Annotated in this window: 64 protein-coding genes and 2 pseudogenes (2 of these 66 running past the window's edge); 48 read left to right on the top strand and 18 right to left on the bottom strand. The window is 44.4% G+C overall.

Annotated elements, in window-relative coordinates; genetic code table 11:
* Positions 1 to 231 carry the 3' portion of a 3-methyl-2-oxobutanoate dehydrogenase subunit beta gene (gene bfmBAB, locus KXD37_RS03415; RefSeq protein ID WP_103672249.1) on the top strand. It extends 753 nt beyond the left edge of the window, so the window shows 231 of its 984 coding nt (coding positions 754-984); its start codon lies beyond the left edge, outside the window; its stop codon occupies positions 229 to 231.
* A gap of 21 nt (positions 232 to 252) precedes the next feature.
* Positions 253 to 1,518, top strand: coding sequence for a dihydrolipoamide acetyltransferase family protein (locus KXD37_RS03420; protein WP_106022132.1), 1,266 nt, complete (start codon positions 253 to 255; stop codon positions 1,516 to 1,518).
* A 61-nt stretch (positions 1,519 to 1,579) separates the two neighbouring features.
* Here KXD37_RS03420 and KXD37_RS03425 read toward each other — a convergent pair whose 3' ends face one another.
* From KXD37_RS03425 to KXD37_RS03435, 3 genes are all read right to left on the bottom strand, one after another.
* Complete coding sequence (locus KXD37_RS03425; RefSeq protein WP_024121981.1) at positions 1,580 to 2,416, bottom strand: MerR family transcriptional regulator; 837 nt, start codon at positions 2,414 to 2,416, stop codon at positions 1,580 to 1,582.
* 71 nt (positions 2,417 to 2,487) lie between these two features.
* Complete coding sequence (bmr, locus tag KXD37_RS03430) at positions 2,488 to 3,657, bottom strand: multidrug efflux MFS transporter Bmr (protein ID WP_024121980.1); 1,170 nt, start codon at positions 3,655 to 3,657, stop codon at positions 2,488 to 2,490.
* Positions 3,658 to 3,780: 123 nt separating this feature from the next.
* The gene (locus KXD37_RS03435) at positions 3,781 to 4,674 is read right to left on the bottom strand and encodes a YegS/Rv2252/BmrU family lipid kinase (protein WP_188323123.1); all 894 of its coding nucleotides are present in this window, start codon (positions 4,672 to 4,674) and stop codon (positions 3,781 to 3,783) included.
* Between the two features lie 161 nt (positions 4,675 to 4,835).
* Here KXD37_RS03435 and brxB point away from each other — a divergent pair, with 161 nt between their 5' ends.
* The 6 genes from brxB (at position 4,836) to KXD37_RS03465 (ending at position 9,382) form a co-directional block, all read left to right on the top strand.
* Positions 4,836 to 5,273: a bacilliredoxin BrxB gene (gene brxB / locus KXD37_RS03440; protein WP_024121978.1), complete on the top strand. Its 438-nt coding sequence runs from the start codon at positions 4,836 to 4,838 to the stop codon at positions 5,271 to 5,273.
* A 265-nt stretch (positions 5,274 to 5,538) separates the two neighbouring features.
* Positions 5,539 to 6,306 (top strand): arginine ABC transporter substrate-binding protein ArtP, encoded by a 768-nt coding sequence (gene artP / locus KXD37_RS03445; RefSeq protein WP_095713240.1) that lies wholly within the window; start codon positions 5,539 to 5,541, stop codon positions 6,304 to 6,306.
* A 79-nt stretch (positions 6,307 to 6,385) separates the two neighbouring features.
* Positions 6,386 to 7,045: an arginine ABC transporter permease ArtQ gene (gene artQ, locus KXD37_RS03450; RefSeq protein WP_014664528.1), complete on the top strand. Its 660-nt coding sequence runs from the start codon at positions 6,386 to 6,388 to the stop codon at positions 7,043 to 7,045.
* On the top strand, positions 7,038 to 7,760 hold the full coding sequence (gene artR, locus KXD37_RS03455; protein WP_024121976.1) for an arginine ABC transporter ATP-binding protein ArtR: 723 nt from the start codon (positions 7,038 to 7,040) through the stop codon (positions 7,758 to 7,760). The genes artQ and artR overlap by 8 nt, the downstream gene beginning before the upstream one ends.
* A 71-nt stretch (positions 7,761 to 7,831) precedes the next feature.
* Positions 7,832 to 8,800: an aromatic acid exporter family protein gene (locus KXD37_RS03460; protein WP_024121975.1), complete on the top strand. Its 969-nt coding sequence runs from the start codon at positions 7,832 to 7,834 to the stop codon at positions 8,798 to 8,800.
* A 51-nt stretch (positions 8,801 to 8,851) separates the two neighbouring features.
* Positions 8,852 to 9,382 carry a L,D-transpeptidase gene (locus tag KXD37_RS03465; RefSeq protein ID WP_024121974.1) on the top strand — a complete coding sequence of 177 codons (531 nt, stop codon included), beginning with the start codon at positions 8,852 to 8,854 and terminating at the stop codon, positions 9,380 to 9,382.
* 20 nt (positions 9,383 to 9,402) lie between these two features.
* Here the strand turns inward: KXD37_RS03465 and prli42 are convergent, their stop codons facing one another.
* Complete coding sequence (prli42, locus tag KXD37_RS03470) at positions 9,403 to 9,495, bottom strand: stressosome-associated protein Prli42 (RefSeq protein WP_003226489.1); 93 nt, start codon at positions 9,493 to 9,495, stop codon at positions 9,403 to 9,405.
* Positions 9,496 to 9,584: 89 nt separating this feature from the next.
* Here prli42 and mce point away from each other — a divergent pair, with 89 nt between their 5' ends.
* Genes mce through KXD37_RS03485 form a run of 3 tightly spaced genes read left to right on the top strand, consistent with a single transcriptional unit; the run spans position 9,585 to position 12,657 of the window.
* Positions 9,585 to 10,007 carry a methylmalonyl-CoA epimerase gene (gene mce / locus KXD37_RS03475; RefSeq protein WP_095713238.1) on the top strand — a complete coding sequence of 141 codons (423 nt, stop codon included), beginning with the start codon at positions 9,585 to 9,587 and terminating at the stop codon, positions 10,005 to 10,007.
* Entirely contained in the window at positions 10,000 to 11,523 is a 1,524-nt protein-coding gene (locus KXD37_RS03480; RefSeq protein WP_106020339.1) for an acyl-CoA carboxylase subunit beta, read from the top strand. The genes mce and KXD37_RS03480 overlap by 8 nt, the downstream gene beginning before the upstream one ends.
* A gap of 18 nt (positions 11,524 to 11,541) precedes the next feature.
* Entirely contained in the window at positions 11,542 to 12,657 is a 1,116-nt protein-coding gene (locus KXD37_RS03485) for a tripeptidase T (protein WP_106020070.1), read from the top strand.
* 50 nt (positions 12,658 to 12,707) lie between these two features.
* On the opposite strand, the gene KXD37_RS03490 is transcribed toward KXD37_RS03485, so the two are convergent.
* The 3 genes from KXD37_RS03490 to mifM form a co-directional block, all read right to left on the bottom strand.
* Positions 12,708 to 13,409: a YqjF family protein gene (locus tag KXD37_RS03490; RefSeq protein WP_188323122.1), complete on the bottom strand. Its 702-nt coding sequence runs from the start codon at positions 13,407 to 13,409 to the stop codon at positions 12,708 to 12,710.
* 127 nt (positions 13,410 to 13,536) lie between these two features.
* Positions 13,537 to 14,364: a membrane protein insertase YidC gene (locus KXD37_RS03495; RefSeq protein WP_024121969.1), complete on the bottom strand. Its 828-nt coding sequence runs from the start codon at positions 14,362 to 14,364 to the stop codon at positions 13,537 to 13,539.
* A 29-nt stretch (positions 14,365 to 14,393) separates the two neighbouring features.
* Positions 14,394 to 14,681, bottom strand: coding sequence for a membrane protein insertion/folding monitor MifM (gene mifM / locus KXD37_RS03500; protein WP_101861174.1), 288 nt, complete (start codon positions 14,679 to 14,681; stop codon positions 14,394 to 14,396).
* A 72-nt stretch (positions 14,682 to 14,753) separates the two neighbouring features.
* Here mifM and KXD37_RS03505 point away from each other — a divergent pair, with 72 nt between their 5' ends.
* The 3 genes from KXD37_RS03505 (at position 14,754) to KXD37_RS03515 (ending at position 18,259) form a co-directional block, all read left to right on the top strand.
* Positions 14,754 to 15,998, top strand: coding sequence for a DNA polymerase IV (locus tag KXD37_RS03505; protein ID WP_024121967.1), 1,245 nt, complete (start codon positions 14,754 to 14,756; stop codon positions 15,996 to 15,998).
* A gap of 109 nt (positions 15,999 to 16,107) precedes the next feature.
* On the top strand, positions 16,108 to 17,517 hold the full coding sequence (gene gndA, locus KXD37_RS03510; RefSeq protein WP_188323121.1) for an NADP-dependent phosphogluconate dehydrogenase: 1,410 nt from the start codon (positions 16,108 to 16,110) through the stop codon (positions 17,515 to 17,517).
* Between the two features lie 64 nt (positions 17,518 to 17,581).
* The gene (locus KXD37_RS03515; RefSeq protein WP_255003408.1) at positions 17,582 to 18,259 is read left to right on the top strand and encodes a DUF3885 domain-containing protein; all 678 of its coding nucleotides are present in this window, start codon (positions 17,582 to 17,584) and stop codon (positions 18,257 to 18,259) included.
* Positions 18,260 to 18,291: 32 nt separating this feature from the next.
* Here KXD37_RS03515 and zwf read toward each other — a convergent pair whose 3' ends face one another.
* The gene (gene zwf, locus KXD37_RS03520) at positions 18,292 to 19,761 is read right to left on the bottom strand and encodes a glucose-6-phosphate dehydrogenase (protein WP_010334843.1); all 1,470 of its coding nucleotides are present in this window, start codon (positions 19,759 to 19,761) and stop codon (positions 18,292 to 18,294) included.
* A gap of 223 nt (positions 19,762 to 19,984) precedes the next feature.
* Between zwf and rnz the strand changes: the two genes are divergently transcribed.
* Positions 19,985 to 20,908: a ribonuclease Z gene (gene rnz, locus KXD37_RS03525; RefSeq protein ID WP_255003405.1), complete on the top strand. Its 924-nt coding sequence runs from the start codon at positions 19,985 to 19,987 to the stop codon at positions 20,906 to 20,908.
* A gap of 74 nt (positions 20,909 to 20,982) precedes the next feature.
* Positions 20,983 to 21,132 (top strand): 50S ribosomal protein L33, encoded by a 150-nt coding sequence (gene rpmG, locus KXD37_RS03530; RefSeq protein WP_003226511.1) that lies wholly within the window; start codon positions 20,983 to 20,985, stop codon positions 21,130 to 21,132.
* 34 nt (positions 21,133 to 21,166) lie between these two features.
* Here the strand turns inward: rpmG and KXD37_RS03535 are convergent, their stop codons facing one another.
* Both KXD37_RS03535 and namA read right to left on the bottom strand, forming a co-directional pair.
* Entirely contained in the window at positions 21,167 to 21,937 is a 771-nt protein-coding gene (locus KXD37_RS03535; protein WP_254517714.1) for an alpha/beta fold hydrolase, read from the bottom strand.
* Between the two features lie 119 nt (positions 21,938 to 22,056).
* Positions 22,057 to 23,073 carry an NADPH dehydrogenase NamA gene (gene namA / locus KXD37_RS03540; RefSeq protein ID WP_255003398.1) on the bottom strand — a complete coding sequence of 339 codons (1,017 nt, stop codon included), beginning with the start codon at positions 23,071 to 23,073 and terminating at the stop codon, positions 22,057 to 22,059.
* Between the two features lie 170 nt (positions 23,074 to 23,243).
* Here namA and KXD37_RS03545 point away from each other — a divergent pair, with 170 nt between their 5' ends.
* Positions 23,244 to 24,875, top strand: coding sequence for a M20/M25/M40 family metallo-hydrolase (locus KXD37_RS03545; RefSeq protein ID WP_127696794.1), 1,632 nt, complete (start codon positions 23,244 to 23,246; stop codon positions 24,873 to 24,875).
* Positions 24,876 to 24,922: 47 nt separating this feature from the next.
* On the opposite strand, the gene proC is transcribed toward KXD37_RS03545, so the two are convergent.
* The gene (gene proC / locus KXD37_RS03550) at positions 24,923 to 25,759 is read right to left on the bottom strand and encodes a pyrroline-5-carboxylate reductase (RefSeq protein WP_106020065.1); all 837 of its coding nucleotides are present in this window, start codon (positions 25,757 to 25,759) and stop codon (positions 24,923 to 24,925) included.
* A 401-nt stretch (positions 25,760 to 26,160) separates the two neighbouring features.
* Here proC and KXD37_RS03555 point away from each other — a divergent pair, with 401 nt between their 5' ends.
* The 5 genes from KXD37_RS03555 to KXD37_RS03575 all read left to right on the top strand — a co-directional run bounded on the left by KXD37_RS03555 (position 26,161) and on the right by KXD37_RS03575 (position 30,784).
* Positions 26,161 to 27,120, top strand: coding sequence for an MBL fold metallo-hydrolase (locus KXD37_RS03555; RefSeq protein ID WP_024121959.1), 960 nt, complete (start codon positions 26,161 to 26,163; stop codon positions 27,118 to 27,120).
* A gap of 5 nt (positions 27,121 to 27,125) precedes the next feature.
* Positions 27,126 to 27,905, top strand: a complete 780-nt coding sequence (locus KXD37_RS03560; protein WP_106020064.1) for an SDR family NAD(P)-dependent oxidoreductase — start codon at positions 27,126 to 27,128, stop codon at positions 27,903 to 27,905.
* Positions 27,906 to 27,997: 92 nt separating this feature from the next.
* Positions 27,998 to 29,344: a D-serine ammonia-lyase gene (dsdA, locus tag KXD37_RS03565; protein WP_106020063.1), complete on the top strand. Its 1,347-nt coding sequence runs from the start codon at positions 27,998 to 28,000 to the stop codon at positions 29,342 to 29,344.
* A gap of 88 nt (positions 29,345 to 29,432) precedes the next feature.
* Positions 29,433 to 30,392, top strand: coding sequence for a type I pantothenate kinase (gene coaA, locus KXD37_RS03570; RefSeq protein WP_127696795.1), 960 nt, complete (start codon positions 29,433 to 29,435; stop codon positions 30,390 to 30,392).
* Positions 30,393 to 30,397: 5 nt separating this feature from the next.
* Positions 30,398 to 30,784 (top strand): VOC family protein, encoded by a 387-nt coding sequence (locus tag KXD37_RS03575; RefSeq protein WP_127696946.1) that lies wholly within the window; start codon positions 30,398 to 30,400, stop codon positions 30,782 to 30,784.
* Here KXD37_RS03575 and KXD37_RS03580 read toward each other — a convergent pair.
* From KXD37_RS03580 to KXD37_RS03590, 3 genes are all read right to left on the bottom strand, one after another.
* Complete coding sequence (locus KXD37_RS03580) at positions 30,781 to 30,942, bottom strand: hypothetical protein (RefSeq protein ID WP_024121954.1); 162 nt, start codon at positions 30,940 to 30,942, stop codon at positions 30,781 to 30,783. The two genes, KXD37_RS03575 and KXD37_RS03580, sit on opposite strands and share 4 nt — an antisense overlap.
* A gap of 53 nt (positions 30,943 to 30,995) precedes the next feature.
* Positions 30,996 to 32,225 (bottom strand): MDR family MFS transporter, encoded by a 1,230-nt coding sequence (locus KXD37_RS03585; protein WP_127696796.1) that lies wholly within the window; start codon positions 32,223 to 32,225, stop codon positions 30,996 to 30,998.
* 515 nt (positions 32,226 to 32,740) lie between these two features.
* On the bottom strand, positions 32,741 to 32,947 hold the full coding sequence (locus tag KXD37_RS03590; protein WP_010334838.1) for a YqzH family protein: 207 nt from the start codon (positions 32,945 to 32,947) through the stop codon (positions 32,741 to 32,743).
* A 165-nt stretch (positions 32,948 to 33,112) separates the two neighbouring features.
* Here KXD37_RS03590 and KXD37_RS03595 point away from each other — a divergent pair, with 165 nt between their 5' ends.
* From KXD37_RS03595 to KXD37_RS03625, 7 genes and pseudogenes are all read left to right on the top strand, one after another.
* Positions 33,113 to 34,351, top strand: a complete 1,239-nt coding sequence (locus KXD37_RS03595; protein WP_151175125.1) for a DNA polymerase IV — start codon at positions 33,113 to 33,115, stop codon at positions 34,349 to 34,351.
* Positions 34,348 to 34,686, top strand: a complete 339-nt coding sequence (locus KXD37_RS03600; RefSeq protein WP_127696799.1) for a YolD-like family protein — start codon at positions 34,348 to 34,350, stop codon at positions 34,684 to 34,686. Before KXD37_RS03595 ends, KXD37_RS03600 begins: the two co-directional genes overlap by 4 nt.
* Before the next feature lie 181 nt (positions 34,687 to 34,867).
* The gene (locus KXD37_RS03605) at positions 34,868 to 35,338 is read left to right on the top strand and encodes a GNAT family N-acetyltransferase (protein ID WP_188323118.1); all 471 of its coding nucleotides are present in this window, start codon (positions 34,868 to 34,870) and stop codon (positions 35,336 to 35,338) included.
* A gap of 12 nt (positions 35,339 to 35,350) precedes the next feature.
* Positions 35,351 to 35,708 (top strand): annotated as a pseudogene (locus KXD37_RS03610) (antibiotic biosynthesis monooxygenase family protein).
* Positions 35,686 to 36,717, top strand: a complete 1,032-nt coding sequence (locus KXD37_RS03615; protein ID WP_188323117.1) for a bifunctional GNAT family N-acetyltransferase/GrpB family protein — start codon at positions 35,686 to 35,688, stop codon at positions 36,715 to 36,717. The pseudogene KXD37_RS03610 and the gene KXD37_RS03615 overlap by 23 nt, the downstream one beginning before the upstream one ends.
* Positions 36,714 to 37,037: an iron-sulfur cluster biosynthesis family protein gene (locus KXD37_RS03620; protein ID WP_024121945.1), complete on the top strand. Its 324-nt coding sequence runs from the start codon at positions 36,714 to 36,716 to the stop codon at positions 37,035 to 37,037. Before KXD37_RS03615 ends, KXD37_RS03620 begins: the two co-directional genes overlap by 4 nt.
* Before the next feature lie 13 nt (positions 37,038 to 37,050).
* Positions 37,051 to 37,290 carry a DUF2552 family protein gene (locus KXD37_RS03625; protein WP_024121944.1) on the top strand — a complete coding sequence of 80 codons (240 nt, stop codon included), beginning with the start codon at positions 37,051 to 37,053 and terminating at the stop codon, positions 37,288 to 37,290.
* 36 nt (positions 37,291 to 37,326) lie between these two features.
* Here KXD37_RS03625 and KXD37_RS03630 read toward each other — a convergent pair whose 3' ends face one another.
* The gene (locus tag KXD37_RS03630; protein ID WP_151175122.1) at positions 37,327 to 38,232 is read right to left on the bottom strand and encodes an alpha/beta hydrolase; all 906 of its coding nucleotides are present in this window, start codon (positions 38,230 to 38,232) and stop codon (positions 37,327 to 37,329) included.
* 242 nt (positions 38,233 to 38,474) lie between these two features.
* Here KXD37_RS03630 and KXD37_RS03635 point away from each other — a divergent pair.
* Positions 38,475 to 38,628, top strand: a pseudogene (locus KXD37_RS03635) (YqkE family protein).
* Positions 38,629 to 38,657: 29 nt separating this feature from the next.
* Here the strand turns inward: KXD37_RS03635 and KXD37_RS03640 are convergent.
* Together KXD37_RS03640 and mciZ are read right to left on the bottom strand one after the other, a co-directional pair.
* Positions 38,658 to 39,578 carry an aldo/keto reductase gene (locus tag KXD37_RS03640; RefSeq protein ID WP_254517706.1) on the bottom strand — a complete coding sequence of 307 codons (921 nt, stop codon included), beginning with the start codon at positions 39,576 to 39,578 and terminating at the stop codon, positions 38,658 to 38,660.
* Positions 39,579 to 39,641: 63 nt separating this feature from the next.
* On the bottom strand, positions 39,642 to 39,764 hold the full coding sequence (mciZ, locus tag KXD37_RS03645; protein WP_010334819.1) for a Z-ring formation inhibitor MciZ: 123 nt from the start codon (positions 39,762 to 39,764) through the stop codon (positions 39,642 to 39,644).
* Between the two features lie 73 nt (positions 39,765 to 39,837).
* On the opposite strand from mciZ, the gene nudF reads away from it, so the two are divergent.
* Together nudF and KXD37_RS03655 are read left to right on the top strand one after the other, a co-directional pair.
* Entirely contained in the window at positions 39,838 to 40,389 is a 552-nt protein-coding gene (gene nudF, locus KXD37_RS03650; protein ID WP_044154761.1) for an ADP-ribose pyrophosphatase, read from the top strand.
* Between the two features lie 2 nt (positions 40,390 to 40,391).
* Positions 40,392 to 41,555, top strand: coding sequence for a TIGR00375 family protein (locus KXD37_RS03655; RefSeq protein WP_254517705.1), 1,164 nt, complete (start codon positions 40,392 to 40,394; stop codon positions 41,553 to 41,555).
* A gap of 7 nt (positions 41,556 to 41,562) precedes the next feature.
* On the opposite strand, the gene KXD37_RS03660 is transcribed toward KXD37_RS03655, so the two are convergent.
* Positions 41,563 to 41,913: a helix-turn-helix domain-containing protein gene (locus tag KXD37_RS03660; protein WP_024121939.1), complete on the bottom strand. Its 351-nt coding sequence runs from the start codon at positions 41,911 to 41,913 to the stop codon at positions 41,563 to 41,565.
* Between the two features lie 182 nt (positions 41,914 to 42,095).
* Here KXD37_RS03660 and ansA point away from each other — a divergent pair, with 182 nt between their 5' ends.
* The 16 genes from ansA to spoVAA all read left to right on the top strand — a co-directional run.
* A complete protein-coding gene (gene ansA / locus KXD37_RS03665) occupies positions 42,096 to 43,085 on the top strand; it encodes an asparaginase (protein ID WP_024121938.1) in 990 nt (329 codons plus the stop codon).
* Between the two features lie 45 nt (positions 43,086 to 43,130).
* The gene (aspA, locus tag KXD37_RS03670) at positions 43,131 to 44,558 is read left to right on the top strand and encodes an aspartate ammonia-lyase (RefSeq protein ID WP_254517703.1); all 1,428 of its coding nucleotides are present in this window, start codon (positions 43,131 to 43,133) and stop codon (positions 44,556 to 44,558) included.
* 140 nt (positions 44,559 to 44,698) lie between these two features.
* On the top strand, positions 44,699 to 46,105 hold the full coding sequence (mleN, locus tag KXD37_RS03675) for a malate-H+/Na+-lactate antiporter MleN (protein ID WP_024121936.1): 1,407 nt from the start codon (positions 44,699 to 44,701) through the stop codon (positions 46,103 to 46,105).
* A gap of 15 nt (positions 46,106 to 46,120) precedes the next feature.
* Positions 46,121 to 47,443, top strand: coding sequence for an NAD-dependent malic enzyme (locus tag KXD37_RS03680; protein WP_263463239.1), 1,323 nt, complete (start codon positions 46,121 to 46,123; stop codon positions 47,441 to 47,443).
* Positions 47,444 to 47,527: 84 nt separating this feature from the next.
* Positions 47,528 to 47,740, top strand: coding sequence for a hypothetical protein (locus KXD37_RS03685; protein ID WP_106020052.1), 213 nt, complete (start codon positions 47,528 to 47,530; stop codon positions 47,738 to 47,740).
* A gap of 97 nt (positions 47,741 to 47,837) precedes the next feature.
* A complete protein-coding gene (spoIIM, locus tag KXD37_RS03690; protein ID WP_024121933.1) occupies positions 47,838 to 48,482 on the top strand; it encodes a stage II sporulation protein M in 645 nt (214 codons plus the stop codon).
* A gap of 112 nt (positions 48,483 to 48,594) precedes the next feature.
* Positions 48,595 to 49,044 (top strand): ferric iron uptake transcriptional regulator, encoded by a 450-nt coding sequence (gene fur, locus KXD37_RS03695; RefSeq protein ID WP_198098380.1) that lies wholly within the window; start codon positions 48,595 to 48,597, stop codon positions 49,042 to 49,044.
* 124 nt (positions 49,045 to 49,168) lie between these two features.
* Positions 49,169 to 49,396 (top strand): YqzK family protein, encoded by a 228-nt coding sequence (locus KXD37_RS03700; protein WP_010334808.1) that lies wholly within the window; start codon positions 49,169 to 49,171, stop codon positions 49,394 to 49,396.
* 7 nt (positions 49,397 to 49,403) lie between these two features.
* Entirely contained in the window at positions 49,404 to 50,294 is an 891-nt protein-coding gene (gene xerD, locus KXD37_RS03705) for a site-specific tyrosine recombinase XerD (protein ID WP_095713215.1), read from the top strand.
* Between the two features lie 161 nt (positions 50,295 to 50,455).
* Entirely contained in the window at positions 50,456 to 51,640 is a 1,185-nt protein-coding gene (gene deoB, locus KXD37_RS03710; protein ID WP_024121929.1) for a phosphopentomutase, read from the top strand.
* A 12-nt stretch (positions 51,641 to 51,652) separates the two neighbouring features.
* Positions 51,653 to 52,468, top strand: coding sequence for a purine nucleoside phosphorylase I, inosine and guanosine-specific (locus KXD37_RS03715; RefSeq protein WP_024121928.1), 816 nt, complete (start codon positions 51,653 to 51,655; stop codon positions 52,466 to 52,468).
* A gap of 157 nt (positions 52,469 to 52,625) precedes the next feature.
* Positions 52,626 to 53,795 (top strand): D-alanyl-D-alanine carboxypeptidase family protein, encoded by a 1,170-nt coding sequence (locus KXD37_RS03720; protein WP_255003360.1) that lies wholly within the window; start codon positions 52,626 to 52,628, stop codon positions 53,793 to 53,795.
* 95 nt (positions 53,796 to 53,890) lie between these two features.
* A complete protein-coding gene (gene spoIIAA / locus KXD37_RS03725; protein ID WP_010334804.1) occupies positions 53,891 to 54,244 on the top strand; it encodes an anti-sigma F factor antagonist in 354 nt (117 codons plus the stop codon).
* Positions 54,241 to 54,681 (top strand): anti-sigma F factor, encoded by a 441-nt coding sequence (gene spoIIAB, locus KXD37_RS03730; RefSeq protein WP_010334803.1) that lies wholly within the window; start codon positions 54,241 to 54,243, stop codon positions 54,679 to 54,681. Before spoIIAA ends, spoIIAB begins: the two co-directional genes overlap by 4 nt.
* An 11-nt stretch (positions 54,682 to 54,692) precedes the next feature.
* Complete coding sequence (gene sigF, locus KXD37_RS03735) at positions 54,693 to 55,460, top strand: RNA polymerase sporulation sigma factor SigF (protein ID WP_024121925.1); 768 nt, start codon at positions 54,693 to 54,695, stop codon at positions 55,458 to 55,460.
* Between the two features lie 127 nt (positions 55,461 to 55,587).
* Positions 55,588 to 56,021, top strand: the 5' portion of a protein-coding gene (gene spoVAA / locus KXD37_RS03740) for a stage V sporulation protein SpoVAA (RefSeq protein WP_106020337.1). 187 nt of this gene lie beyond the right edge of the window; only the first 434 of its 621 coding nucleotides appear in the window; its start codon is at positions 55,588 to 55,590; its stop codon lies off the right edge, out of view.

Here is a 56,021-nt window from a genome sequence, read left to right on the forward strand (position 1 = left end):
TCCAAAACCGGAAAGGTCCTTTTGGTCACAGAAGATACAAAAGAGGGCAGTATCATGAGTGAGGTGGCTGCCATTATATCCGAGCATTGTCTGTTCGACTTAGACGCGCCGATCAAACGGCTTGCAGGTCCTGATATTCCGGCTATGCCTTATGCGCCGACAATGGAAAAATACTTTATGGTCAACCCTGATAAAGTAGAAGCGGCGATGAGAGAATTAGCGGAGTTTTAAAGACGTAAGGAGGATACGATCATGGCAATAGAACAAATGACGATGCCGCAGCTTGGCGAAAGCGTAACAGAGGGCACGATCAGCAAATGGCTTGTCGCCCCTGGAGATAAGGTGAACAAATACGATCCGATTGCGGAAGTCATGACAGATAAGGTAAACGCGGAGGTTCCGTCCTCTTTTACCGGTACAATAACAGAGCTTGTGGGAGAAGAAAGCCAGACCCTGCAAGTCGGAGAAGTGATTTGCAAAATCGAAACAGAAGGTGCAAAGCCGGCTGAACAAAAACAAGATCAGGCGGAAGCGCCAACTGCCGGGCAAGCTGCTCCTGAAAGCCGCACTGAAGCAGCCAGTCAGGCCAATAAGAAACGTTTTTCTCCAGCCGTACTTCGTTTGGCCGGAGAGCATGGCATTGACCTTGAGCAAGTGAAAGGAACGGGCGCCGGCGGAAGGATCACGAGAAAAGATATTCAGCGTATCATTGATTCAGGAGGCGTTTCAGAACAGACTGAAGAGCCAAAAGCAGCAGCTCCTGCACCAGCGCAAAAACAGGAGACGAAAGAAAACGTTTCTCATCCTGCTGCAGCAGCCGGAGATAAAGAAATTCCTGTCACAGCTGTTAGAAAAGCTATCGCTTCAAATATGAAACGAAGCAAAACAGAAATTCCTCACGCTTGGACGATGATGGAAGTCGATGTCACAAACATGGTGGCATACCGAAACAGTATAAAAGATTCCTTCAAGAAAACAGAAGGCTTTAATTTAACTTTTTTCGCTTTTTTCGTAAAAGCGGTCGCTCAGGCGTTAAAGGAATTCCCGCAAATGAACAGCATGTGGGCGGGGGACAAAATCATTCAGAAAAAAGATATCAACATTTCAATCGCGGTTGCCACGGAAGATTCTTTATTTGTTCCGGTGATCAAAAACGCTGATGAAAAAACGATTAAAGGCATTGCGAGAGAAATTACCGACCTTGCCAAAAAGGTAAGAGACGGAAAATTGTCAGCAGACGATATGCAGGGAGGAACGTTTACCGTCAACAATACAGGTTCGTTCGGATCTGTTCAGTCGATGGGAATCATCAATTATCCTCAGGCTGCGATTCTTCAAGTGGAATCGATCGTCAAACGCCCGGTTGTCATGGATCATGGCATGATTGCGGTCAGAGATATGGTCAATCTGTGCCTGTCTTTAGATCACAGAGTGCTTGATGGCCTCGTGTGCGGAAGATTCCTGGCACGTGTCAAAGAAATTTTAGAATCGATAGATGAGAAAACATCTGTCTACTAAACAAACAGAAAGAGCATTTTTTGAACGATAACTTCAAAAAATGCTCTTTTTCTATGTACCATTATTCTGCGATTCGGATTTTCATTTCAACCCGATATTCTTCTTGTTTTTTCGGAGAATAATGAATCGGTATGATTAACTCGTAAACATCACTGATAACCGTTAATTGACGGTCCGTGATATACTTGATCAGCTTTTGTAAGTTGAGAAAATAATGCTCTGGCGAGAAATTATAAGCGATACAAACATATTTGCCTTTTGGTATTGTTGTGATTTCCATATCCGGCGTAATCGCAGAAATTTGTTTATTCGTTAAGACAGGCGTGAAAATATGACGGTAAGTCATTTCATCAATGTTGTTGTACGGCTGAAACGAGAAAGTAGCACCGTAGCTATTGTTCGAAAAACCATCAGCTGATTCGATAAATGTTTTTAGTTTGCTGTATGAGGCGTTGAGCACGTTTTCAGGCCCGATTCCCTCTGCCTCTGTCTGTATAATCCGTATTTCTGCTTCATCTAGAACAAACACCTCACCGAGCGCAGGATATTCCATCTGCCGTTTCATTCGCTTTTTCACCAGAGAAATGGTCTGCTCCAATGTTGATAAAAAATCTAATTTCTCCCTGATTTGCTTTTCCTGCTCTGTATAAAAAGCAAACAGTTCCTCCATCTCTAATTCCTGTGCCTTTTTCATCTCTTCTAAAGGTGTGCCGATATATTTTAATGATTTGATCAAATCAAGATGATAGAGCTGGGAGTCAGTATAATAGCGGTAGTTCGTATCCGGGTCGACGTAGGCGGGTTTAAATAAATCAATCTTATCGTAATAACGAAGCGCTTTAATCGACACATTTGCCAGTTTTGAAACTTGTCCAATTGAGTAAAACGAGTCCTTCATGCCATCACTCCCCTTAAGATCAGTATAATAAAAAAGCGCATTCTTTGCAGTACACAAAGAATACGCTTTTTTTACATGCTGGCTTTTATATGGGCAGGAGCTTTCCAGGCAATAGTCAGCGCAATGCCTATGGCTAAAGCTACTGTTGCAAAATAGAATGGATAGTTTAAGTCAATATCGAATAGCATTCCCCCGATAATAGGGCCGAACACATTGCCGATACTCGTAAACATTGAATTCATCCCGCCGGCAAATCCCTGTTCATTTCCCGCAATTTTTGACAGATAGGTTGTTACTGCCGGGCGCATAAGATCAAATCCGACAAATACGGTGAAGGTAACTAATAAAATCGCAGCATATGAATTTACGATGGTCAGCAAAAACACAAGACTTGTTGAGAGAATTAAGCTGTAGCGGATTAAACGGATTTCCCCAAACCACCTTGTGAAGCGGTCGAATAAGACGACTTGCGTGATGGCTCCGACAATTGCTCCCCCAGTTATCAAAATGGCAATGTCACTGGCCGTAAATCCGAATTTATGATCAACGAATAACGCAAATAAAGATTCAAACGATGCTAATCCAAAAGACGATATTAAAATGATGAGAAAAGCAATGAAATACATAGGTGCAAAAATCCGCTTGAATCCTGTCTTTTGGCCCTCTATTTTCTCATTCTCAGGATTTCGCTCCGGTTCCCGAAGCGTTAGCATCGATAAAATGGCTGCTATTAACGCAAAGGCTGCCGCAAAGAAGAAAGGCAGACGGGAATGGATTTCCGCTAAAAATCCGCCAATGCCGGGGCCGATAATAAAACCTGTTGAAATAGCGGCTGACATATAGCCGAGCGCTTTCGGCCGTGTTTTAACAGTAGTGATATCGGCGATAAAAGCCGTGACCCCGGGCATAATGAAAGCAGCACTGATGCCGCCAAGCATACGGGATATAAATAAAATGTCAACTGTTTTTCCGATGCCGAATAAAAACTCTGAAACACTAAAAAACAACAGGCCAATCACGATCATAATTTTGCGTCCGAAGCGGTCAACCCAGCGTCCGGCGATTGGTGACACAATAAGCTGCGTAACAGCGAAGCATGCAACCATATAGCCGACCGCGGTACCGGATAAATGCAATTCATTCATAATCGCGGGCGTTACCGGAATCACAAGCCCGATCCCTAAAAAAGCAATGAATAAATTGGTTAATAATATAGCTAATGTGATGTTCTGTTTCTTCATGTGACTTCCCCTTTTTACGAAAGTGTATCCCTTATACTGTAAGACCTCCTCTTAGGGGAGAGTCAACGGATTTCTTTCTATGAAGCTGTTCGCACTTTATAAACGTCCTTTACCAGCGGACAGTTATTCATTGCTGGGAATAAGCATGTCAATGTGCTGCGGAAGGACTTGAATCACAGCGGGTGTATGTGTGTACACTTCTCCATCTGTATCAGCCTTTTTGACGGTATCCGTTTCAATTTCGACGCGAGAGGCCTGAACATAGGACAGCTCACCGGTGAACCGCTCTGTTGTGCCCTGTTCCATATTCATCAGCTCGCGCAAAGCGGAGAGATTGGTGCTGCGGCAAATGAGGATATCAAGTAATCCGTCACATATACTGGCATCTGGCAGGGGAATTCGATTCGTTCCAATGTATTGTCCGTTCATGACAAGCAGCATAACGGCTTCATCTTTTATCTCTTGCCCATCGATTGTCAATGAAATAGGAAAGGACTCAGCGGATGAGACGGTACGTAACGCGCTTGTAAAATAGCTGATTTTTCCTAATAACGCTTTTTCCGTTTCGTTGATTTGATTCGATGTTTCTGCGATCAGGCCGATCCCCCAGAAATTCAAAAAATAACGATCGTTCATCTGGCATACATCAACCTTGGATTTTTTTCCTGACACGAGTGCTTCGGCTGCCTTTGCAAGATTTTGAGGAATGCCCAGCACTCTTGAAAAGTCATTGCACGTTCCGCCGGGCAAAATACCGACAGCTGGCCTTCTTTCTAAAGTACTGATGCCATTGATGCATTGATGGACTGTACCGTCGCCGCCGAGAATAAAGACAGTCTCGATAGAATCATCTATTGAACGGCAAAAATGATAGGCATCGTCTTTTTTCTTTGTCTGTTTAATGATCACCTCATCTAACGATTGTGATAAAACCGGCACAACAGCTCCTAATGCTTTTTCTATATTTTTGTTGCCGGCGTTTCCGTTATGAATAAGTAAAGCTTTCCGGTGGCTCATACAAAACTGCTCCTTTATTTATACATCTGATTATATAATTCCCTTATCTTGTAAGGAGTAAACGGAAAGCAAAAAATCCTCCGATATAAGCGGTAGCATTTGCCGATAAGGCGGTTTCCTTGCTATCATAAGAACAGATGATGAAAAAGGAGAGGTCTTCATTGAACATGGACTTTAATTTATTTATGAATGATGTTGTCCGCCAAGCGAGACAAGAAATTACAGCTGCCGGATATACCGAACTGAAAACAGCTGAAGAGGTGGACGAGGCACTTACGAAAAAAGGAACGACGCTTGTCATGGTCAACTCTGTCTGCGGATGCGCGGGCGGGATCGCAAGACCGGCTGCATACCATTCCGTTCATTATGACAAAAGACCTGACCAGCTCGTGACTGTGTTTGCGGGACAGGATAAAGAAGCGACGGCAAGAGCGCGCGAATATTTCGAAGGATATCCGCCATCCTCTCCGTCATTTGCTATTCTAAAAGACGGGAAAATCATGAAAATGGTGGAGCGTCATGAGATTGAAGGCCATGAGCCGATGGCAGTTGTCTCTAAACTGCAGGAAGCCTTCGAAGAATATTGCGAAGAAGTATAAGATAAAACCCCGGATGCCCGAGCGGCACGGGGTTTTTTGTGCATAAAATTCCAAGTTATAATGAATAAATATTAGAGTTTATTCAATGGCTACGCTACAGAAGATGTCCTTTTATCTAGTAATATGAAAAGAGATTACTGGAAAAATAAGCTTTGAGATAATTTTTAAAAATAGTATTGCATAAAAATAAGAAAGTGTTTAAAATACAAATTAACGAATAAATATTCAAATATGATAAAAGTAATGAATATGGGGGAAATGGATCATGAAAAAATGGCTCTTATTACTGATAGCTGCGTGCATCACCTTTGCATTATCTGCTTGCGGCTCAAGCAGTTCAGGTTCAGAAAGCGGCAAGAAAAAATTAGTTATGGGAACTTCGGCGGATTACAAACCGTTTGAATATAAAGATGGCGATAACATTGTCGGTTTTGATGTAGATTTGGCAAAGGCCCTTGCGAAGAAAACCGGCTACGAAATTGAAGTGCAGGATATGGACTTTAACAGCTTAATTACAGCACTGAAATCAAAACAAGTTGATTTGGTTTTGTCAGGAATGACACCGACGCCTGATCGTAAAAAACAAGTTGATTTTTCCGATGTATATTACACAGCGAATCATATGATTGTCAGCAAAAAAGACAGCGGCATTAAGTCTTTAAAAGATCTCAAAGGAAAAACAGTCGGCGTTCAGCTTGGCTCCATTCAGGAAGAGAAGGGGAAAGAGCTTTCTCCGGAATATGATTTTAAAACAGAAGACCGCAACAGAATTTCTGATTTGGTGCAGGAAATCAAATCTGACCGCTTTGATGCTGCGATTATTGAAGACATGGTGGCAGAAGGGTATTTTAAATCAAATGATGACCTGCAGGGCTTCGTGATTCCTGATGCGAAAGCGGAAGAAGCCGGTTCTGCGATTGCTTTCAGAAAAGACAGTGAACTGACGGATAAATTCAATAAAGCGCTCAAAGAAATGCAAGATAACGGAGAGCTCGATAAATTGAAGAAAAAATGGTTCACTGGCGAGAAGTAAAAAAGCGGCTCAACTTTTTCGTTGAGCCTTTTTATTGAATAGGAAATCTTTTTTCCTGTAAGAAAAGGAGACAAAGGCTATGAATTTGGATTTTTCAGCAACGATCCCCCAAATTCCTTTTATATTAGAAGGCTTAGCAATCACATTAAAAATTGTTGTTGTATCTGCTATTATCGGACTTATATTAGGGATTGTGCTAAGCTTATGCAAGATCAGCACATTCCGCCCGCTGATCTGGATTGCTGATTTTTACACATCAGTATTTCGCGGCACGCCTTTAGTGCTGCAGCTTATGATTGTTTATTTCGGGCTCCCGCAGCTGCTCGGCTTTCAAATTGACCAGTTTTGGGCGGCGGTTGTCGCATTGTCACTGAATTCCGCTGCTTATGTATCGGAAATTATCAGAGCGGGAATCAACGCAATTGATAAAGGGCAAAAAGAGGCTGCTGTCGCACTGGGTGTTCCGTACGGCAAAATGATGAAGGATCTGCTTTTGCCGCAGGCCTTCAAAAATATATCACCTGCCATTGTAAATGAATTAATTACGTTAACAAAAGAATCAGCGATCGTTACAGTTATTGGTCTTGGCGATGTTATGAGACGCGCGTATCAAGCTGGCGCCGCCACTTACAATTACCTTGAGCCGCTGATTATCGCCGGATTGATTTATTATGTGCTTGTCCTTATTTTAACGTTTATCGGCAAGGCTGTAGAAAGGAAGCTGAAATCCAATGATTAAGGTTGAAAAGCTGTCAAAATCATTTGGGAAACATGAAGTATTAAAAAACATTTCAACAAACATCGCTGAAGGTGAGGTTGTTGCCGTCATCGGCCCTTCAGGCTCAGGCAAATCAACATTTCTTCGCTGTTTGAATCTCTTGGAGAAACCTAACGGCGGAACCATCACAATTAAAGACAAAGAGATTACGCAGCCGAAAACCAATACATTAAAGGTACGGGAAAACATCGGAATGGTATTTCAGCATTTTCATCTTTTTCCGCACAAAACGGTTCTCGAAAATATCATGTACGCACCTGTAAATGTCAAAAAAGAATCCAAGCAGACTGCACAGGGAAAAGCCGAAGAGCTGCTGCGCAAAGTCGGATTGTTTGAAAAGCGAAATGACTATCCAAACCGTTTATCAGGCGGACAAAAGCAGCGTGTCGCCATCGCTCGTGCTTTGGCAATGAATCCTGAAATCATGCTGTTCGACGAGCCGACATCCGCGCTTGACCCTGAAATGGTCAAAGAAGTGCTCCAGGTCATGAAAGAACTGGTCGAAACCGGTATGACCATGGTAATCGTTACACACGAAATGGGCTTTGCAAAAGAAGTGGCCGACCGCGTGTTATTTATGGATGAAGGAATGATTGTCGAGGACGGCAACCCGAAAGAATTTTTTCTTTCGCCAAAATCCAAAAGAGCGCAGGACTTTTTAGAAAAAATATTATAGAATATAGGGAAAAAGGAGAAGGCTTGTGCTTCTTCTTTTTTGTTGAAGAAACAAATAGAATGGAGTCCGACATGTTTAAAATTGGTTACCGCACAATAAAGACCGCACTTGGAACAGCTCTGGCTATTTATATAAGCCAGCTATTGCATTTGCAAAACTTCGCATCAGCAGGAATCATCACCATTTTGTGCATACAAATCACACAAAAACGGTCGCTTCAAGCGTCATGGGCCCGATTTGCAGCATGCTGTCTGGCAATTCTCTTTTCCTATCTCTTTTTCGAACTGATTGGTTATCATCCGTTTGTCATTGGATTGCTTTTGCTGATTTTCATCCCGACAACAGTTGTATTAAAAATCAACGAAGGTATCGTCACCAGCTCTGTTATTATCCTTCATCTGTATATGTCCGGCGGCATTACGCCCCAATTCATCTGGAATGAAGTCCAGTTAATTACGGTGGGAATCGGCGTCGCTCTTTTAATGAATCTGTATATGCCGAGCCTTGACCGAAAGCTGATCGCCTATCGAAAAAAGATAGAGGACAATTTTGCTGTCATTTTCGCAGAAATCGAACGGTATTTGTTAACTGGTGAGCAAGATTGGACAGGAAAAGAAATTCCGGAAACACACCAGTTAATCACTGAAGCCAAAAACCTGGCGTACCGAGATGTACAAAATCACATTCTTCGCCACGAAAATCAGCACTATCATTATTTTAAAATGAGAGAAAAACAATTTGAAATCATCGAGCGCCTTCTTCCTAAAGTGACATCCATCTCCATTACGGTGGACCAAGGTAAAATGATTGCTGAGTTTCTTCGCGATCTGCGGGAAGCAATTCACCCGGGGAATACAGCCTACAAATTTTTGAAAAGACTTGCTGACATGAGAAAAGAATTCGAAGAGATGCCGCTTCCTGCGACAAGAGAAGAATTTGAAGCGAGAGCCGCACTCTTTCATCTTCTTGGGGAAATGGAGCAATATTTAGTGATCAAAAGTTATTTCAAAGGAATCAAAGCAGAAAAATCGCTCGCTTAACTCGCATGAGCTCATCCTCCATTGGTCAACCTAATGGAAAAGGAGGAGCTTATGCGTTTTTTCTTATGTTCAATATTGATGATTATTTCTCCGATATGGCCTCTTGGCGAAAATCCGCTTCCAGGTGACCCGTATGTTATTGTCAACAAGAAAACAAATGAGCTTGCTGTCATCATCGACAACAAAATTGAAGGCGTTTATCGTGTGGCAACCGGAAAGTCGGATGATCTGACGCCTGAGGGAGAATTTTCGATTACAGTAAAAGCGGCGAATCCTTATTACAGAAAGAAAAATATTGAAGGCGGAGCTTCTGAGAATCCGCTTGGGGCAAGATGGATTGGGTTTGATGCGAGAGGGACAGACGGCCGGATCTACGGAATTCACGGGACAAACCGGGAAGAATCTATCGGTCAATTTGTATCTAACGGCTGTATACGTATGCATAACGATGAAGTTGTCCATCTGTTTCAAGAGATTCCGGTGGGGACGAGAGTGCTGATCACGAAAGACTCCCGGGCTTTTGAGGAGATTGCCATTGAGCATAAAGCCCTGATAAAAAAGCAGGATGTTCCCGTTCAATAAGGCCGCCTGCTTTTTTATCATTATAAAAACATAACGATTCCTGAGAGTACTGTTGAAAGAATAAAAACTCCCAAAATCACGATTAAAACGCTTTTCATCAGTTTTTGAGACATGGTTTCACTCCTTAGACAATCTGATTATATTTTAACGTGTTTTGTATGGGCGGACAAGCGATATCTATCGCCGGAAAGCAGGGATGAAAATGACCGGACTTGACCATATTGGGATTGCCGTTTATTCCATAAACAAGGCCAGAGCTTTTTATGAAGATGTATTGGGATTAACGTTTCTTCATCAAGAAACGGTTGAAGAGCAAAAGGTGACCATTGCTCTTTTCCAAGCGGGAGGCGTTTATTTGGAGCTGATCGAGCCGTTAACGCCTGACAGCCCTGTCCGTACATTTTTAGATAAAAAAGGAGAGGGGCTGCACCATGTTGCGTTTTTATGCAGCGGCTTAACAGATCAGCTTCAAGCATTATCAAACCGGCAAATTGATGTAATAGACAGGCAGCCGAGACAGGGAGCAAACGGGAAACAGATCGCGTTTATTTCTCCGCGGGAAACAAACGGCGTGCTTGTCGAGCTCTGTGAACCGAAAGGAGATCAAGACATTGAACATGAATGAGCATATCGGTCATCTATACAACAGGCGCAGGCAGGCGGAAGAAGGCGGGGGACATGCGAAGCAAGCTGAACAGCGGAAAAAGGGAAAGCTCACAGCGCGGGAAAGGATCGCCTATCTCTTGGATGAGGATAGTTTTATCGAATTATATCCCTTCATGGAGAGCCGAAGCTTAACGAGGGAGCAGCGTATATTGGGAGATGGAGTCGTGACGGGTTACGGTACGATTGACGGCCGCTCTGTATATGTGTTTGCGCAGGATTTTACCGTATTCGGCGGGGCGCTTGGCGAAACCCATGCGAAAAAAATCACCTCTCTGATGGATCTTGCAGCAAAAAATAAAGCACCGATTATCGGGCTGAACGACTCAGGTGGTGCGAGAATTCAAGAGGGTGTGGTATCATTAGATGGATACGGTCACATATTTTACCGAAACGTCTTATATTCCGGAGTCATTCCGCAAATCTCGGTTATATTAGGGCCGTGCGCTGGAGGCGCTGTGTACTCTCCGGCACTTACTGATTTTATCTTTATGGCAGAACAGACGGGCCGAATGTTTATTACCGGTCCGAAGGTCATTGAAAAAGTAACAGGAGAACAGGTTGATGCGGAGAGCTTAGGAGGAGCGGGAATACATAATGCCGTCAGCGGAAATGCCCACTTTTCCGGAAAAACGGAAGAGGAGGTTCTGGCAGGAGTGAAGAAGCTGCTGTCTTATTTGCCGCTCGACAAACAGATATCACTACCTTCATCTGTGGATGAGGCCTCCAGCTCGTTAATAAACCACCTCGTGCCGGCTGACAGCACAAAGCCGTATGATGTTCGGGCGGTGATTCAGGAATTGGCTGATCCGCAGTCTTTTTTTGAGATTCAGCCGTATTTTGCGAAAAATATAGTGATCGGATTTGCAAAGCTTGGCCAAAAAACGATCGGAATTGTGGCAAACCAGCCGAAACATTTAGCAGGAAGCCTGACGATTGACGCGGCTGATAAAGCAGCGAGATTTATCCGGTTTTGTGACGCCTTTGACATCCCGCTGTTAACTGTCGAAGATGTACCGGGGTTTTTGCCCGGCATTCATCAGGAGCATAATGGCATTATCAGGCACGGAGCCAAATTGCTGTTTGCTTATGCAGAAGCGACGGTCCCGAAAGTAACGCTCATCATCAGAAAAGCGTATGGCGGGTCGTATGTCGCTATGAACAGCAAATCCATCGGAGCGGATCTCGTGTTTGCTTGGCCAAATGCCGAAATCGCAGTGATGGGTGCTGAAGGTGCGGCATCTATTTTGTATGATAAAGATATTGAAGCGTCAACTGACCCGCAAAAGACAAAACGCGAAAAAACAGCTGAATACAAAAAACAAAACGCCAGCCCTTATAAAGCGGCGGCATGCGGAATGGTCGATGACATCATTTTGCCGGAAGAATCAAGGAAAAGACTCATCCAAGCTTTTCACATGCTTGCACATAAGACAGAAGAGAGACCGAAAAAAAAGCACGGTAACATACCGCTTTAACATGGAGGGGACTTACAAATGGTGAATGAAAAACGCCTGCTGGAAGAATTTTTAGAGCTTGTTCAAATCGATTCAGAAACGAAGCACGAAGCTGAAATCTGCAAAGTGCTGAAACAAAAATTTTCTGATTTAGGTGTAGATGTAAAAGAAGACGATACGATGGGTATCACTGGCCACGGAGCAGGAAACCTGATCTGCACATTAAAAGGAACGAAAAAGACAGATACAATTTATTTTACATCTCATATGGACACAGTCGTACCCGGAAACGGCGTAAAACCGGTTGTTGAGGACGGGTATGTTAAAACAGACGGCACAACAATTTTAGGCGCCGATGACAAAGCGGGATTGGCTGCCATGTTTGAAGCAATTAAAGTGCTCAAAGAAGAAAACATTGAGCATGGCACGATTGAATTCATCATCACTGTAGGTGAAGAATCAGGTCTTATCGGGGCAAAGGCGCTTGACCGTTCCATGATGACAGCATCCTACGGTTATGCTCTTGATTCAGACGGAAAAGTCGGCAATATCATTGTTGCGGCACCGACTCAGGCGAAGGTAAGAGCGGCGATTTACGGTAAAACTGCACACGCCGGAGTTGAACCAGAAAAAGGTATATCAGCGATTACAATCGCAAGCAAGGCCATTTCAAAAATGCCTTTGGGCCGCATCGATGAAGAAACAACAGCAAACATCGGCCGATTTGAAGGCGGCACACAAACAAACATTGTGTGCGACGAAGTTCATATTCTCGCTGAAGCCCGTTCTTTAGTTCCAGAAAAAATGGAAGCGCAGGTTCAAAAAATGAAAGCTGCTTTTGAAGAGGCGGCAGCTGATATGGGCGGACGTGCAGAAGTTGAAATCGAAGTCATGTATCCAGGGTTTAAATATCAAGATGGCGACCAAGTCGTTGAAATCGCGAAAAAAGCGGCAGCGAAAATCGGACGCACGAGCGAGCTGCAAACGAGCGGCGGCGGAAGCGACGCAAACGTAATCGCAGGCCACGGCATCCCAACGGTCAATCTTGCTGTCGGGTATGAGCAAATTCATACGAAGAACGAAAAAATGCCGATTGAAGAGCTGGTGAAAACAGCAGAAATGGTTGTTGCTATTATTGAAGAAGCAGCAAAATAATGAAGAAAAACCCGAGTGCGGATCTGGCATTCGGGTTTTTTTTCTGACAGTCAGCGCCATTGTCGAAGCGGCCAAAATAACACGTCTTGTTTTTTGGCATAATGAAGCAGCGGTTCTGAGTCTGGTAAAGTGATTTCGTGAGCATCAGCCACTGTATTGATTGAAAACTGGGCCTCGGCTCTTTGAAGAAGCCAAGGATGATGGTGAATGTCCTCATAATAGAGCTTGTCATGATGGGCGGTGTAGAGTCTGTAGCGCTCCGTCAGCCAGTAATCAAGCGAATCCTCTTGCGCTGTAAAAGGCGCAGAGAGCGGCCGGTACTTGGCGCCGAATTCTGCTTTTCCGGCGTCTCTCCGTTTGCTTCTATATTCCATATCAGCGTAAAAATAAGGCAAATGAAAGAAAGTCCGTGCACCTTGAACTGCCAGCCGATGATCAGCATCTAAGCTGAAGAAATAAATGCCCGGCTTGCCTTTATAGGTGACATAAGTGCGCAGGTTAAGCTCTGGAAAGGACTGGGCTCCGGGAATAGGAGGGAGAAAACGCGCGCGAAGGTTTGTGAGCATAAAGGGAAGCACGCTGACCCAAGCTTGTCCGTTATATGTATCTATGTCCAATAGCGGCGGAATCTTAGCTCGAAGGGTAGAGTAATTAACCGGCCAATGAGCAAATAAGACATCATTCCATGTTTGTTTCATGATCCAAATTCCCTCAGGCACAGAAATATTTTTTTGTTGAGACTGTTCCGTCACGACACCAGCTCCTTTCCTTTGGATGTGAGTAAAGGTATTCCCGATTTTCTTCTTTTTAAACGGATGCAGGTTCTAAAAAGTGATGGAAATAAAAAAACAACTCCGAACAAAAGCCGGAGTTGTTTTTTTATTTCACCGGCTCTGTAAGAGCGGCTGTTTTTTTATGTTTATGGTGTGTCATCTGAAGTACGACGTTTTGCACTGTCAAGAACAGGCCGCTGGTGAACCAGTACAGCGGAAGGGCCGCAGGTACATTAAGCGAGAAAATCGTCATCATCACAGGGAAGATAAACACCATTAGCTTTGCAGATTGCTGCGCTGCCGGATTTTGCGGGACAGCGGAATATTTCGCACTCAGCTTTTGAGCGACATAGGCTTGGACAAAATACATAATCCCTGCACTAAGGGACACGAGAATATCAGATTGTCCTAAACTGAACCATAGAAACGAGTGCGACGCAATTTCAGGTGTTGAACGAATTGCGTAATAAAACCCAATCATAATCGGAAACTGAATCAGCATTGGAAGACAGCCCATCGCAAGCGGGTTGATATTATGCTCCTGATACAGCTTCATCATTTCCATTTGAAGTTCTTTCTGCTTTTCCGGGTCCTTTGTCTTTTTGATTTTGGCTTGAATGCTGTCTACTTGCGGTTTAATGACTGCCATTTTCTCTTGGAACACACGCTGTTTTTTAAACTGATTGACAAACAAAGGCAGTACCACAACGCGCACAATAACGGTTACAAGAATGATAGACAACCCGTACTCTCCGTGAAACAGTCCGGCAACGCCTTTCAGCAGCGAGGAAAACGGCTCAATTAAATAGTCGTGGAAAAAACCGACGTTACCGAGACCTCCCACCTGATTTGTTGCAGCAAAAGCTGCGTTGCCCGAGCATAATACGATCAAAAAGGCCCCTAAAGCCAAAAGTTTCTGATATGTTTTTAACAATTTGTTCTCCTCCTTTTTATAAATGCGGTTTATAAAAGAAGGGAACTGACGTCTTCATCATCATTCACAGGTGAATTCATGCGGAAGACTTTACGTATCCAAGTTGTAATGCGATGATATATAATAATAAGAAAGTCTGTTCGGTTTATTCGAAAGGCCGTCTGATGTTCATCTGTTCGTTTTGATTTCCACTGCTCGCCGGCACGGCACTCTCGCAAGAGAAAAGCAATCCCGATGGCGGTCAGAGCCGGAAGAATAATTGTGAAAAAATCGACTAAGAATAAAACGTCATTTATCGATTCCACAAACATTGTAATCACATCCATTCAATACCTTCATTTTACTATATGTACAAGCCGTTGTCTAATGAACGGAAAGGAGATATGTTTATGCCGGGGAAGGGCCGAATTATTTTCCATATTGATATGAACAGTTTCTATGCATCGGTGGAAATGGCATATGACCCGGCTCTCCGAGGAAAGCCGGTTGCAGTTGCCGGAAACGTCAAAGAACGCAAAGGCATCGTTGTCACATGCAGCTACGAAGCAAGGGCGCACGGCGTGAAAACAACCATGCCGGTTTGGGAAGCAAAGCGTAACTGTCCTGAGCTCATCGTCCTTCCGCCGAACTTCGACCGCTACAGAAGCTCTTCAAGAGCGATGTTTAGCATCCTCCGTGAATATACAGATTTGGTGGAGCCTGTATCCATCGACGAAGGCTATATGGATATGACGGATACACCATACAGCCGCAATGCCTATGAGACGGCAAAAGAAATACAAAGCAGACTGCAGAAAGAGCTGCTGCTTCCGTCAAGCATCGGAATTGCCCCTAATAAATTTCTCGCTAAAATGGCATCCGATATGAAAAAACCGCTTGGGATCACCATCCTGAGAAAAAGAGAAGTGCCTGATATCCTTTGGCCTCTCCCAGTTGGAGAAATGCATGGCGTAGGCAAAAAGACGGCGGAAAAACTGAACGGGCTCAGTATTGATACGATTGGAGATTTAGCAGCCGCTGACGAACACTCGCTAAAACGGCTGCTCGGCATCAACGGGCCCCGTCTAAAAAATAAAGCGAACGGCATTCACCATGCTCCTGTTGATCCGGAGCGCATTTATGAATTTAAAAGCGTAGGCAATTCATCCACACTTTCTCATGATTCTGCCGATGAGGATGAGCTGTTAGCTGTTTTTCGCAAACTGTCCGCATCAGTTAGCGACCGTTTGCAGCGTAAGGAAGTAATGGCTTCAAAGCTGTTTATTATGATCAGATATGCGGACTGGAAAACCATTACGAGAAGCATCACACTGAAGAATCCGATAGATCAAAAAAACGAAATATATAATGAAGCAGAACATCTCTTCTTTAAGCATTGGAACAAAAACCCCATCAGGCTGCTCGGTATTACCGGAACGGATTTGGTAGAAAAAGAGCAGGCCTATAAGCAGCTCGATTTGTTCAGCTTTACAGAGGATGCGAAGGATGAACCGATTCAGCAGATGATGGAAAAACTGAATGAAAAGTACGGCTCCAAGCTGATCAGAAAAGGTGCAAAGGTTAAAAAAGACGAGAGCAAAACAAGCGGGACAAGCTTTAATAAAGATTTTTTTCAAGATGAAAAGAAAAGCTGAATGTCTTGAAATAAGGGGGTGAAGTATGGTAATTTCAATAGTATAAATATCATTTTATTTTAATGTAAATTTTAAAATGGTTAAACGTTTGCAGAAGGGACGTTAGAATATGTCAAAACAACAAATCGGAGTTATCGGACTTGCGGTAATGGGTAAAAATCTGGCTTTAAATATTGAAAGCCGAGGATTTTCTGTTTCTGTTTACAACAGATCAAGCAGCAAAACCGAGGAATTTTTGCAGGAGGCTAAAGGCAAAAACGTTGTTGGCACCTACAGCATTGAAGAATTTGTTCAATCCTTGGAAACACCGCGCAAAATTTTGTTAATGGTTAAAGCGGGAACTGCTACAGATGCGACAATTCAATCTCTTCTTCCTCACTTAGAGAAGGACGATATTTTAATTGACGGCGGAAATACATATTATAAAGATACACAGCGCCGAAACAAAGAGCTTGCTGAAAGCGGCATTCATTTTATCGGCACAGGCGTTTCAGGCGGAGAAGAAGGAGCGCTTAAAGGGCCTTCTATCATGCCTGGCGGACAAAAAGAAGCTCATGAACTTGTGAAGCCAATTCTTGAAGCAATTTCTGCAAAAGTTGACGGTGAGGCGTGTACGACATATATCGGTCCGGACGGTGCCGGCCATTATGTAAAAATGGTGCACAACGGTATTGAATACGGGGATATGCAGCTGATCTCTGAATCTTATTTCATCCTGAAGCAGGTACTCGGTCTTTCAGCTGATGAGCTTCATGAAGTATTTGCTGAATGGAATAAAGGCGAGCTTGACAGCTATCTGATCGAGATTACTGCTGATATCTTCACGAAAAAAGATGGAGAAACAGGCAAACCGCTTGTTGATGTAATTCTTGATAAAGCGGGTCAAAAAGGAACAGGAAAATGGACAAGCCAAAGTGCACTTGACTTAGGTGTTCCGCTTCCGATTATCACTGAATCTGTATTCGCACGTTTTATTTCAGCGATGAAGGATGAGCGTGTGAAAGCAAGCGGCCTTCTTTCAGGGCCTGAAGTGAAGCCTGTTACAGAAAATAAAGAAGAGCTGATCGAAGCAGTCAGAAAAGCGCTGTTCATGAGCAAAATCTGTTCTTACGCCCAAGGATTTGCCCAAATGAAAGCAGCTTCTGAAGAATACAACTGGGATCTCAATTACGGTGAAATCGCTATGATCTTCCGCGGCGGCTGCATCATCCGCGCGGCATTCCTGCAGAAAATCAAAGAAGCTTACGACCGCGATCCTGAGCTTGATAACCTGCTGCTTGACAGCCACTTCAAGAACATTGCAGAAAGCTACCAAGGAGCGCTTCGCCAAGTGATTTCACTTGCAGTTGCCCAAGGTGTGCCGGTACCTTCATTCTCAAGCGCACTAGCTTATTATGACAGCTATCGCACAGCCGTGCTGCCTGCAAACTTAATCCAAGCGCAGCGTGACTACTTCGGCGCCCATACTTATGAGCGCACAGACAAAGACGGTGTCTTCCATACTGAATGGATGAAATAATGATGTAAAAATCCCGCAGCCTGACAGCTGCGGGATTTTTTTGAAATAGAGTGCCGACGAAAGGATGTATATTTTGCCTGTAAATGAGTATCTACTTGAAAATTTTCCTGGTTTACGACTTATGCCTCCTTTGTTTTATAACTGGCAGATCGGAATCCGGTTTGAAATAGGTGTAGGGTATAATGTGAACGATGCCTATCTACACAGCCCTTATGTAGATAACGCATATAAGAGAGCTGTCACTTTATTTAAATCTCTACATGCCGAAGATGATGATATATTTGTTATAGCTGATGCTGTTGGTTTTGAAGGGAGAAGGGGATATAAGAGCAAATTGCATATTTTCTCACGGTACATTCGAGAAAAAGCTGTGTTGAAAAAACTGCAGCACATTGCTGTCTCTTATACTTGTTCTGATGATGATGATAAAACGCATAGATTTTTTCTGAGGTGTAAAGCTGGTGATGTAAGATATATTTCAATGCTGAGAGCGATATGTAATCAAGATATGGGGATAAAACCAAGCATTTCTCAAGATATTTACTTTATCAATATAAAAAAGAGAACCATTTTTCATCTTTATGATGATCAAGGCTGCGATATTTTAGCTGCTGCAGCTGAAACAATACGGGATATGTATGAAACATATAACAGTTGGATATTAGATTACGACAGAGAGAAAATCAATTGTCTTTTTGAGCCGCTTAGAAGCAGAGAGCTTGGTACATCAATAAAAGGCTGAAAATGCTTTACAAGCACTTTCAGCCTTTTTCTTTATATATTCCACCAATGCAAGCCGTCTTTCGCCAAAAGATCATCTGATTCTTTTGGACCCATAGAACCTGCTTCGTAGTTTGGCGATAGGGTTTTGTTGGCTGCCCATGTTTCAGAAATGGAATCGACAAAGCTCCAAGAAAGGGCCACTTCATCCCAGTGTGCGAAGTTCGTCGCATCGCCAAGAAGACAGTCGTGAATCAATTTTTCATATGCTTCAGGAGTGTTCAGCTCATCATTGCAATTGCTGCAGTAATCCAGTTTGATTGGCTGCGCGTGTGCTGCCCCTCCGAGTTTTTTAGCGTTTAAGTACAGTGTAATGCCTTCGTCAGGCTGAATATGAATGACGAGTAAGTTCGGATTCATGTTGTTTTCATTGCCGTAGTACAGGTTCATCGGAATGTCCTTAAATTGAACGACAATTTTTGTAGACTTTTCTTTCATTCGTTTTCCGGTACGAATGTAGAATGGAACACCAGCCCATCTGAAGTTGTCGATCAGAAGCTTTCCAGAAACAAAGGTTTCTGTATTTGAGTCAGGAGCGACGTTATCTTCATCTGTATAAGCAGGGACTGGCAGACCGTCAATTTCACCGGCTTGATATTGTCCGCGCACAAAATACTCATCCACTTCGTCTTTTGCAATAGGGCGGAGGGCTCTCAGCACCTTCACTTTCTCGCTGCGAATTTCTTCTGTGTTCAGTTTAATCGGTGGCTCCATTGCGAGAAGCGCAACCATTTGCATAATATGGTTTTGGACCATGTCGCGAAGGGCGCCTGATTTTTCGTAATATCTAGCACGGTCTTCAACACCAAGTGATTCGCTTGATGTGATTTGGATATTTGAGATGTAGCGATTTGTCCATAGCGGTTCGAAAATCGCATTGGCAAATCGAATGACCTCAATATTCTGCACCATTTGTTTTCCTAAATAGTGATCGATTCTGTAAATTTGATCTTCTGTAAATGCTTCACGAATTTCTTGATTTAATGCTTGCGCGCTTGGCAAGTCATGGCCAAACGGCTTTTCAATCACAAGGCGGGACCAGCCTGTAGTTGCTGTAACACCTTCTGATTTTAATGTCTTTGCAATTGTCCCAAAGAATTCTGGGGCCATTGCCAAGTAGAACATTCTGTTGTTCGGGATTTGATATGTATCTTCCAGCTGGTTGAGCAGTACGTTAAGCTCTTGATAAGAACCAGGGTTTGTCACGTCAAACGGGTGATAATAGAAATGAGACGTGAAATCATCTATATGTTTATCAGCAGCTGAGGAAATAGATGTTTTGACGGTTTGGCGAAGATCCTCATTGGACCAAGGTCTTCTTCCGACTCCTACAACTGCAAACTCTTCTCCGATTTGCCCGTTTTTATATAAACGGTGAATGGACGGATAGAGTTTTCGTTTTGCTAAATCTCCCGTTGCACCGAATATGACAATTACTGCTTTTGGTTGTTGGTTTGTTTTCACTAAAAGTACCTCACTTTATTCGAAGCTTTATTTTAGTACCCCGCATATTTCCTTCATTTTAAATCTAAAATTCAACGAAAGCAAACATTTAAGACCTTTTTTTGCAGAATGGCGCAAAAATATTTCTAGAACGAAAGGATTGCCCGAATCAGAGGCAAGATTCACATTTTACGCATGATCCTGTATTCTTGTAGGTAACTAGTTCTAGTAGGAGGAAGGAAATGTGGAATTACTTTTTTTAGGGACGGGAGCCGGAATTCCCGCTAAGTCGAGAAACGTGACGTCGATCGCATTAAAACTGCTTGAAGAAAGGCGATCTGTATGGCTGTTTGACTGCGGGGAAGCCACACAGCATCAAATTTTACATACATCAATTAAACCTCGAAAAATAGAAAAAATCTTCATTACTCACATGCACGGCGATCATGTATACGGTCTTCCGGGGCTTCTTGGCAGCCGTTCTTTTCAGGGCGGTGAGGACGAGCTGACGGTTTACGGACCGAAAGGCATCAAGGCCTTTATTGAAACAAGTCTTGCCGTCACGAAAACTCACCTAACATATCCGCTTGTGATACAAGAGATTGAAGAGGGAGCCGTATTTGAGGACGACCAGTTTATCGTCACAGCTGCATCCGCGATTCATGGTGTAGAGGCCTTTGGGTACCGCGTACAAGAAAAAGATGTGCCTGGTTCTTTAAAGGCGGCGTTATTAAAGGAAATGAATATTCCGCCGGGACCTGTATATTCGAAAATGAAAAAAGGTGAAACTGTGACACTTGAAGACGGACGCATCATAAACGGGAAGGATTTTCTGGAGCCTCCTAAAAAGGGGAGAGCTGTCGTGTTTTCCGGGGATACGAGAGTGAGCGATAAGATAAAAGAGCTTGCGCGGGACTGTGATGTGCTTGTGCATGAAGCCACCTTTGCTAAGGATGATGTGAAGCTTGCTTTTGATTATTTTCACAGTACAACAGAACAAGCAGCTGTAACAGCAAAAGAAGCTGGGGCGAAGCAGCTCATCTTAACTCATATCAGCGCAAGATATCAGGGAGAGGCCTCTTTGGAGCTTCAGAAAGAAGCGGCAGCCGTTTTTCCGAACAGCATCACGGCTTATGATTTCTTAGAGGTACAAGTTCCAAGAGGCTGAGAAGGTGTTTGACAATCTGTTATTTAGCTGTATAATAAAACGTAATCATTACGCTTTATAAGGAGATGTTAAACATGAGAGTAAATGTTACTTTGGCTTGCACTGAAACAGGGGACAGAAACTACATCACAACCAAAAATAAACGCACAAATCCTGATCGTTTAGAGCTGAAAAAATACTCACCGCGGTTAAAAAAATATACCCTTCATCGCGAAACAAAATAATAAAAGACCCGGCTGCTTTAGCCGGGTTTTTTGTTTAATTGACTGCCTGGTACAGCGGGGCGGCCTGCTGGCAGGCCGCACACCAAACATCATAAATCGCCAGATGGACGATATGAGGTTCATCATGATGAATGTTATGTGAGCTGTTTTTAGCTTGTATCCAGCCGCTTTGATCGGATAGAGACAAAATGCTGCTATGCAGGTTTCTCCAGTCCTCTTCACCGGCGGCGAATTTCTCAGTGCGTTCACCTGATGACAGGACAATAAGCGGCATGTTCCCTAAATGGACTTGCTGCTGTTTGAACTGCCGCAGACTTTTCGAAAAGTCTGCATGTGTCTCCTCGAGCATCATCTGCTTTCTGTATGCTGTATGCATTTCTTCAGGAATAAATGTAAAGCCGCCATTGCCGTAATCTCCTAAAGCGGGATCAAGGAGCACCATGCCGATAATATCCTGTCGGTTTTTACAGGCCCATAAACTGCTGATAACCGATCCGTATGAATGTGAAACAGCCAGATAAGGCGGTCTTATACCTGCTGCCTTAAGCAAGCTTTCTAATTCTCTCACCTTTTGGTCGGCTGTTCGTTCTGCCTTGCTTTGTCCGCTTTTCCCAATGCCCGCTCTATCATATGTGAATATGCCAAATTCGTCATCAATGTCCGCTGTTAGTGGTTTCCACGTCTCTGAAGAAGTGCCATAGCCGGCTTCAAAGACAATGGTTACACCGCTAAATCCTTTTCGGTGTTTTGTATGAAATTCACAACCGTCAACCGTATAGGTCCTTTCGATCCATGCTGCACTCATTGGAGTCATCTCCTCTAATTGGTTCTACTAGGGAGACGGAGAACGTCAGCTGATCGTTTCTCCAAAAATAAAAAAAGAGATATCCGGCGGCGGAGCCGCGGATATCTCGAATCTCAAGATTACCAGCCTCTTTCGTATTGAACAGGGGCTTGAATATCTGTATTGAGCTGTTTTGCGGCAGTTCTTGCAAAGTAAGGATCGCGTAATAGCTCTCTGCCGATAAAGATGAGGTCTGCACGGTTATTTTGAAGAATTTCTTCAGCCATTGAACCATTTGTAATCATTCCGACAGCACCAGTCGCCATATCAGCCTGTTCTCGGATTTTCTCGGCAAAGCTGACCTGATAGCCAGGGAATACGTTAATGTCTGCATGAACAAGGGCACCTGAGCTGCAGTCAATTAAGTCAACGCCCTGCTCCTTCATCCATTTTGCAAAACCGATATGATCAGCGATGTCTAAGCCTTTGTCTGTATAGTCAGAAGCCGATACACGGACAAATAAAGGACCGTCCCACACTTGTTTGACTTCATCAATGATTTCTCTTAAGAAACGGTAGCGGTTTTCTGGTGAGCCGCCGTATTCATCTGTGCGATGGTTAGAAAGCGGAGATAAAAATTCATGAATTAAGTAACCGTGTGCCGCATGAATCTCAATTACATCAAAGCCTGCTTCTTTTGCACGGGCAGCCGCTTGTTTGAACTCCTGCACGGTTTCTTTCACTTTTTCAGTTGTCATTTCAACCGGCGTGCTTGATTGCTCGTCAAACGCGATCGCAGACGGAGCGAAAATATCTCCTTCAAGCTCTGCTTTACGTCCTGCGTGGGCAAGCTGAATTCCGATTTTTGAGCCTTGCGCTTTTACCTGCTCAGTCAGCTTTGCGAAACCTTCGATATGCTCGTCGCTCCATATCCCTAAATCTTGGTCTGTGATTCGTCCTTGAGGATTTACCGCTGATGCTTCCACAATAATCAATCCGACCTGGCCGACTGCGCGCGTTATGTAGTGAGCCATGTGGAACGGCTGTAATTTTCCGTCCTTTTCGTGAGAAGAGTACATGCACATTGGTGACATCACAATGCGGTTTTTTAACGTTACATCTTTAATCGTAATAGGTGTGAATAATTTTCTGGCCATTTCTTTCGCCTCCCGTAAGGTTTTTAGAGATTGATTATAACAAGTCATTTCTTTCACGTCATATAAACTGCTCAAACGATCCGAATTTGTCAAACATTTCTGTATAATAGACAGGGAATCATTTTATTTTTTAGGATCAAATCGTTTTTATACATAGGAGGGCGGAAATGATGAATTGGCAGACTAAGGATGATTTGCTTACCCTTTTAACTTCTCTTGTCCAGTATGAAAGTGTCACCGGTTCAAAAGGGGAGGCCGCACTTGCAGAATATCTTTATTATCTTTTAAAGGACAAGCCTTATTTTCAAAATAACCCTGATCATGTAACACTCCATCCGATGGAAGACGGCAGAACGTTTTTGACAGCGCTTGTCAAAAAGAAAGATGTCAAACAGACGGTGCTCTTGCTGAGCCATTTTGACGTCGTGGACATAGAGGACTACGGAGAATTCAAACATATGGCTTGTAAGCCGGCTGAGCTTTTGAACTCCTTTTTAGAGAAAAAAGAGTTGCTTCCTGAACGTGTGAGAACAGACGCGGAAAGCGGCGACTGGCTGTTCGGGAGAGGCACGATGGATATGAAAGCGGGGCTGGCTGTTCAGCTGTCGATGCTTGAGCGGGCAATGAATGGTCATTTTGATGGGAATGTGCTTTTGATTACGGTTCCTGACGAGGAAGTGAACTCAAGGGGAATGATCGAAGCCGTTCCTGCGCTGAAAGAAATGGAGAAAAAATATCATCTTACATACACTGCTTGTTTGAATAGCGAACCGATGTTTGAAAAGTTTCCGGGCGACCAGCAGCAATATGTGTATTCAGGAAGCATCGGCAAGGTTCTCGCAGGGTTTTTCTGCAAAGGGATAGAGACGCATGTCGGAGAGCCGTTTTCCGGTTTAAATGCAAATTTAATGGTTTCTGAGATCAACCGTCTGCTGGAACTGAACGTGAATTACTGCGAAATGGCTGACGGGGAAGTCACCCCGCCGCCGGTAAACTTAATGCAAAAGGACTTGAAGGAGGCATATTCCGTCCAAACACCGCATACGGCCGTTACGTTATTTAATGTACTGACAATGAAGCGCTCTGCGAGTGAGCTGCATAACATGCTGCGGAGAACCGCAGAGCAGGCGGCAGAGAAGATTTCAAACCATATTCAGCAAAAAACACGTGATTTCCAGAAGTTTGAGCCATTTCATCCAATTGAACGAACTGTCTCTGTTTTTACATTTGATGAGCTGCTTGCACGTGCGAAAAGGCGTGTCGGAAGCTCAGAAACAGAACGGGTGCTGAATTTCACTTATGCAAACAGGGGAGATCTTGGAGACAGGGATTTTTCGACTAGAATTGTATCTGAGCTCGCAGCGCTGTGTAAGGAAGATGCGCCGCTCATTGTTCTCTTTTACAGCCCTCCATTTTATCCGGCAGTGTCATCAAAGAACGATCAGGTAATCAAGAATACTGCTGGCAAGCTCATTCAATATGCAGCTGACAGGTACGGCATTGCTTTACGGGAGGTTCAGTATTTCCCAGGACTCTCGGATTTGAGCTATCTTCAGCTGGAAAAACAGGAGGTTGGTGCATACACAAGCAATATGCCGCTCTTTAACAGAGGATATTCACTTCCCAGCAGTAAAGACAAGGCGCTGTATGTCCCGGTATTAAATGTCGGCCCGGCTGGAAAAGACCCGCACAAATGGACAGAAAGACTGCATGTGCCTTATTCCTTTGAGGTGCTTCCCGACTTGCTGTCCTTTACAATCTCTGCATTATTAAAACAATCAGAAGCTGCCAGCCAGCCTTAAGATAAAAGAAGACAGAAAGCGCTTTGCCTTCTGTCTTGTGTTTTTTTCTATAAATGCTTCTCTATGGCGGCTCCGGCAAATTGCTCTTTGATTTCAGCGCTTCGTTTGGCTGTTTCTTCAATACAATGAATGATCGCTTCTTCAAAGCGGGCTTCCGTTAAAGCGCGAAGGCCTGCCTCTGTTGTTCCCCCGGGGCTCGTAATCTCCCTGCGCAGCTGTGCAGGCTGTTTTCCGCTTTGACGAAGCATGTCTGTAGCGCCGGCCATTGTCTGCAGGATCAATTTTTTAGCCGTTTCCTCCTCTAAACCGACCGTTTGCGCCGCTTTTTCCATCGCTTCGATATAGCGATACAGGTAAGCGGGACCGCTGCCTGCTATCGCGGTAACGGCATCAAGGTGCAGCTCCTCAACCAATGTGGCGTCTCCGATTGTTTCTAGCAATGCTGTAGCCGCCGTGATATCGTCTTGGCTTGCTTCAGCGCTTACGGAAAATCCGGTTGCTGATTTTCTGATGGCAGCTGAAGTATTCGGCATCACCCGTATGACAGCAAGCTTTCTGCCGAAATAATGCTGAATGGTTTCGATGGTAAGGCCTGCAAGCACAGAAATGACAAGCTGATCCTTCATGTAAGAACGAATGCTGTCAATGCTCTCTGCCGCATCCTTAGGCTTAAAAGCGAGAACGACGATATCTGTTTGTGTGAAAAACTCGCTCTTATCCCTGCATGGACGCACGCCGTACATTTCCTTTAATTCATTGAGTCTCTCTTCGTTTGACCTGTTTGTGATATAAATATTTTCAGGTTTTGTAATGCCGCTTTGCAAAAAGCCGTTGATCATTGCTTCAGCCATGGACCCGGCGCCGACAAATCCTATCTTTTTCATGGATATCCTCCTTCTATCAGAACAACAAAAAACCTTTTCATCACGTAAAGGACGAAAAGGTTCGCGGTACCACCCTCATTAGCACAACTTGTGCTCAGCTCAAATCCCGTAACGCGGGAAACGTTTAGGTTTTCCTAACCGCGACTTGAGGGCAGGTTCTACAAACAAGCGGGCCGCGATACCTTTCAGCCTGGGGATATCGCTCTCTCTGGCCATTGCCTGTATACTATTCTCGTCATAGCGTTCCAATGGTTCTCATTTTAGTTGTTGTTCATTATGCAATGGGGGATAAGCTAATGTCAATAGCTTTTTCAAAAAGGGACATTCTCATACGGCAATAATGACACAGGACCGAGAAAAAGCTAAAATATGAGTAATGAATGAAGACAAGGAGCAAAAGAATGACAACTGCAGATATCATTCCGATTCGCGTCCCGACACCGTTTGCCGTCGGTGATGTCATCGTTTACTTAGTGAAAGGTGACGCGCTGACACTGATCGATGCCGGACCGAACACTAAAGAAGCAGCTGAAGTCCTAAAAGAGCAGCTTGCTAGTATACATATAGAAATGTCAGATATTGAGCAGATCGTGCTGACTCACCATCACGCGGATCATGCGGGGTTGCTTGATGTTTTTTCTGATGATATTAAAGTGATTGGACATCCGTTTAACGAACCATATATCAGCAGAGACAAGGCATTTATGGAGTGGCAAAAACATTTTTTTCAAAAGCTGCTGCCTGAGTTAGGCGTTCCATTTGATGATGTGAAAGCAGAAAGGCTCATCCGGTCGGCGTACGCATTTTCCTGTACAAGATCCTTGACCCAAACGGTTACGGAAGGGATGAAAATTGACGGGATGGGTGACTGGACTGTTCTGGAAATGCCCGGACATGCAGAGTCGCATATTGTTCTCTTTCATGAAAAGACCGGAAGAATGCTTGGCGGTGATTTGCTGCTGGCGAACAGCTCGTCTAACCCGATTCTTGAAGCGCCAAAAACGGGAGAAAAAAGATCGGAGCCTTTACTGGATTATCAGCGGTCGTTGCGGAGGCTGTCTGAACTTGCCCCGAACACAGTGTTTCCCGGTCATGGCGAGACGATTGGCAATGTACGAGCACTGATCAAGAAGCGGTTTGACAAGCAGAGCAGCCGAACCGAGGATGTGCGTCATATGCTGTCGGAAAAACCGCTTACCGCTTTTCAGGTCTGTCAGCAGCTCTTTCCTGCCGTTTATGAAAAAGAGTTGTTTTTAACGATGTCAGAAACGGTTGGGCATCTTGATATATTGGCAGCCGAAGCAGGCATCACGTCATATTGGGATGGAAATACCGCATACTTTAGAGCAATAGAGAGGTGAACAGGTTGAAAAATATAGCTGGCAAGCGTATTTGGATTACAGGTGCTTCAGGAGGGCTTGGTGAAAGAATCGCTTATTTATGTGCGGCTGAAGGAGCCCATGTTTTGCTGTCGGCAAGACGTGAGGATCGTTTGAAGGAAATCAAAAGAAAAATGACCGAGGAATGGAGCGGACAGTGTGATATTTTCCCTCTGGATGTCTCCCGTCTTGAAGATATCACCCTCGTCCGTGATCAGATCGGTCCGGTTGATGTGCTGATCAATAATGCAGGCTTCGGTATTTTTGAAACGGTTTTAGACTCTACACTTGATGAGATGAAATCAATGTTTGATGTCAATGTTTTCGGTCTGATCGCCTGTACAAAAGCTGTTCTTCCGCATATGCTTGAGCAAAAAAGCGGCCATATCATCAATATTGCCTCTCAAGCAGGGAAAATTGCCACGCCGAAATCCAGCCTTTATTCAGCGACAAAACACGCTGTGCTCGGCTATTCAAACGCTTTGCGTATGGAGCTGGCGGGCACGGGCGTCTATGTGACGACAGTCAATCCAGGGCCGATTCAGACTGACTTTTTTTCTATTGCTGATAAAGGCGGAGACTATGCCAAAAATGTCGAACGCTGGATGCTTGACCCAGATGATGTGGCAGCACAAATCGCGTCTGTCATTATGACGAACAAACGTGAAATCAACCTTCCTCGTTTGATGAATGCCGGCACAAAGCTATATCAGCTGTTTCCAGCCCTTGTGGAAAAGCTGGCTGGACGGGTGTTCATGAAAAAATAAGCATGGAACTGCCTGTGTGAGGCGCCTTTTAGTGTGTTTGCAGGCAGTTTTTTATAAAGATATACATTTGTTAAAGGAAGGAGAAATGGCTGATGTCGATAAATCAAGAAACTTTGCGTAATCTGATAAAAGATCCATTTATTCAGAAATTGATTGATGCACGACCGGTATTCTGGGCTAATCCCGGCAAGAAAGAGGGGATGGTATTACAAGCGGCTGAGTGGGAAAGCGAGATAGCCGAGGCGGACAAAAGACTTCGGCGGTTTGCTCCTTATATTGCCGAGGCGTTTCCGGAAACAAAAGCTGCCGAAGGGATGATTGAATCGCCGCTTTTTGAAATACGCCATATGAAAAAGAAGCTGGAGGAAGTGTATGGCGAAACGTTTCCGGGGAGATGGCTTTTAAAGTGCGATCATGAGCTTCCGATTTCGGGATCGATTAAAGCACGCGGCGGTATTTATGAAGTGCTGAAACATGCGGAGGAGCTTGCGCTTCAAGAAGGAATGCTTAAGGAAACAGATGATTACAGCATCTTGCACGAAGAGCGGTTCACTTCATTTTTTTCACGCTATTCCATTGCTGTCGGCTCAACAGGCAATCTTGGTTTAAGCATCGGCATCATTGGCGCCAAACTAGGTTTTCGAGTGACGGTGCATATGTCCTCCGACGCTAAACAGTGGAAGAAGGATTTACTTCGCAAAAAGGGTGTCACCGTAATCGAGTACGAATCAGATTACAGTGAAGCGGTTAAAGAAGGACGGCGGCAGGCGGAACAAGATCCATTCTGTTATTTTATTGATGATGAACATTCCCGCCAGCTGTTCCTAGGATATGCGGTAGCGGCCAGTCGTTTAAAAACACAGCTCAGCTTTATGGATATCGAGCCTGGTCCTGAAACACCGCTGTTTGTGTATTTGCCTTGCGGAGTCGGCGGAGGGCCGGGCGGTGTGGCATTTGGACTGAAGCTATTGTACGGAAACCATGTCCATGTATTTTTCGGGGAGCCTACCCATTCACCGTCTATGCTCTTAGGTCTATATTCCGGCTTGCATGACCAGATCTCTGTGCAGGATATCGGCTTGGATAATGTAACGGCTGCTGACGGGCTTGCCGTAGGGCGTCCGTCAGGATTTGTCGGCAATCTGATAGAACCTTTGCTGAGCGGCTGTTATACAATTGAAGACGAAACGCTGTATACCTTGCTTCATTTGCTGGCTTTATCTGAAAATAAGCATTTAGAGCCGTCTGCGCTTGCCGGCATGTTCGGGCCTGTTCAGCTGTTTTTATCGGATACCGGGAAACACGACATGTCTGAAAATGATCTGCGTCACAGCATGAAAAATGCCGTACATGTTGTCTGGGGAACGGGAGGCAGTATGGTTCCGAAAGAAGAAATGGCTGCATATAACCGAATCGGTGCTGACTTGTTAAAAAGGTAAATTGAAAAAATAAGCAGACAGTAGGAATGTTTTCCGTTACAATCTTTGTAAGCGTTTGTTTAAAGCTACAGAGAGTCAGGTGTAAACAGTGAAAAATAAAGAGCTTAATTTACATACTTTATATACACAGCACAGCCGGCAGTCTTGGTCAGGATTTGGGGGCCATTTGTCGATTGCTGTTTCTGAAGAAGAGGCAAAAGCTGTTGAAGGGCTGAATGATCATCTATCCGTAGAGGAAGTGGAGACGATCTATATTCCGCTTGTTCGCCTGCTTCATTTGCATGTCAAGTCCGCTGCCGAACGAAATAAGCATGTGAATGTCTTCTTGAAGCACCCTCATTCAGCCAAAATTCCGTTTATCATCGGCATTGCCGGCAGTGTCGCTGTCGGGAAAAGCACGACAGCGCGGATTTTGCAGAAGCTGCTTTCACGTTTGCCGGATCGGCCCAAGGTCAGCCTGATCACGACAGACGGCTTTTTATTTCCTACAGCTGAGCTGAAGAAGAAAAACTTGCTGTCAAGAAAAGGATTTCCTGAAAGCTATGATGTGAAAGCGCTCCTCGAATTTTTGAATGACGTAAAGTCAGGAAAAGAAAGAGTAAAGGCCCCGGTCTATTCTCATTTAACCTATGACCGTGAGGAAGGTGTGTTTGAGGTTGTAGAACAGGCTGATATCGTGATCATCGAAGGAATTAATGTTCTTCAATCGCCGACCTTGGAGGATGACCGGGAAAATCCCCGCATCTTTGTTTCCGATTTCTTTGATTTTTCAATTTACGTAGATGCGGACGAAAGCCGGATTCTTACCTGGTATTTAGAGCGTTTCCGCCTTCTTCGGGAAACGGCCTTTCAAAATCCGGACTCGTATTTTCATAAATTTAAAGACTTGTCTGACCAGGAGGCTGACAAGATGGCAACCTCGATTTGGGAGAGTGTCAACCGCCCTAATTTATATGAAAATATTTTGCCGACTAAATTCAGGTCAGATTTAATATTGCGAAAGGGAGACCGGCATAAGGTAGAAGAAGTGTTAGTGAGAAGGGTGTGATCATGATGCACCATATTGAGCTGTATGTCTCCGACTTGGAAGCGTCTAAGCGGTTTTGGGGATGGTTTTTAGCAGAGCTTGGCTATAAAGAGTTTCAAAAATGGAGTTCCGGCATCAGCTGGAAGAAAGATCACTTTTACCTTGTGATTGTTCAGGCAAAAGAAGAATGTCTAGAGCCGAAATATCACAGGTGCCGTGTCGGGCTGAACCATCTCGCGTTTCATGCTGAATCCAAGCTTCAAGTCGACCTGATGACTGAAAAATTGATAGCAAAAGGCTATCGTGTGCTGTACCGAGACCGGCATCCTTTTGCCGGAGGAGACGGGCATTATGCAGTCTATTGTGAGGACCCTGACCGGATTAAGGTAGAGCTCGTTGCCCCAAGCGGTTAATCGTTTTGGTCTTCGGACATGCTGTTAAGCTTTTTTTCGATTCGGTCCAGCTGTGCTTTACGGTTTTTCGCATATGTAGAGCCGATCACAGCCGCCGAGATAACAGCGGCAAACATGAAAAATACGATCAGCTGAAACATAATATCACCTATATTCATATTTCATCACCTCGTTTTTGCGGGAGAGAGCGATTCTCTCCCCTCTTCTTGTGTTAAAGCGGCTTCCCCAGTCCGGGTTGCTGCTCAGTGATTTCCGCTTTCATCCTCCGATAGGCAAACACTAAAAACGGCAGGCCAAGCAGGGTGATGCCGCTAAGGACAGAAAAAATGGAACTTGGATGCCCGGCGCCAAATATATCGATACATAAGCCGCCTGCCCAAGGGCCAATCACATTCCCAAACTGCGAAAAGCCGATCGCTCCGAAATACGTTCCTTTTAATCCGGGTTTTGCAATCTGGTCTACAAACAAATCCATCATACAGAATAAGAGCACTTCTCCAACTGTAAATGCAACCACAATGATAACAAGTGAAGAAACGCCGTGTGACATGGTAAGGATCATCATGCTGGCGCTGATCATGATATTGCCGAGCATCAGGGAGCAAAGCGGCGAAAACCGTTTACCAAGGTAGACGATGGGAAACTGTGTTGCCAAAACAACAATTGCGTTTAATGTCAGCATCCAGCCGTACAATTTTGTCCCATCTTCGATAAAAGGATTTTGCGCCATATATTGCGGGAATGTAGAGCTGAACTGCGAAAAGCCGAAGATGGATAGTGTAATGCCGATAAGAGCAACTGTAAAAAGACGATCCTTTTGCGTTACCATAAACGCTTCCCGAACGTTCATATTTCTGGATTGTTCTAATGTCGCGGGTGGATGCTTTTTAAATTGGATGGCAAGGATCACACCGTACATCCCATAAATCACTGCGGGCACCAAAAAAGGAGCGGTAGATTGTGATGAACCAAAGTACAGACCCAGCACAGGGCCGAAGACAACGCCGATATTAATGGCTGCATACCGTAGATTAAAAACCAGCAATCTTGTTTTTTCTTCTGTCATATCTGACAGCAAAGCTTTTGATGCAGGTTCAAACAGTGATTTACAAAGTCCGTTTAACGCATTTACCACAAAAAATACCCAGAGGTGAGAAGCGGCCGCAAACCCTGCAAACACCAGCATCCAGCCGAAAATGGATACAAGCATCATGTTCTTTCTGCCGAATTTGTCCGAGATATATCCGCCATAAAAGCTTGCAATGATACCGACTGATGAGCTCGCCGCAATGACAAGCCCCGCGTAGGACGCTGATGCGCCTTGGACAGCTGTTAAATAAATCGCTAAAAACGGAATGCTCATCGATGTTGCCATTCTGCCGAAAATGGTTCCGATAATAATTGTCCAGCTGATTGGGTGGATATCTTTCCATGTCTTCATGTTTATTGTTCTCTCCTGTTAGTAAGATCTTTTTCTATCATACATGAAAAAATTTCCTTATCCAACGGAGGATTAAATATTTTTACTTACCGGTTTATATGGGAGTGTTATGTGTGCGCAGGATGACCTTTGTTTTTTGAATGGTTCATGTTTCACGTTGACGATGGCGTTTACGCCGTTGAGTGGAGGGTGAAGTACACGGATTTTTGTTCGGCGCTTATATCATGAAAGTGCAATTCTCATTGAGCAGGAAATGCCCGGGCAGTTTAAAGACATCAGGAAGGCGGGAGAAGCAAACGGATTTCCGTTTAAAGACGTTGACCCATCAGGCTGTAGCTCATATCGGCGTGGTTCCTGAAATGCTGAGTGAGACCGGGCATCAGATTAAAGTTTATGCTGACGGGCTTGAGCGCCCCTATATGAGAAGGGGCGCTTCCCGTCGATATCAGCCGCGTCCCTTCTGGCCATACGAAAACAGATATAAGAAATTTCTCCAACAATGAAGGTGCATGTGACTAAGAAAACAGCCCTTGGTTTGTGACGTAGTCATAAATGATATCCTCTATATGCGCATGCAGGTCCTCGTCTGGATCTTCATTTTGTCTTTCCTCTAAAGCAGCTTTCAGGCTTTGTTTTTCATACGGGCTTAACGGATCAATGGCAACATTTCGGCCGTATTGGCGCAATGCCTGTCCCAACATTTTTTCGACAAATTTCTCCATATTGACTCTCCTATCTTTATGCTCGCTTTCATTCTACTAAAAGTTTTACCTCTCTCAAACCCTTGCATCATATTTTCTGTCAGACAAGAATCATTTACCAGTATAAATCGAACTTATTTTCGCATATAATACGAAAGCGAACATAAGTTCTTTTTAGAGGTGTGTATGATGAAAGAAAAAGTGATTTTTCTCGTTGACATGCAATCGTTTTATGCATCTGTAGAGAAAGCGGAAAATCCACATTTAAAAAATCAGCCGGTGATTGTTTCGGGTGATCCGGAAAGGCGGGGCGGAGTCGTATTGGCTGCATGCCCGCTGGCGAAACGAAAAGGGGTAGCCAATGCCTCACGCCTGTGGGAAGCGCAGGAAAAGTGTCCTGAAGCTGTTGTGCTCCGGCCTCGTATGCAGCGGTATATTGATGTATCGCTGCAAATCACCGCCATTTTAGAGGAATATACAGATCTTGTGGAACCCTATTCCATTGACGAGCAGTTCATGGATATCACAGGCAGCCAGAAGCTGTTTGGGGCGCCCGAGGAGATTGCCAAAAGCATTCAGGACAGAATCATGCGGGAGGTCGGCATTTATGCCCGGGTCGGAATCGGCCCTAATAAAGCGCTTGCCAAAATTGCGTGTGACAATTTTGCCAAAAAGAATAAGAACGGTATTTTCACGTTAACGAAAGAAAATATGAAAACCGAGATGTGGCCGCTTCCGGTGGGGAGTATGTTTGGCGTCGGGAGCCGGATGAAACATCATTTAAATCGAATGGGCATCAGCACGATCGGCGGGCTTGCGGTTTTTCCGCTCGAGCTTTTAAAAAAGAAATGGGGCATTAACGGACACGTGCTGTGGATGACGGCGAACGGAATCGACTATTCTCCTGTGTCAACCGCATCGCTGGACGGACAAAAAGCGATTGGCCACGGAATGACACTCCCGAAAGACTATGAACACTTTGACAAAGAAATAAAGGTCGTTCTGCTGGAGCTGAGTGAAGAGGTATGCAGGCGAAGCCGAAACGCCGGGTTGATGGGGCAGACGGTTTCGGTGAGCTGCAGGGGGGCTGACTTTGATTTGCCGACCGGCTTCAACCGGCAAGTGAAGCTGGCGGAACCGACCAATTCTACGCAGGATGTGTACCAGGCTGTATGCAGACTGTTTCTCAAGTTTTGGGACGGGAAGCCTGTCCGCCGCCTCGGGGTCAATCTCTCTCAGCTCTCATCTGATGAAGTATGGCAGCTTAATTTATTTCAGGATTATGCAAAGAAGATGCGCCTCGGCTATGTGATGGACGGGATTAAAAACCGGTTCGGCGACACGGCGATCATCAGGGCGGCCTCACTGACAGCGGCAGGCCAGGCGTTTGAACGAGCGGCTAAAATAGGAGGGCATTATAAATGAATGAGCATTTAAAAAGAGGCAATCTGCTGTGGGAAGGAAGCCGGATGTTTCTGCCTGAACATAAACAAAGCCTGCTTGAGAGAAAACGCCATAAACAGAAGCTGCAAAGGCCAATCCTTGATTCGGATAAGCTGGAGGAGATGAACCAAACGTTTTGCATGGCAATGGAATTTGCTCAGGATATTACTGTCAGCTGCTTTCAAGATGGCGAAATTGTCACCTGCAGCGGGAAAATCTGCCGCTATGAAGAATTTGAAAAAACAGTGTGGATAAAAGGGGACGCCGGCAAGCTCTGTAAGCTGAGACTTGATCAGGTGCTTGATATTTTTCTGTAAATGTTCCCCCTCCTGGGGGGAGAACTAGATGTGAAAATAGCAAACATTGTTCCGTCAGCAGTCTGGAAACGTATGATACAGAAAAGAAGGCATTTACAATTCCAGTCAGGCAAAATATAATTTTTATATTGTGAGAAAAAAGAGACATTCGTTTTGCCAGACGGAGGGAGATCAAAGCGTAATGGATATTCGAACAATCACGTCTTCAGATTATGAAATGGTAACGTCTGTAATGAATGAATGGTGGGGCGGCAGGCAGCTGAAAGAAAAGCTCCCGCGATTATTTTTTGAACATTTTCAGGACACCAGCTTTATCACACATGAACATAAGAGCATGACTGGATTTTTAATCGGATTTCAATCGCAATCAGATCCTGTAACGGCATACATCCATTTTTCCGGTGTGCATCCGGATTTCAGAAAAATGCAAATTGGAAAACAATTATACGATGTGTTTATTGAAGCAGTTAAGAAGAGGGGATGCACCCGGGTAAAGTGCGTGACGTCCCCGGTAAATAAGGTGTCAATCGCGTATCATACAAGACTGGGTTTTGAAATTGAAAAAGGCGGCAAAACAGTGAATGGCATCTCAGTATTTGCAAATTACGATGGACCGGGCCAGGACAGGGTTCTTTTTGTGAAAAACATATGAGGAGGAACCGCTATGGATTTTTTGTCAAAAACACCTGAGCCTCCTTATTATGCTGTTATCTTTTCTTCTGTCAAAAGTGAAAATGACGAAGCATATGGAGAAACAGCAGAGCGGATGGTGTCGCTTGCGGCGAGCCAGCCCGGATTTTTAGGTGTGGAAAGCGTTCGCGAAGCGGATGGAACCGGCATCACAGTTTCCTATTGGGAGAGTATGAACGCAATCAATCATTGGAAGCATCACACCGAACACCAGGCAGCGAAAGAAAAAGGAAAAAGCGTATGGTATGAATCGTATGCGGTCCGCGTCGCCAAAGTCGAGAAGCAGCGGCTGTTTTCAGGAGAAAACAAATGATTGCATTTCTTCAGCATAAGGAAGAGGATGTATCGCATGAGATTATTGACGTTCAAAAGCCAGCTTATGTAAAAGAAGCGGAGCTTATCGGTTTTGACGGAATCCCTGCTTTACACGAAAAAGCCGAGGATATCAGAGCCTCACAGGAGCGATTTGCGGGATACCGGGAAGACGGGAAACTGCTCGGTGTCATTTCATACGAGAAGTTTATGCATGAGCTGACTATTTGCAGGCTTGTTGTGCATCCAGACGGTTTCAGAAAAGGCATCGGACGAGCACTCGTGCAATTTGTTATTGACCAGAACGAAGACGCTGAGAAAATCGAGGTAGTAACAGCCGAGAAAAACAACCCGGCCGTATCGCTGTATACGCAAGCAGGATTTGTAAAGACGAAAACCGTCAAAGCGTCAGAGGGGCTTTTGCTGTCAGTCTTTCATCTCTATCCGAAAAGAAAGGTTGAAGTCGTTCACTACAATGAAGAATGGGCAAGGCTGTTCAGTGAGGAAAAAGATCGTCTGAAGCTTGTGCTCGGCCCGGAGATCATTGACGTGCATCATGTCGGAAGCACATCGATACCAAATATGGCGGCAAAGCCGGTCATTGATATCCTGATTGCAGTAAAGGATATCGCGGCCGTGAACCAATATGATTCGAAAATGGCGGAGCTCGGCTATATGCCGAAAGGAGAAAACGGCATTATTGGCAGACGCTATTTTCAAAAGGGCGGAAATAAGCGTACCCATCATGTCCATATTTATGAGGGAGGGCATCCTGCTATTGAAAGGCATTTGGTGTTCAGAGATTATCTCACAGCTCATCCGGAAATAGCGAATGAATACGCCGCGCTCAAAAAACAGCTGGCGGCCCAGTACCCGGACAATATCAAGCAGTACATACAGGGAAAAACCGATTGGATCAAGGCTGCAGAAGAAAAAGCGAAGCGGTGGAAAAAAGGCAGAAACAATGCGAACGGACGCGTGGTGTGCTACAATAGCGAAAATGAAAAAAACGGGGGTTTCACTTTATGAACATTCATGTGACAGATGCAGCAAAACAGGCACTGCAGCAGGCGCTTGACGCCAACCCGGGAAAAAAGGCACAGCTCCGTTATGACGCTGAAGGATGCGGCTGCGCAGTAAGCGGTGTACCGACCATCTGGGTGACAGAGGAATTAGCGGGACAGTGTGAGCAGCTGGAAACGAACGGCATTCCGCTATATATCCAGTCGTCGCAAAAAGTGTTTTTTGACGATCAAATGACAATCGATTACAATGAAAAAGCCAAAACGCTGGCGCTGAAAAGTCCGGCTCAAATGCTCAGTCCAAGAATGAGCATATTAGTAAAGTAGGGAGACACGAAACGTGGAACAAAAGCTGAAGTCAATTAAGAATACAGCACAGAATAAAACGTGGGTATCCTTTCTGAACAAAAACCATCCCTACACCCTGCTGCATTGGTCAATCGGAGGAGCGCAATCCGTCGAGAAGGATGTTTGGCTTTTGCAGGATGAAATGACATTTGAAGCGCAGGAGTTTACTACGATAGACCTTGCGATTGAATGGATCAGTGAAAATATGGATGGCATCACCGACGTTTTATGATGGAAAAGCGAAAGGCCGAAAGGGGCCTTTCGCTTTTTACGTTATTTTGTCTAAAAAGGCTTGCACGGTTTTTCGATACGTGTCCCGGTTTTTTGTATACGACATGGCGTGTTCTCCAGCTTCAGCAATATAGAGTTCCTTTGGACCGGGCTTTTTTTTATAAAGCCGCTCGGTTGCAGAAACAGGAATATAATCATCGTGCCTGCTGTGAATAAAGAGGACCGGCTTTTCGATCGTTTCGATGACGGCAAGCGGAGATACATCGCGTGCGCGGTAGCCGTCCCTGAACCGCAAAAAGGAGTCGGCAATGGGAAGAATCGGCCAGGAAGGCAGCCGGTATTCCGCTTTCAGACGATACGCAAGCTGTTCCTCGAAGCTTGCAAACGGGCAATCGGCAATATAAAAATCAGCGCCATCGTCAGGATGTGCGCCTGCATACAGCAGAGCAGTCACTGCTCCCATTGATTCACCATGAATTCCGACCAATCCGCGGTTACAGGTTTTGTCTTTGACCCATTTGACGACCTCGTTTAAATCATCCTTTTCATAAAAACCATAGCTTGTAGTCTTTCCGCCGCTTTGTCCGTGCCGGCGATGATCGTAAATCAGCACATTCCAGCCGAGATCAAGAAATAAATCCATATATTTGACAGAATTCAATACATTCACGGTCACACCGTGGCAGATGACCATTGTATTTGATGTATCGTGTGGTGCAACATAGTAGCCTTTTATATCATATCCGTAAGCCGATGGAATCACAAAAGCCGTTTTCTCCATGCGTTCAAACGATTCAAATACATCATGCCCGTCATCTGTTTCTCTTTTCATAATCTCTTCGTCGGTTTTTTTCTTTATGAACATAATGATATTTGTGAAACAAATACCGATAGCAGCTACAGCTGCCAAGACAGCGCCGACGGCTAAAAGGAATCTTTTCAAAAGACACAGCACCTTTCAACTCTATTATGGATAACCTTCTAAAACCATTATACCTAAACGCTGCTGAGCCGGCAGAAAAATATGACAGCGTTTTTCCGAAGAGAGTCTGCTTGTTCAGCCTGAATCTCCATGATAAACTGGCTTCAAAACAAAACACGGGGGAAGCGAGCATGAAAAAACAAAAATCCACTGACAAACACCAGTTAAAAGACGACCTTCAATCCGATATAAAAGAAAAGCTGATGCAGATGAAAAGCCAATTGAAGGAAGAGGATCAGGAGAGACAGAAAAGAGAAAAAGCAGAACAGATCAGAAAGAAAAAGGAGATCGAAAAAAAACAAAAGCTTTGAACAGCTCCTCGATGAAAGCCAGCTCGATTGGCATCAATACAAATAAACCAGCACCCGGTCAGGTGCTGGTTTTCTTTATGAACGGTGCGCTTCGTAAACGTCTTGTTTCGTATGAGATTGGAGCGCTTTGATTTCCTCTTCACTTAAACGCCGTGCGTTTGCAGCATGAACGTTTTCCCGTAACTGCTCAATCTTACTGGCGCCTGTAATCACTGAGGCGACAGCAGGCTGTGCTAACAGATACTGCAGCGACTTTTCTGTCATGGACAGATCTGGCGCGACATTCTCCATCGCTTTGCGGGCATTTGTCAGTGTCTCAAACGAATAGGATAAGTACCCGTTTTGTTTGATACTGTCAGCCGTTTGTTCAAGCGGTTTCTCAGTCAGCAGCCCTTTAGCGACCGGGCCCCTGGCAACGACACTGATCTGATGTTCCTCTAAAAACGGGAGCCATTCCTCCGGCCGTCTGTCAAACAGGCTGAATTGCATCATAATGCTGACGATGTTTGACTTTTTCACATATTCTTTAATGACGTTCGGGCGAATAGAAGAAATTCCATAATAACGAATGACACCTTCTTGTTTTAATTCTTCAAATGCTTCAATCGTTTCATCAATGTTATCTTCTATTGTGCCGCCGTGAAGCTGATACAGGTCGATATAATCCGTTTTCAGACGTGTCAAGCTCTTTTTCACAGCTTCTTTTATGTAAGCTTTTGAAGGGTCCCAATACCAGCCTTCACTTTCGTCACTCCAGCGGTTTCCGGCTTTTGTGGCCAAAATAATATCCTGGCGTCTGTTTTGAATCGCTTCGCCGACGATTTCTTCATTGCGGCCGCGGTCATACAAATCAGCTGTGTCCAGATAGTTGATGCCAAGCTCAATGGCTTCATCAAGGATCGACAGCGCTTTATTTTTTTCGGTTCCAAGGGACATACAGCCAAATCCGACTTCGCTTATTTCTAAATCAGATGAACCTAGTTTGCGCTTTCTCATGTGCACACTCCTTTTTTTAGGCTTTGTAATGACCGTAATATAAAGGAGCGGAGTTTTCAACTTTTACGGCTCGGAAATCCAATCTTTCACATACCGGAATGTGCGCCCGTATTCCTTGAGCTTCGCCCGCACCTCCCACGCTTTTCCCACTAAAACGACGCCCTTTTGCATACGGTACACTTTCATAAAGAAGCCCCCTTTTCTCTAGTATGATAAAATGTATGGGGCATGATATAGAGACAGAACGGGAGATGAAGAAATGAAACACTTAGAAGAAAAAACAATTGCTAAAGAACAGATTTTTTCGGGTAAAGTTATTGATCTTTATGTAGAGGACGTCGAGCTCCCAAACGGAAAAACGAGTAAACGCGAAATTGTAAAACACCCGGGTGCGGTAGCGGTGCTGGCTGTCACAGACGAAGGGAAAATCATAATGGTGAAACAATTCCGGAAGCCGCTGGAGCGGACGATCGTTGAAATACCGGCCGGAAAGCTGGAAAAAGGAGAAGAGCCGGAGTATACGGCGCTTCGGGAGCTGGAAGAAGAAACAGGATACACAGCGAAAAAGCTGACTAAAATCACAGCATTCTATACATCGCCCGGTTTTGCCGATGAAATTGTCCACGTTTTTCTTGCGGAAGAGCTGTCTGTGCTTGAAGAAAAACGGGAGCTTGATGAGGACGAGTTTGTTGAAGTGATGGAGGTGACGCTTGAAGACGCACTGAAGCTGGTTGAGTCGCGTGAGGTATATGACGCAAAAACAGCCTATGCGATTCAATATCTTCAGCTGAAAGAAGCGCTGCAAGCATAAAAATGAAAAAGATTTACGCGGATTTACACATTCATATCGGCCGGACCTATACAGGAAGGGCTGTCAAAATAACAGGTGCAAAAACCCTGACGCTGGACCGGATTTTGGTTGAGGCCAGTGAATATAAAGGGATTGAACTTCTCGGGATTATTGACTGCCATTCCCCGGAAGTCATAATAGAGCTTGAGGAAGGCATTGCTTCAGGCAGGTATCACGAGCTTGAGGGCGGCGGAATCCGTTATCGCAGCACAACTCTTTTATTGGGAAGCGAGCTGGAGATTTACGATGAAGCCTGCAGCGGGCCGATTCATGTGCTCGCTTTTATGCCGACACTCGCTGATATGAAACAATTTTCAGCCTGGCTTTCAGCGCGGATGAAAAATATTCACTTAAGCTCGCAGCGGATATACGAAACAGGCTTGAACCTTCAAAAAAAAGTAAAGGAAATGGGCGGATTGTTTATCCCCGCCCATATTTTCACGCCCCACAAAAGCTTGTACGGAAAAGGGGTTAAGTCAAGTTTAACTGAGGTTTTTGATCCTTCTATGATAGATGCGGTCGAGCTTGGTTTAAGCTGTGACACACCTATGGCTTCACGGGTATCCGAATTGAATAAATATTCATTTTTAACAAATTCTGATGCGCATTCCTTAGGGAAGATCGGCAGAGAATATAATGAATTATATGTGCAGTCAGCTGATTTTTCTGAGTTTGCTCTTGCATTAAAGGGGCAGGACAACAGGAAAATTACTGCAAATTACGGATTAGATCCGCTGTTGGGGAAGTATTATCAAACGGCTTGTGAAGTATGCGGGGAGCGTACAGTGAGCGGGGCAACGGCGTGCGCGGAATGCGGAAGTGCCAGATTGACAAAGGGTGTCAGCGAAAGACTGCGCGAACTGAGTGATCAGTCTGGAAAAGGCATAACGCGTCCTAGATATGTCCATCAGATACCGCTGCAATTTGTTCCGGGTGTCGGACCGAAAACCCTTGACAAGCTGAAGACTGCCTTTGGCACAGAAATGGCTGTTCTCCATGAGACTTCAGAGGAGGATCTGGCGCGGGTTGTTCCGCCGAAAACCGCCGCTCTTATTGTGAAAGCGAGGTCAGGAAAGCTTGAACTGAAAGCCGGAGGAGGAGGAACCTACGGGAAAGTTAAGTCGTGAGTGAAAATTAACTCAGTTCCTCCTGGACTTTTCTCTTTGTCCGGATAAAGGTGATCAGCTGTATAATTTCGTCTTCAGACAGCGGCTTGCCGTCAACAGCAATATCAATGTCAAGGCTGCTCCACGTGGTCAATTCAATGGTCTGAGGAGCAGTCTGCTTTTGCTTTGGGCGGCCTAAGAGGTCATCGCAGGTTGTGTCAAAAAGGTCTGCCAGCATTGCCAGCGCCTCAAGTGAAGGGCGGCGGTAGCCGGACTCGTATCCCGCGTATGTGCTTTTTGCGATGCCCAGGAGGTCAGCCGTATATTGAAGCGACCAATTTTTCTTTTTTCTCAATTCAGTTAAACGATCTAAATTCATGGACTTCCGCTCCTTTTTCAACTTGAGCTGATTATATCATATAGGTATTCGGAAGTGTACGCGAATTGAATAATAATGTCTTGCGTATTTTATTTTCCGTGTCTATAATTGCATTAAAAGTATGCGAAAAGCGAATGCCTTCTCGCAAACCCATCTTTAGATATAGTGAAGAGGTGTATGGTATGAAAAAATTATTGATGTTGACAACTGGGGGAACGATCGCTTCAGTTGAAGGGGAAAACGGGCTTGCCCCGGGGGTGAAGGCTGACGAGTTGTTAAGTTACGTATCAAAACTTGATAACGATTACACGATGGAAACCCAATCGCTTATGAATATAGACAGCACCAATATGCAGCCTGAATACTGGGTAGAGATAGCGGAAGCCGTTAAGGAAAATTATGATGCCTATGACGGGTTTGTTATTACCCATGGTACAGATACAATGGCCTATACATCTGCCGCATTATCTTATATGCTGCAGCATGCTAAAAAGCCGATTGTGATTACAGGCTCGCAAATTCCGATTACCTTTCAAAAGACAGATGCCAAAAAAAATATTACAGATGCCATTCGCTTTGCCTGTGAAGGCGTAGGTGGGGTTTATGTTGTGTTTGACGGCAGAGTCATTCAAGGAACACGTGCGATCAAGTTAAGAACGAAAAGCTATGACGCGTTTGAAAGCATCAATTATCCATATATCGCTTTTATTACAGAAGACGGGATTGAATACAACAAACAAGTAACGGAACCTGAGAACGACTCCTTCACGGTTGACACGTCACTATGCACAGATGTTTGTCTGCTTAAGCTGCATCCGGGCTTAAAGCCGGAAATGCTGGACGCTCTGAAAAGCATGTACAAAGGAATTGTCATCGAAAGTTATGGCAGCGGAGGCGTTCCGTTTGAAGGCAGAGACATTTTGTCCAAAGTAAATGAGCTGATTGAAAGCGGCATCGTTGTCGTCATTACGACTCAATGCTTGGAAGAAGGCGAAGATATGAGTATTTACGAAGTCGGCCGCAGAGTCAATCAGGACTTGATTATCCGCTCTAGAAATATGAACACTGAAGCAATCGTTCCTAAATTAATGTGGGCACTCGGCCAATCCTCAGATCTGCCGGTCGTAAAAAGAATTATGGAAACACCGATTGCCGATGACGTTGTCCTGTAAAAAAGCTAAAACTATAACCATTATAGAGAAAGTAGGTTAAAGATTATGTTAAACGGCCAAAAAGAATACCGCGTGGAAAAAGATTTCCTTGGAGAAAAACAAATTGAAGCAGATGTCTATTACGGCATCCAAACGCTGCGTGCTTCAGAAAACTTTCCGATTACGGGATATAAAATCCATGAAGAAATGATTAACGCGCTGGCGATTGTAAAAAAAGCTGCCGCTCTTGCAAACATGGATGTAAAACGGTTGTATGAAGGAATTGGCCAAGCTATCGTACAAGCCGCAGACGAGATTCTGGAAGGCAAGTGGCACGACCAGTTTATCGTCGATCCGATTCAAGGTGGCGCTGGTACATCCATGAACATGAATGCGAACGAGGTCATCGGAAACCGCGCGCTCGAAATCATGGGTCATAAAAAGGGAGAATACGTCCACTTAAGCCCTAACACACACGTTAATATGTCACAGTCAACAAACGATGTATTTCCGACAGCCATTCATATTTCCACACTGAATCTGCTGGAAAAACTGCTTAAGACGATGGAAGACATGCATGGTGTGTTTAAACAAAAAGCACAGGAATTTGATTCTGTCATTAAAATGGGACGGACTCACCTTCAAGACGCTGTTCCGATTCGTCTCGGCCAGGAATTTGATGCATACAGCCGTGTTCTTGAGCGTGATATTAAACGCATTAAACAATCACGGCAGCACCTGTATGAAGTCAACATGGGCGCTACTGCAGTCGGCACTGGCCTGAACGCCGATCCGGGATATATCAAACAAGTCGTTAAACACCTTGCTGATATTAGCGGACTGCCTCTTGTCGGCGCTGACCATCTTGTCGATGCAACGCAAAATACAGACGCTTACACAGAAGTTTCTGCATCATTAAAAGTCTGCATGATGAACATGTCGAAGATCGCAAACGATCTTCGTTTAATGGCATCGGGACCGCGCGCCGGACTTGCGGAGATTTCTCTGCCTGCCCGCCAGCCGGGATCTTCCATCATGCCGGGTAAAGTCAATCCGGTTATGGCGGAGCTCATTAACCAAATTGCGTTCCAGGTGATTGGAAACGATAATACCATCTGCCTAGCTTCAGAAGCAGGTCAGCTTGAGTTAAACGTTATGGAGCCAGTGCTCGTCTTTAATCTGCTGCAATCAATCAGCATTATGAACAATGGTTTCCGTTCCTTCACTGACTATTGCTTAAAAGGCATCGAAGCTAATGAAAAACGCTTGAAACAATACGTAGAAAAAAGCGCTGGCGTTATTACCGCTGTGAATCCGCATCTTGGTTATGAAGCGGCTGCCCGAATCGCCAGGGAAGCGATTATGACAGGCCAATCCGTCCGTGATCTTTGCCTTCAGCATGATGTGCTGACAGAAGAAGAATTGGATATCATTTTAAATCCATACGAGATGACAAAGCCAGGGATTGCTGGAAAAGAGCTATTAGAAAAATAAAATTTAAACAAAATGCAGCTTATTCACCCCTGGTTAGCCGGTGAATAAGCTGTTTACAAGCATAGGGATGAGGAAGTATAGTATACGTGTTGCACTATTTATTGAAAGCGTTTTAGCTTTTTCATTAAGGGGGACTTCTTTTGAAGGATGTAAGATTGCCAACACTATTTGAAATTATTATCGTACTAGGAGCATTTTTAGCACTTGTTCTGTCGTTTACAGTCTTTTTAGACTTGCCAATACAGCTAGCGCTTTTTGTTTCTTGGTTTATTGCAATGATTCTCGGAATCAGACTGGGTTATTCATATAAAGATCTGCAAAACGCGATTGTTCATGGGATATCTAATGGTCTTGAAGCTGTTCTGATTCTCGTTTCAGTCGGAGCGCTCATTGGAACATGGATTGCCGGAGGCGTCGTGCCGACCTTGATTTATTATGGATTAGAATTTATTCATCCTAGTATCTTTTTACTCGCAACGTTAATTATTTGTTCTATTATGTCTGTAGCGACAGGAACGTCATGGGGAACAGTAGGAACAGCCGGCATTGCCATGATCGCAATTGGTGAAGGCCTCGGAATCCCGCTTCCTCTTGTAGCTGGAGCCATTCTTTCCGGAGCTTACTTCGGGGACAAGCTGTCTCCTCTGTCTGACAGTACAGTCCTGGCTTCTTCATTATCAAAAGTGGATGTATTGGCTCACGTCAGAGCGATGCTTTATTTATCAATACCAGCATATGTGATTACGGCTATTCTCTTTACAGCTGTTGGATTTATGTACGGCGGGAAAAATATTGATCTCGACAAAGTTGAATTTTTGAAATCTTCATTGCAGAATACATTTGACATTCATATTTGGATGCTGATTCCGGCTGTTGTCGTAATCGTCTTATTAGCGATGAAAAAGCCGTCTATGCCGGTTATCGTAATTGGTGCATTGCTTGGGGCTGCTTGGGCTGCTATTTTCCAAGGCATGAATATCGCCGATGCGATTGCAACTGCGTACAACGGATTCTCTATTAAAACAGATGTTGAGTTTTTAAACGGCCTCTTAAACCGCGGAGGCATCGTCGGTATGCTTGACTCTCTCGTCGTGATTATCTTTGGTCTCGGCTTTGGCGGATTGCTTGAAAAACTCGGTGTATTAAAAGTGATTGTCTCTACTTTTGAAAAGAAATTAACATCAGCAGGCAATGTGACATTATCTACGCTGATTGTAGCATTTTTGGCGAACATCTTCGGGTGTGCTATGTATGTATCTCTTATTTTGACACCGAAGATTATGGAAGACAGCTATGACCGTTTGCATCTGGACAGAAGAGTTCTATCCCGTAATTCAGAGGTCGGGGGAACTTTGACTTCAGGTATGGTCCCTTGGTCTGATAACGGCATTTACATGGCCGGGATTTTAGGAGTTTCTACCTTCTCTTATCTGCCATTTATGTGGCTCAGTTTTGTCGCAATAGGTCTTGCCATTATCTATGGTTATACAGGAAAATGTATATGGTATACGAAAAACGATACAGCTCAAGCTGAAAAACTAGGCTAAGGGGAGGATCACTGAATGATAGCGAAACACATGATTCGGACACTGATGATAGAAACGCCTTCGGTTCCCGGAAATCTCGGAAGAGTGGCTACAGCAATCGGCCTTCTGGGCGGAGACATTGGTGATGTGGAGACGGTAAAAGTCGGACCCAATTACACGATGCGCAATATTACTGTACAAGTGGAAAATGAAGAACAGCTTCAGGAAGTGATCATGGCTGTTCAGGCTCTTGGCGAAGGGATCAGGCTTCACACGGTATCTGATGAAGTCCTGTCTGCTCATGAAGGCGGAAAAATCCAAATGAAAAGCAAAATGCCAATCCGTTCGCTGGCAGAGCTCGGGCGTGTCTATACCCCAGGTGTAGCAGACGTCTGCAGACTGATCGAGAAAGAACCTCAGAAGGCTGATATCTACACAACAATCAGCAACTCGGTCGCAATTGTAACCGATGGAACAGCGATTCTCGGCCTTGGTAACATCGGCTCTGTGGCGGGAATGCCTGTTATGGAAGGAAAGGCAGCGCTGTTTGATCAGCTGGCAGGGATCAGCGGTATCCCGATTTTGCTGGATACAAGTGATCCTGAAGAAATCATCAATACGGTAAAACATATTTCACCAGGATTTAACGGCATCCTGCTTGAGGATATCGGGTCACCGCATTGCTTCGAAATTGAAGATCGCCTAAAAGAGGAACTAAGTATCCCTGTCATGCACGATGATCAGCATGGAACAGCTGTCGTCACGCTGGCAGCTGCCATTTCGGCATGTAAAAGCGCGGGCGTTGACTTGAAAGAAGCAAAAGTGGGGCAGATCGGCCTCGGCGCAGCGGGCGTAGCCATCTGCCGGATGTTTATGGCTTACGGCGTCAAAGCTGTATGCGGTACAGACAAATCAGAGGCGGCGATGAGTCGTCTTGAGCAATACGGCGGACAGACAGCTGACAGCATCGAAGAGTTAATGGGAACATGTGATATTGTCATTGCCACAACAGGAGTTCCTGGTTTAATTAAACCTGAATTCGTACGATCTGGTCAGGTCATATTGGCATTATCCAATCCGAAGCCGGAAATTGAGCCTGAGGCTGCTTTGCAGGCCGGCGCAGCGTATGCAGCTGACGGGCGGTCTGTGAATAATGTGCTTGGCTTCCCGGGTATATTCAGAGGAGCACTGAATGCCAAAAGCAAGGAGATCAATCACGATATGCTTGTGGCAGCAGCAGAGGCCATTGCAGCCTGCACAAAGCCAGGCGATGTGGTTCCGCAGCCGCTGGATTCAAAGGTCCATCACGAAGTGACAGCCGCCGTTGAACGCGCAGCTCTTACAGCGGTCAAACATTAAAATGAAACCAGCACCTGGCACGACAGGTGCTGGTTTTTTTCTGACAGATTCAAAACATTTTAATAACATGTTCCATTTGCTATAATGAACCAAAATGAAACAGGGAGTGATCAGCTTAGAAACAGCGGACGGGACGCCTCAGTATCAAGAGGCAGTTCTCCATCCTTCAGCACCCATGAAAGAATGACAAAAAGCAAAAAAGACATATTGAATAAAAGAAAGCATAAACACAAAAATCCTTATGATCATAATGCATTTGATGATAGGGATTTTTTTATGCCCGAAACCGCCGCCTAGCAATCTCTATCGTTTCTTTTTGAAAAAGAGCATGTTTTTTCGTTTCTTTCATACAATCTATTAAATCAAATCAATAGAGCGGGCGGGAGGAAACGATATGCGGAAAATTTCTTATAAGGACATGTTTCTCGGGCATGTAAAGGATCATCTCTCACTTTATATATTTGTGTCTGTCCTGTTTTTCATGGGTGTGATTTTTGGCGCTATTATTGTGAACAGCATGACGATCAGCCAGAAAGAAGATTTATATTATTATTTAAGCCAATTTTTCGGACAGCTATCAGACGGAAAGCAGGCCAGCTCATCCGATATGTTTTGGCAAAGCATTTTTCATAATGTAAAGTATTTAGGGCTGATGTGGATTTTAGGCATTTCTGTGATTGGTATGCCGATCATTTTCATTATGATTTTTCTAAAAGGAATTGTTGTCGGATTTACTGTGGGATTTCTCGTCAACCAGATGGGAATCAGCGGTTTTTTCTTATCCTTTGTCTCGGTTTTGCCGCAAAATGTGCTGCTTATTCCGGCTTACCTCATTATGGGCACGTGTGCAATTGCATTTTCTTTAAAGCTGATCAGGCAGCTGTTCGTCAAACGAAGTCTGCATGATGCGCCGATCCAGTGGTTCGGGCGATATGCTGTTGTTCTCCTGATCATTTTATTTTTAGCGCTGATCTCGTCTCTCTTTGAAGCATACATGTCGCCTGTTTTGATGGAAAAGCTGACATCGCGACTTTTTTAAAAATATTATTAAAAGAAAATCATTTTATTTATCAGTTTATAATAATTATAGTTGGAACTCCGCGCTTATTTTGTTATAATGAGTCATGGAATGCGGCGTAGGAGGGAAAGACATGGAAAACCGTATTGATCGAATTAAGAAACAGCTGCACTCATCCAGCTACAAACTTACGCCTCAGCGTGAAGCGACAGTAAGAGTGCTGCTTGAAAACGAAGAAGACCATTTAAGCGCAGAAGATGTATACCTCCTCGTAAAAGAGAAATCTCCTGAGATCGGTCTCGCAACAGTATACCGTACGCTTGAATTACTAACTGAATTAAAAGTCGTTGATAAAATTAACTTTGGAGACGGCGTGTCCCGTTACGATCTTCGTAAGGAGGGGGCAGCTCACTTTCATCACCACTTGGTGTGCATGGAGTGCGGAGCCGTTGATGAAATTGAAGAAGATTTGCTTGAAGACGTAGAAGAAGTCATTGAACGTGATTGGAAATTTAAGATCAAAGATCATAGATTGACGTTTCACGGCATTTGCCACCGCTGTAACGGAAATGAAACTGAATAGACGATGCCGGGCTCGAACCTTTTCTCTTGGGGAAAGGGTTTTTTGCTGTTTCGACGTATAATTCCTTTCTGATTTGGCATATGGTTTAAATAACTGGAACCATAGAGAAAGGATCGATTGGGACATGGGAAGATTCCTGAAAACGGCTGTTGATACATTGAAGGTTTTTATTCTGTTCACAGGTTTTACCGCTCTCTTCTATTATGCTATGATATGGGTAAATCAAGAGTATGAAAACTATCATCGGTACGATAAACCGGAAGGCTCTGCCGTAAAAGTTGTTGAAATGGATGCGGAAGAAAAAGGCGGATGGTTTGACCGGTTAATCTTTTTTTACCAAAATGGGGAGTAGATCTAGAGTGAAAGATCAAATAAAGGATTTCATCCACTATGTCATGGTAGAGAGAGGGCTTTCTCAAAATACGGTGGTCTCCTATGAGCGTGACTTGAAAAGCTATTCTCTTTACTTAACAGAAACCCTTCATATCAACAATTGGAACGATGTGACCCGTATACATATTATCCAATATTTGAAGCACTTGAAGGACTCGGGGAAATCCGGAAAGACATCAGCGCGGCATTTGGCATCGATTCGCTCTTTTCATCAATTTCTGCTTAGGGAAAAGGTGACGGACAAAGACCCTTCCGTACATATCGAAACACAAAAAACAGAACGGACGCTTCCGAAGGTGCTGGCGCTGAACGAGGTTGAGCGGCTGTTGGACACGCCTAAGCTTACGAGTCCTTTTGGCTATCGGGATAAAGCGATGCTGGAGCTGCTCTATGCCACAGGTATCCGAGTCAGTGAAATGATTGAATTGAAAACGACAGATGTCCATTTGTCAATGGGATTTGTCCGCTGCTTCGGAAAAGGAAGGAAAGAGCGGATTGTGCCGATCGGTGAAACCGCTGCTTCTGCTATTGAAGAATATATGATGAAAGCCAGGGGGAAACTGCTGAAGAACAAAGTGTCTGACGCACTCTTTTTAAATCATCACGGCAAGCAGATCAGCCGCCAGGGGTTTTGGAAAAACCTGAAGAAAATCGCGCTCGAAGCCGGAATCAAAAAAGAGCTGACCCCGCATACACTCAGGCATTCCTTTGCAACGCATCTGCTTGAAAACGGGGCTGATTTAAGAGCGGTGCAGGAAATGCTCGGCCATGCGGATATATCTACGACGCAAATCTATACGCATGTGACGAAAACAAGGCTGAAGGATGTGTACAAGCAGTACCATCCGCGTGCCTAGCCGCAGCAGGCTGCGGCTTTTTTCTTTAGGCCAGACAGAAAATAATGAAGTTTCTCATTATTTTCAAATGCATTGTCAACAGGAATGAAAACGGTTTATACTTGAGTTGTCAGACCTCTAGGCGATACAATAGACGTATAGAAAAAAAGGAGGCTTTTATGATGCCTGCATACAAATATAATCGCGTGTTTTTAATCGTAATGGACTCAGTCGGAATTGGCGAAGCGCCTGATGCCGCCGACTTTAATGACGTAGGCGCCAATACGCTCGGGCATATTGCCGAGCACATGAACGGATTACATATGCCGAATATGGCAAAACTCGGCCTTGGCCTTATTGGTGATATCAAGGGCGTTGAAAAAACAGAACAGCCGCTCGCGTACTTTGGAAAAATGCAAGAAGCGTCAAACGGCAAAGATACAATGACAGGCCATTGGGAGATCATGGGCTTATACATTGATAAACCGTTTAAAGTGTTCCCTGAAGGCTTTCCTGATGAACTGCTTCAGGAGCTTGAGAAAAGATCGGGCCGCAAAATTATTGGAAACAAGCCGGCTTCTGGCACAGCTATTTTGGATGAACTCGGCAAAGAGCATATGGAGACAGGCGCTTTAATTGTGTACACTTCAGCTGACTCTGTTCTGCAAATTGCCGCTCACGAAGAAGTTGTTCCGCTTGAAGAACTGTACCGCATTTGTGAAACGGCGAGAGAGCTGACGCTTGATCCGAAATATATGGTAGGCCGTATTATCGCACGGCCGTTCGTCGGCGAGCCGGGACATTTCAAACGGACGCCAAACCGCCACGACTATGCGCTTAAGCCGTTTGACCGCACTGTGATGAATGAATTGAAAGACAGTGGCTTAGATGTCATTTCAATCGGAAAAATTTCTGATATTTATGATGGAGAAGGAATTACGTCTTCCCGCAGAACGGTATCCAATATGGATGGAATGGACAAGGTGGTTGACACGCTCGGAGAAGACTTTACGGGTCTGAGCTTTGCAAACCTTGTTGATTTTGACGCCTTATACGGCCATCGCCGTGATCCGGAGGGCTACGGACGCGCGCTTGAAGAATTTGATGCTCGTCTTCCGGAAGTATTCGAACAAATGAAAGAAGATGATCTGTTAATCATTACAGCCGATCACGGCAATGATCCGATTCATCATGGAACAGACCATACACGTGAGTATGTGCCGATTCTTGCATACAGCAAAAAACATGAGAAAGCGCAAATGCTGCCGCTCGCAGATACATTTGCCGATATCGGCGCAACCATCGCCGATAACTTCCAAACAAAAAAACCGAAATACGGTAAAAGCTTTTTATCTTTATTACAATAGGGGGACTGTTTCTTGAAAGACAGAATCGAACGCGCAGCCGCTTTTATTCAACAAAACTTGCCTGAATCACCAAAGATCGGCCTTATTTTAGGCTCAGGTCTTGGTATTTTGGCTGATGAAATCGAAAATCCTGTTAAGCTGAAATATGAGGATATCCCGGAATTCCCGGTATCAACGGTTGAGGGACACGCCGGACAGCTTGTGCTTGGCACACTTGAGGGAGTTACCGTCATCGCCATGCAGGGCCGCTTTCATTTCTATGAAGGCTATTCAATGGAAAAAGTCACTTTTCCTGTTCGCGTCATGAAAGCGCTCGGAGTCGAGGCTTTGATCGTGACAAATGCGGCAGGGGGCGTAAACACTGAATTCCGTGCGGGAGACTTAATGATCATTACAGATCACATTAACTTTATGGGGACAAACCCATTAATCGGGCCAAACGAAGCAGATTTCGGCGCCAGATTTCCTGATATGTCTTCAGCCTATGATAAAGATCTATCCAGCCTGGCTGAAAAAATGGCGAAAGACCTTAACATTCCAATTCAAAAAGGTGTGTATACCGCTGTGACAGGTCCTTCCTACGAAACACCGGCGGAAGTGCGCTTTTTAAGAACAATGGGTTCTGATGCAGTCGGCATGTCTACCGTACCGGAAGTGATTGTGGCAAACCATGCGGGTCTCCGCGTACTCGGCATTTCCTGCATTTCGAACGCAGCAGCCGGAATTTTGGATCAGCCTTTATCTCACGATGAGGTCATGGAAGTGACAGAAAAGGTGAAAGCCGGATTCTTGCAGCTTGTGAAAGCGGTAGTTGCTAAGTACGAATAAAAATGGAATTCAGAAAAAATAAGAAGACAGCTGTTTCTAATCGAAACAGCTGTCTTTTTTTATGTCGAAAAAGTCCTGAAACATTTTCCAACAGTGGTGTATAAAACCATTCAGCTTGGAAAAAATAAAAAGGATTATGAAATGGAGGGCTTTTGAGATGAAACGTCTTTTATCCACTTTGTTGATTGGTATGATGCTGCTTACATTTGCACCGTCCGCATTTGCAAAACAAGACGGAAAACATACATCGGAGCTTGCTCATGAAGCCAAGTCTGCGGTGCTGATTGAACGTGATACTGGAAAAGTGCTTTACAACAAGAACAGCAGTGAGAGACTGGCGCCTGCAAGCATGACAAAAATTATGACGATGCTTTTAATCATGGAAGCCTTAGACGAAGGAAAAATCAAGAAGAGTGATAAGGTCCGTACGAGCGAACATGCTGCTTCAATGGGCGGATCACAGATTTTCCTTGAGCCCGGGGAGGAAATGACAGTTACAGAAATGCTGAAGGGCATTGCGATTGCATCAGGAAATGACGCATCCGTAGCGATGGCTGAATTTATTTCAGGCTCCGAGGATGAATTTGTGAAAAAAATGAACAAAAAAGCGAAAGAGCTGGGATTAAAAGATACATCCTTTAAAAACCCGACTGGCTTGACTGAGGAAGGGCATTACAGCTCGGCTTATGACATGGCAATTATGGCTAAGGAATTATTGAAATATGAATCAATCACCAAGTTTACAGGTACGTATGAGGATTATTTACGTGAAAACACAGATAAAAAGTTTTGGTTAGTGAATACAAATAGGCTTATCAAATTTTATCCCGGTGTAGACGGCGTCAAAACAGGCTATACAGGAGAAGCGAAATACTGCCTGACCGCTTCGGCTAAAAAAGGGAACATGCGGGCGATTGCCGTTGTGTTCGGGGCAAGCACACCTAAGGAAAGAAATGCGCAAGTCACAAAGATGCTTGATTATGCTTTCAGCCAATATGAGACACATCCTTTATACAAACGAAATGAAACGGTAGCAAAAGCAAAGGTCAAAAAAGGCAAACAAAAAGTGATAGAACTCACCACTTCTGAGCCGATTTCTGTATTGACGAAAAAAGGCGAGGATATGAAAAATGTGAAAAAAGAAATTAAAATGAACAACAATGTAAGCGCTCCGGTTCAAAAGGGCCAAGAGCTTGGCACGCTGGTGTTGAAGAAGGACGGAAAAGTGCTTGCTGAAAGTCCTGTCGTCGCTAAAGATGATATGGAAAAAGCCGGATACTTAACGTTTTTAAAGAGGGCAATGGGAGATTGGACAAAATTTAAGTAATTATGCCGAATGATCACTAGTTTTGTCACGGTGAAGGAATTCATTCCTGCGAAATCGAAACACTCATTATCCGATCATATCAAGGAGGAATGAGCATGAGCCTTGGAATTGACATGCATGTCAAAGAATCAGTGCTTTGTATTCGATTAACAGGCGAACTCGATCACCATACGGCTGAAACGCTGAAACAAAAAGTAACGGAATCATTGGAAAAGGATGATATTCGTCATATCGTGCTGAATCTGGAGGACCTTTCCTTTATGGACAGCTCGGGGCTTGGCGTTATTTTAGGCAGATACAAACAAATTAAGCAAATTGGCGGGGAAATGGTCGTTTGCGCCATCTCTCCGGCAGTGAAACGGCTGTTTGATATGTCTGGCCTGTTTAAAATTATTCGCTTTGAACAATCTGAGCAGCAGGCACTGCTCACACTGGGGGTGGCATCATGAAAAATGAAATGCACCTTGAATTTTCCGCCCTCAGCCAAAATGAATCGTTTGCGCGTGTGACAGTTGCTTCATTTATTGCACAGCTTGACCCGACCATGGATGAACTCACCGAGATCAAAACTGTGGTATCAGAAGCGGTGACGAATGCCATCATCCATGGTTATGAAGAAAATGGCGATGGAAAAGTATATATCTCGGTGACGCTGGAAGATCATGTCGTATATATGACCATCCGTGATGAAGGGCTCGGCATTACAGATCTGGAAGAAGCCCGGCAGCCTTTATTCACAACAAAGCCTGAACTGGAGCGTTCTGGAATGGGCTTTACCATTATGGAAAATTTCATGGATGATGTCAGTATCGATTCATCACCCGAAATGGGAACGACGATTCGCTTAACAAAGCACTTATCAAAAAGCAAAGCGCTTTGTAATTAAGGAGATTTGTTATGGATGTGGAGGTTAAGAAAAACGGTAAGAACGCTCAGCTGAAGGACCATGAAGTAAAGGAATTAATCAAACAGAGCCAAGATGGCGACCAGCAGGCAAGAGACCTCCTCATAGAAAAAAACATGCGTCTTGTTTGGTCTGTCGTACAGCGGTTTTTAAACAGAGGATATGAGCCTGATGACCTCTTTCAGATTGGCTGCATCGGGCTGTTAAAATCTGTTGATAAATTTGATTTAACCTATGATGTGCGCTTCTCGACATATGCAGTGCCGATGATTATCGGCGAAATCCAGCGTTTTATCCGTGATGACGGAACTGTCAAGGTGTCAAGATCATTAAAAGAGCTTGGCAACAAAATCCGCCGAGCGAAAGATGAACTTTCAAAAACACTGGGCAGGGTGCCGACCGTACAGGAAATCGCCGAACACTTGGAAATTGAAGCTGAGGATGTCGTGCTTGCCCAAGAGGCAGTAAGAGCCCCGTCTTCGATTCATGAGACAGTTTATGAAAATGACGGAGATCCGATTACCCTGCTTGACCAAATCGCCGATAACTCAGAAGAGAAATGGTTTGATAAAATTGCGCTGAAAGAAGCCATAAGCGATTTAGAAGAAAGAGAAAAATTAATCGTCTATCTTCGGTATTATAAAGATCAGACGCAGTCAGAAGTTGCTGAGCGGCTGGGGATATCCCAGGTGCAGGTATCCAGGCTTGAAAAGAAAATATTAAAGCAGATCAAGGTTCAAATGGATCATACGGAAAGCTAGTCTGTCACTGCAGGCTGGCTTTTTGTTTTGCGAAAGCGTGGTAATTTATGGTCTTTTCAAGCGGATGAATGAGAACAAAATCGAACCACATACTACATATATAACCACCGAAAGATGGTGATCAATGATGGAACGACGACTATTTATCAGGCTTCGCCACCGCGTTTTGGCACATCCGGGGGATATCATAACGGTCGGGGATGCCGCGCAAATAGAAGGGCAGCACCTGCTGAAAAAGAAACTCTCGGCTATGCCGCTTTATCAGGTGAGCGAAAAAGATAAAAATATCGTAATTCTGGATATCATAAAAGTGCTCAAAGCCATTCATCAGCAGGATCCCACACTTGATGTTCAAACTGTGGGCGGAGCTGAAACCATTGTTGAAATTCAATATCAGAAACGGCACATATCAACTGTTCTCTTTATTGGTGTCTGGCTGTTGCTGTTTATCGGATCGTGCCTTGCCATCATGAATTTCCATGAGGATGTCAGCATGGGGGATGTTCATATTGCACTATATGAAATCATAACCGGAGAGCGGAATGACTATCCATATTTACT

The sequence above is a fragment of the Bacillus sp. XT-2 genome (assembly GCF_025696525.1).
In the GTDB taxonomy this organism is placed as follows: Bacteria; Bacillota; Bacilli; order Bacillales; family Bacillaceae; genus Bacillus; species Bacillus halotolerans.

Bases quoted from the DNA above. Each gene is read 5' to 3' on its own strand.
- artR (WP_024121976.1), top strand. From the start codon at position 7,038: ATGATTAAGGTTGAAAAGCTGTCAAAATCATTTGGGAAACATGAAGTA.
- spoIIAA (WP_010334804.1), top strand. From the start codon at position 53,891: ATGAGCCTTGGAATTGACATGCATGTCAAAGAATCAGTGCTTTGTATT.
- KXD37_RS03515 (WP_255003408.1), top strand. From the start codon at position 17,582: ATGTATATTTTGCCTGTAAATGAGTATCTACTTGAAAATTTTCCTGGT.
- prli42 (WP_003226489.1), bottom strand. From the start codon at position 9,495: ATGTCTCAAAAACTGATGAAAAGCGTTTTAATCGTGATTTTGGGAGTT.
- KXD37_RS03485 (WP_106020070.1), top strand. From the start codon at position 11,542: ATGGTGAATGAAAAACGCCTGCTGGAAGAATTTTTAGAGCTTGTTCAA.
- KXD37_RS03660 (WP_024121939.1), bottom strand. From the start codon at position 41,913: ATGAATTTAGATCGTTTAACTGAATTGAGAAAAAAGAAAAATTGGTCG.
- mce (WP_095713238.1), top strand. From the start codon at position 9,585: ATGACCGGACTTGACCATATTGGGATTGCCGTTTATTCCATAAACAAG.
- KXD37_RS03720 (WP_255003360.1), top strand. From the start codon at position 52,626: ATGAAACGTCTTTTATCCACTTTGTTGATTGGTATGATGCTGCTTACA.
- KXD37_RS03460 (WP_024121975.1), top strand. From the start codon at position 7,832: ATGTTTAAAATTGGTTACCGCACAATAAAGACCGCACTTGGAACAGCT.
- artP (WP_095713240.1), top strand. From the start codon at position 5,539: ATGAAAAAATGGCTCTTATTACTGATAGCTGCGTGCATCACCTTTGCA.
- KXD37_RS03425 (WP_024121981.1), bottom strand. From the start codon at position 2,416: ATGAAGGACTCGTTTTACTCAATTGGACAAGTTTCAAAACTGGCAAAT.
- nudF (WP_044154761.1), top strand. From the start codon at position 39,838: ATGAAACACTTAGAAGAAAAAACAATTGCTAAAGAACAGATTTTTTCG.
- KXD37_RS03575 (WP_127696946.1), top strand. From the start codon at position 30,398: ATGCACCATATTGAGCTGTATGTCTCCGACTTGGAAGCGTCTAAGCGG.
- spoIIAB (WP_010334803.1), top strand. From the start codon at position 54,241: ATGAAAAATGAAATGCACCTTGAATTTTCCGCCCTCAGCCAAAATGAA.
- artQ (WP_014664528.1), top strand. From the start codon at position 6,386: ATGAATTTGGATTTTTCAGCAACGATCCCCCAAATTCCTTTTATATTA.
- KXD37_RS03655 (WP_254517705.1), top strand. From the start codon at position 40,392: ATGAAAAAGATTTACGCGGATTTACACATTCATATCGGCCGGACCTAT.
- KXD37_RS03590 (WP_010334838.1), bottom strand. From the start codon at position 32,947: ATGGAGAAATTTGTCGAAAAAATGTTGGGACAGGCATTGCGCCAATAC.
- KXD37_RS03700 (WP_010334808.1), top strand. From the start codon at position 49,169: ATGGGAAGATTCCTGAAAACGGCTGTTGATACATTGAAGGTTTTTATT.
- mciZ (WP_010334819.1), bottom strand. From the start codon at position 39,764: ATGAAAGTGTACCGTATGCAAAAGGGCGTCGTTTTAGTGGGAAAAGCG.
- KXD37_RS03620 (WP_024121945.1), top strand. From the start codon at position 36,714: ATGAACATTCATGTGACAGATGCAGCAAAACAGGCACTGCAGCAGGCG.
- spoIIM (WP_024121933.1), top strand. From the start codon at position 47,838: ATGCGGAAAATTTCTTATAAGGACATGTTTCTCGGGCATGTAAAGGAT.
- KXD37_RS03505 (WP_024121967.1), top strand. From the start codon at position 14,754: ATGCCGGGGAAGGGCCGAATTATTTTCCATATTGATATGAACAGTTTC.
- ansA (WP_024121938.1), top strand. From the start codon at position 42,096: ATGAAAAAATTATTGATGTTGACAACTGGGGGAACGATCGCTTCAGTT.
- gndA (WP_188323121.1), top strand. From the start codon at position 16,108: ATGTCAAAACAACAAATCGGAGTTATCGGACTTGCGGTAATGGGTAAA.
- KXD37_RS03585 (WP_127696796.1), bottom strand. From the start codon at position 32,225: ATGAAGACATGGAAAGATATCCACCCAATCAGCTGGACAATTATTATC.
- KXD37_RS03435 (WP_188323123.1), bottom strand. From the start codon at position 4,674: ATGAGCCACCGGAAAGCTTTACTTATTCATAACGGAAACGCCGGCAAC.
- KXD37_RS03420 (WP_106022132.1), top strand. From the start codon at position 253: ATGGCAATAGAACAAATGACGATGCCGCAGCTTGGCGAAAGCGTAACA.
- KXD37_RS03680 (WP_263463239.1), top strand. From the start codon at position 46,121: ATGATAGCGAAACACATGATTCGGACACTGATGATAGAAACGCCTTCG.
- KXD37_RS03640 (WP_254517706.1), bottom strand. From the start codon at position 39,578: ATGAGAAAGCGCAAACTAGGTTCATCTGATTTAGAAATAAGCGAAGTC.
- bmr (WP_024121980.1), bottom strand. From the start codon at position 3,657: ATGAAGAAACAGAACATCACATTAGCTATATTATTAACCAATTTATTC.
- KXD37_RS03545 (WP_127696794.1), top strand. From the start codon at position 23,244: ATGAATTGGCAGACTAAGGATGATTTGCTTACCCTTTTAACTTCTCTT.
- sigF (WP_024121925.1), top strand. From the start codon at position 54,693: ATGGATGTGGAGGTTAAGAAAAACGGTAAGAACGCTCAGCTGAAGGAC.
- KXD37_RS03595 (WP_151175125.1), top strand. From the start codon at position 33,113: ATGATGAAAGAAAAAGTGATTTTTCTCGTTGACATGCAATCGTTTTAT.
- KXD37_RS03480 (WP_106020339.1), top strand. From the start codon at position 10,000: ATGAATGAGCATATCGGTCATCTATACAACAGGCGCAGGCAGGCGGAA.
- proC (WP_106020065.1), bottom strand. From the start codon at position 25,759: ATGAAAAAGATAGGATTTGTCGGCGCCGGGTCCATGGCTGAAGCAATG.
- dsdA (WP_106020063.1), top strand. From the start codon at position 27,998: ATGTCGATAAATCAAGAAACTTTGCGTAATCTGATAAAAGATCCATTT.
- rpmG (WP_003226511.1), top strand. From the start codon at position 20,983: ATGAGAGTAAATGTTACTTTGGCTTGCACTGAAACAGGGGACAGAAAC.
- aspA (WP_254517703.1), top strand. From the start codon at position 43,131: ATGTTAAACGGCCAAAAAGAATACCGCGTGGAAAAAGATTTCCTTGGA.
- deoB (WP_024121929.1), top strand. From the start codon at position 50,456: ATGCCTGCATACAAATATAATCGCGTGTTTTTAATCGTAATGGACTCA.
- KXD37_RS03465 (WP_024121974.1), top strand. From the start codon at position 8,852: ATGCGTTTTTTCTTATGTTCAATATTGATGATTATTTCTCCGATATGG.
- KXD37_RS03555 (WP_024121959.1), top strand. From the start codon at position 26,161: ATGACAACTGCAGATATCATTCCGATTCGCGTCCCGACACCGTTTGCC.
- fur (WP_198098380.1), top strand. From the start codon at position 48,595: ATGGAAAACCGTATTGATCGAATTAAGAAACAGCTGCACTCATCCAGC.
- KXD37_RS03535 (WP_254517714.1), bottom strand. From the start codon at position 21,937: ATGAGTGCAGCATGGATCGAAAGGACCTATACGGTTGACGGTTGTGAA.
- namA (WP_255003398.1), bottom strand. From the start codon at position 23,073: ATGGCCAGAAAATTATTCACACCTATTACGATTAAAGATGTAACGTTA.
- KXD37_RS03580 (WP_024121954.1), bottom strand. From the start codon at position 30,942: ATGAATATAGGTGATATTATGTTTCAGCTGATCGTATTTTTCATGTTT.
- KXD37_RS03605 (WP_188323118.1), top strand. From the start codon at position 34,868: ATGGATATTCGAACAATCACGTCTTCAGATTATGAAATGGTAACGTCT.
- KXD37_RS03600 (WP_127696799.1), top strand. From the start codon at position 34,348: ATGAATGAGCATTTAAAAAGAGGCAATCTGCTGTGGGAAGGAAGCCGG.
- KXD37_RS03615 (WP_188323117.1), top strand. From the start codon at position 35,686: ATGATTGCATTTCTTCAGCATAAGGAAGAGGATGTATCGCATGAGATT.
- KXD37_RS03685 (WP_106020052.1), top strand. From the start codon at position 47,528: ATGAACCAAAATGAAACAGGGAGTGATCAGCTTAGAAACAGCGGACGG.